The following is a 57671-nucleotide window of genomic DNA, read 5'->3' as shown; positions in this document are numbered from 1 at the left end:
ATCGCCATCTTTGCCTCGTTCATGGCCTTGCAGATCGCCGGCATGGCGCGCAGCAGCGAGCGGGGCTTCCAGCGCCAGACGGCCATCATCACGGGCGCCATCGCGCTCGGCGGCGGCATCTGGTCCATGCATTTCATCGGCATGCTGGCCTTCGACATCTGCACGCGCGTCTCCTTCGACCCCAGCCTGACCCTGCTGTCCATGCTGCCCGGCGTGGCGGCGTCGTGGGTGGCGCTGCACTTGCTGGCGCGCCCGCGCATCAGCTGGCGCCAGCTGGTGGTGGGCGGCGTGCTGGTGGGATTGGGCATCGGCTCCATGCATTACAGCGGCATGGCCGCCATGCAGACGTCGCTGACCCTGCATTACCAGCCGTGGCTGTTTGCCTTGTCGCTGCTGGTGGCCGTCGTCATGGCCATTCTGGCGCTGTGGATACGCTTCGGCCTGCATGCCCTGCGCCAGCGCCTCAGCCCGCTGGCGGCGCTGCTGGTCAGCAGTGTCGTCATGGGCCTGGCCATTTCCGGCATGCATTACACGGGCATGCTGGCCGCGCGCTTTTCCGGCACCCCCACCGTGGGCGACAACACGATCACGGTACAAGCCTCGTTCGTGGCCCTGGCCGTGGCGCTGATCACCGTCACCCTGACCGTCTTCGTGGCGGCCGCGAACGGCTTGCTGCGCTACCGCCAGCTGCTGCGCCATGCCAGCGCCAGCGAGTCGCGCCTGCGCGCCATCGTCGATACGGCGGCCGATGGCCTGATCACCATCGACGGCCAGGGCAAGGTGCGCTCCTTCAATCCCGCCGCGGAAAGCCTGTTCGGCTGGCGCGAAGCCGAGATCGTGGGGCGCGACGCCAGCGTGCTGCTGCAGCCGGCCGACGCGGCCGAATACGAGGGCTATCTGCGCGACTACCTGGAAACGGGCGCCTCGCGCATCCTCGACAGCGGACGCGAACTCGATGGCTGCCACAAGGATGGCGCCGTGCTGCCCATGCGCGTGGCGATCGGCAAGATCGACACGCCGGGCCAGCCCCTGTTCGTGGCGTTCGTCACGGACATGCGCTCGTCGCGCAGCATGGAGCAGGCGCTCAAGGACAGCGAGCGCCAGTACCGCACCCTGATCCGCAATATCCCCGGCGTCTCGTTCCACTGCAGCTTTGCGCCCGAATGGAAGATGATCTTCATCAGCGACGCCGTCTTCAACCTGACGGGCTGGATGCCGCAGGACTTCGTCGACGGGCGGGTCAGGCTGTTCGACCTGGTGCACCCGGACGACCGCCAGCGCGTCAACGACACCTGCGTGCAGGCGGCCGGCGAAAAGCGCGACTTCGAGAACGTCTACCGCCTGATCCACCGCGACGGGCGCGAGCGCTGGGTGCGCGAAAGCAGCGGTCCCGTGCTGGACAACGACGGCGTGGTGCGCTGGATCGACGGCGTCATCCTCGACATCACGGAAAGCGAATTGCGCAACGCCGAGTACGAAGGCAAGGTGACGGCCATCTCGCGCGCGACGGCCGTCGCGGAATTCGACCTGCAGGGGCGCATCCTGGCGGCCAACGAGAACTTCCTCGACCTGGTCGGCTACCGCTCAGACGACGTGCTGGGCCTGCACCACAGCATCTTCTGCGAACCGGGCTATGTGACTTCGCCCGACTACATCGCATTCTGGCAGCAGCTGGCGCAGGGCGAATTCAATACGGGCGAGTACAAGCGCATCGGCAAGGATGGCCGGGAAGTGTGGATACAGGCTTCCTACAACCCGATCTTCAACACGGACGGCAAGCCGTTCAAGGTGGTCAAGCTGGCCACCGACGTGAGCGAGCGGCGCGCCATGCAGGAAAACCTGCGCGCGGCCAAGGACCGCGCCGAGCTGGCGGCCGAATCGAAGACCAGCTTCCTGGCCAACATGAGCCACGAAATCCGCACGCCGATGAACGCCATCATCGGCTTCACGGAAGTGCTGCTGGGGACCGCCCTGGACAGCCTGCAGCGCCGCCATCTGGGCACGGTGCGCCAGTCGGCCCGTTCCCTGCTCGATCTGCTCAACGACATCCTCGACACGGCCAAGCTGGAAAAAGGCGCGACCGAGCTGGAACTGGTGGACTTTTCGCTGCCGGACCTGGTCGACCATGTCGCCGCGTCGCTGCGCATCACGGCGCATGCGCGCGACCTGGTGCTGCATGTGGATATCGACCCGGGCATGGGCCAGTTCTTCCTGGGCGATGCGCGCCGGGTGCAGCAGGTGCTGACGAATTTGATCGGCAACGCCGTCAAGTTCACGGAAGTGGGCCATGTGCGCGTGGCCGTCGGCATGCAGGGCGAGCAGGTGCATATCGCCGTGCACGACACGGGCATCGGCATTCCCGCCGACCGCCTGGACAAGATTTTCGCGCCGTTTACGCAGGCCGATTCGTCCATGAGCCGCCGCTTTGGCGGCACGGGCCTGGGCACGACGATTTCGCTGCAGCTGGTCGAACTGATGAAAGGCACCATCACGGTGGAAAGCACCCTGGGCGTGGGCAGCGTGTTCCACGTGCTGCTGCCGCTGGCGCCGGGCAAGGCCGTGGCGCGCCGCAGCGAGCAGCCCGTGGTGGCCTTGCCGCCGCTGCGCATCCTGGCGGCCGACGACGTGCCGCAGAACGTGGAGCTGCTGCTGATCAGCCTGGGCGCGGCGGGCCACCAGGTGATCGCCGCCAGCGATGGCGAGAGCGCTGTGCGCGAATTCGGCAAGGGCGGTTTCGATATCGTGCTGATGGACGTGCAGATGCCGCGCATGGATGGCCTGGAAGCGGCGCGCCTGATCCGCGTGCACGAGCGCGAGCAGGGCTTGAAGGCGACTCCCATCATCGCGCTGACGGCCAGCGTGCTGGAACAGGACCGGCGCGCCGCGCAGACGGCCGGCATGAACGGCTTTGCCTCGAAACCGCTGGAAATGCACAAGCTGACGGCGGAAATCGCCCGCCTGCTCGATATCGCCGTGGCCATGCCGCCGCCGGCGGCCGGCTCCGCGGCGCGTGCCGCCGCCGGCCAGGTGGACTGGCAGCGCGGCATCGCCCTGTGGGGCGGCCGCGAGACCTTGCAGCGGGCCATCGCCCGTTTCGTGCAGGCCAACGGCGATTGCGCCGCCATGCTGGCGGCCGAGATGGAGCGGGGCGGCAGCAGCGTGGCGGGCCACCTGCTGCACCGTATCAAGGGCGCGGCGGGCAATCTGTGCCTGGTGCAGGTCGAAAGCCTGCTGGGACGCATCGAGCAAGCCATCGCGCGCCAGCTGCCGGCGACGGAATTGCTGGTGCAGCTGGCGGCCGCCTTCATGGCGCTGGCCGCCGAGCTGGAAGCGGACATCGGGGCGCTGCCGGCATCGGCCGGTGCCGCGCCGGGCGCCAGCGCTCCCCTCGATGCGGCGGCCGCCGGCGCCTTGCTGCGGCAAGCCATCGCCTGCCTGGAAGGCGGGCAGCTCGACGATGCCTTGATGGCGCAGATCGCCGCCTTGCTGGCGCCGCACGGCCAGCAGCAGCGCCTGCAAACGCTGGCCAGCGCCATCGACGACTTTGAATTTGCGCGTGCCGCGGGCGTGCTGCGCCAGATGCTGGCGTGGCTGGAAGCGCCGGCGCCGGCCGACCTTTCCTGAGATTGGACTGACGATGACCTTACACGAAGACAAACCGATCCTGCTGCTGGTCGATGACGAAGCGACGAACCTGCAGGTGCTGCGCCAGATACTGCAGGACGATTACCGCCTGCTGTACGCCAAGGATGGCGACAAGGCGCTGGAACTGGCGCAGAACAATCCCGTCGAACTGGTCCTGCTCGACATCATGATGCCCGCCATGACGGGCTATGAAGTGTGCCGCCAGCTCAAGGCCATGCCGGCCACGGCCTCTATCCCCGTCATTTTTGTGACGGCCCTGTGCGACGTGAAGGACGAGGCGGACGGCTTTGACGCGGGCGCCGTCGACTACATCACGAAGCCCGTCAGCCCGCCCATCGTGCGGGCCCGCGTGCGCACGCATCTGTCGCTGGTCGACGCCGAGGAATTGCGCCGCTCGCGCCTGCAGGTGATCCAGACCCTGGGCCAGGCGGCCGAATACAAGGACAACGAGACGGGCATGCACGTCATCCGCATGAGCTATTACGCGCGCCAGCTGGCGCTGGCGGCCGGCTACAGCGCGGGCAGGGCGGAAGACCTGCTCAACGCGGCGCCCATGCATGACGTGGGCAAGATCGGCATCCCCGACGCCATCCTGCAAAAGCCGGGCAGGCTCGATGCGGACGAATGGAAAGTCATGCGCAGCCACGCGGAAATCGGCGCGGCCATCATCGGCGAGCACGCGGGCGGCTTGCTGAAAATGGCGCGCACCATCGCCTTGACGCACCATGAGAAATGGGATGGCAGCGGCTATCCGCACGGCTTGAAAGGCGAGGAAATTCCCCACGAAGGCCGCATCGTCGCCATCGCCGATGTCTTCGACGCGCTCACCAGCGAACGCCCGTACAAGCCCGCCTGGACGGTGCCGGACGCGATCGCCACCATGCAGCGCGACAGCGGCACGCACTTCGACCCGCAACTGCTGGCGCTGTTCGTGGAACACTTGCCGGCCATGCTGGAAATCAAGGACCAGTGGCGCGAGCCGGCGTGAACTGGCTGCGCGTTGTCCTGTCCCGTATAGTGGCGCCTTGACCTTCACCCGGGGATTGCCCATGGATTACCAGGACCGCCTTGCCAACTACCTTGAGCGATGGTCATTGCAGGCCGATGGCGCCCGCCTGCACACGCACGCGGCAAGTCTGCTGCCCGTGGGAGCGGCCAGCCGGCCATGCTGAAGCTGTCGACGGGCGACGACGAACGGCGCGCCGGCGTCGTGCTGCGCTGGTGGGATGGTGACGCCGCCGTGTGCGTGCTGGCCGCCTCCACGGATGGCGATGCGCTGCTGCTCGAACGGGCCAGAGATACCCGTTCACTGGCCGCGCTGGCGCGTACGGGCGAGGAGGGCGATGCGGCGGCCACCGCTATCCTGTGCGCCGTGGCGTCGCGGCTGCATGCGCCGCGGCCCGTGGCGCCGGGCCGGCTGCAACGGCAGGTCGCGCTGATCGCCGATGCGGCGGGGCTGGAGCGTGCACGCCTGCTGGCATGGTGCGCCGCCTGGGCGGGCCTGTCGGCGGCCTGGCACATCGAGGACGGCACGCCGCCGGAAACGGCGCTGGCAGTGGCCGACATGGCGCTGGAAGCGCTGCAAGCCTGATGCGGCTCAGGGCAGGTTGTCAGGCAGCCGCAAAATCCGCCGTATCTCCAGGATCGCCTGCGGGCTTTCCTGCACGCTGTGCCACGAAGGAATGACTTTTTCCGACTGCGCGCCGTCGAGGTGGGCGCTGGCGTAGGGCACCACGCCGTCGCTCGACTCCGCCAGGGGCAGGTCCGGCGTGTCGTTGCCCATGATGGAGTAGTAGCGCACTTTCGGGCTGATGGGCAGGTCCGCCACCAGGCGCACGAACGGGTCCTTGTCGCTGAGATTATCGATGCTGTTGGGGATGCGCAGCGGTTCGCTGCTGCCCGTGTCGAGCTGCGCCAGGCTGCCGGCCGCGTCCGACAGCTGGTCTAGCATGGTGATGGGCAGCGTCACCAGGTTGGCGATCCAGCGCGCCACCTTGTGGTTGGCGAACGAGGTGCCGCGGTGGGGCGCGGCGATGAAAATGGCGCGGTTCACCTGCGGCATGGCCGTGAAATTCAGGTAGGGCGCCAGGCCGGCGCGCACTTTTTCCGCCTTCTTGCCCTTCAAATTGTATTCTTCCGTGATGGCGTCGAGCAGGGTGTTGCTGGCGTCGGAGACCATCAGGCGCGCCAGCACGCCGCCCATGCTGTGGCCGATCAAGACCATGTCGTTCGCGGCGGCGGCCTTGGCCGACGGGTCGAACTGGGCCAGGGTGGCGGCGAGCGCCTGGCGGATGGCGGCGTTGTTGGCCGCCAGCGGCGCATTGCTCGGGTAGTACACCTGCCAGATCTGGTAGCGGCGGCGCAGCTGCTCGTCGCCCATCAGTTCATTCGCCACGTTGATCCACGCTTCCGGGCTGCTGGCCAGGCCGTGCAGCATGACGATGGTGCGCTTGTGCGGATCGTAGGGCTGCATCAGGTGCACCTGCGGGCGCGAAATGCCGTCGGCGCGGCCGAACAGGGTGCGCAGCGCCTGCACGCCGAAGCCGGAACGGGCCAGCCACAGGCCGTAGCCGGCCGTGAAATTGGCCGCCACGGGCAGTTCCTGGCCCGCCATGCGCGTCGATTCGCTGCGCGTCGGGTCGACCAGCATCACCAGCAGCTGCTGCGTGGCCAGCACTTCCTGCAGGCTGTTGCCGTCGAAGCGGATCAGCGCCGTGACGACGGGAAAGCGGGTTTCCTGGTAGGGCACGTACTCGCCTTTCGGCGCGCCGGGCTTGGGCATGACGGCCACCAGGTCGGCGCCGAAGCCGTCGCGCCGGTACACATTGCGCAGGCCGGAAAACGACAGCGAGGTGGCCGGCAGCAGCTCTTCGGGCAAGGTGCCGTCCTCGGGCAGGCGCAGGGCCGACAATTCGCTGTCGATCTGCCAGCCCGCGACGCGGATCACGTGGCCGTCGGGACGGTATTCGCCGCGGTGGCGGAACAGGTTGCCGACGGCCTTTTGCACGGCATAGTTGTAGTAGTCGCGGATTTGCGTCTGGCGTTCCTCGAAGGCGCGCTGGCCCGGCGTGCGCGTCGTGTAGAACAGGTAGGCATAGGCGTAGCGGGCCGATTCCAGCCAGGCGGCCAGCAGTTCGGCGCTGGCGTGGCCGCCTTGCTTTTCTTCTGCCAGCGCGCTTTCCAGCCACAGTTCGGACAGGGTGGCCAGGCGCTGCTCGTCGCTGAGCAGTTCGGAGCGGGCCAGGTCGGCGCGGCAGCTGCCCGTATTGGCTTCGCAGGCGGCGATGTCGCTGCCGATGATGCGCAGCACTTCGCTGGCGGCGGCACTCAATTTTCCCGTGGTGAGGATGTCGCCGCGCCGCTGCTGCAGGTAGTCGGCCGGGGAAATCGCGCTGACGGTGACGGCGGCGCAGCCGCTCAGCAGCGCCGCGGCGCACACGAGGGCGCAGGCGCGCAGGCGCCGCATCAGCGTCGGCATGGTCGGGCGCGTCCTAGAATGAGTAGACCAGGGTCAGCGACGTTTGCGTATCCGTGTTCTTCTTGTCGTCCGGTACGCGCGTATCGTTGCGGGCGCTGAAGGCGGCCTTCATCTGCATGGTGCCGTTGATCTTGGTGCTGAGGGCCGTCTCGGCGATCGAGTGGGTGTTCGAGGTGCCCCGTTCCACGCTGACGGTCTGTGTGAACATCGCCGACTGGCTGATCTTCCACTTCATGGCGGCCGCGCCGCGCACCGTCAGGCCGTGTTCCGATTCGCCCGTGTCGTTGGTGCCGCTGAAATAGCCGGGACCGACTTCCACGTCGACGCTCTTGTCGCTCGACTGGTACCAGCGCGAACCATGACCGACGGCCAGGGTCGAGTACTTGGTGTAGGCGCCGAACTTGTCGTTCACGTGCGAGGCCAGCACGAACAGTTTTTCATGGTCGGCCATCAGCTTGTAGGCGGCCTTGGCGGAGGCGGAAAAGCGCTCGGCCGAGCGTTCGCGGATCTTCTGGCCGTCGTCGTTGGTCGTTTCGTCTTCCTTGAAGTAGCCGCTGAAGATGTACTGGTTGCTCCAGTCGTCGAGTTCCTGGCGCGCGTCGATCTTGCCCGTGACGGAAGTGCCCACCGTATTGCCCGAGGTGGTGATGGCGCCCAGTTCGGCGGACGTGCTCCAGCTGCCGATGGGGATTTCATCGAACAGCATGCTTTGTTTGGTGTCTGCGGCGGCGGCGCTGCCGCAGGCGATGGCCAGCGCCAGTGCGAGAGAGTGGGTCGATTTCATGGCTGTATTTGTCTGTGGCGCGCGCCAGGCGCGCCTGCTGTTCGTTAGTGGCAGTGGTAGGCTATGCAGGCTGCGGCAAGCGGGGCGGCGCCATATCATATGCGATATGCGCGCAAACATGCGCGCGCGGGCACGGCCAAACATTGTCGAGGCTGTATTGTACCCGACCCTGCCATCGTTTGCCGCACGCGACGGGACTGGCAAGTGGCGCGCGCCTGGCGTATGCTGCGCATATTTGCTGTCCCGATCTTTACAAGGAATTCCCCGTGCGCTGCCTGGTCATCGAAGACGAAGCCGAAACTTCCCGCTATATCTGTGCCGGCCTGCGCGAGGCGGGCCACGACGTGACCGCTTGCGACAATGGCATCGACGGCATGCGCCTGGCCTGCGGCGAAGACTGGGATGCGCTGGTGCTCGACCGCCTGCTGCCCGGCGAGATCGATGGCCTGGCCATCGTCGCGCGCCTGCGCGGCATGGGCCGCAACACGCCCGTGCTGGTGCTGTCGGCCCTGTCCAGCGTCGACGAGCGCGTGCGGGGCTTGCGCAGCGGCGGCGACGATTATCTGTCGAAACCGTTCGCCATCGCCGAACTGCTGGCCCGCATCGAGGCGCTGCTGCGGCGCGCCGCGCCCGTGCCCGAATCGACGCAGCTGCAGGTGGCCGACCTGGTGCTCGACATGCGCACCATGCGCGTGACGCGCGCCAACCGGCAAATCGCCCTGCAGCCGCGCGAATTCCGTTTGCTGGAATACCTGATGCGCCACCAGGGCCAGTCCGTCACGCGCGCCATGCTGCTCGAAGCCGTGTGGGACTACCATTTCGACCCGCAGACGAACGTCATCGACGTGCAGGTGAGCCGCTTGCGCACCAAGGTGGACAAGGAATTTTCGCCGCCGCTGATCCACACCGTGCGCGGCGTCGGCTACACCCTGGGCGTGCTCGACGGTGCGTAATTTGCACCGCTCGATCGCGGCCCGCCTGGCGCTCGGCTATGGCGTGCTGGTGGTCGTCTCGATCAGCATCGTGTGCGCCGTGTTCTATTTCGGCACCATCGGCGTGCTCGACCGCAGCGTGGACCGCAAGCTGGTCCTGCTGTCGGAACGCCTCGCCGCGCTGTACGAGCAGGGCGATGCCAGCCGCACGACGGCGGAAATTGCCCATTTGCTCACGGACCGCACCGACAGCGACACGGAAATCTTCCTGCTGGTGGACGCCGACGGCCGCCGCGTGGCCGGCAACCTGTCGTCGTGGCCCGATGCGGGCAGTCCCGTGGGCCGCCTGCTGCACCGCGACGTCACGCGCGAAGGGCGCAGGGTGCCCGCGCGCATGCTGATCCGCGACCTGGCGGGCGGCGCGCGCCTGTTCGTGGGGCGCGACATGGAAGAGGGCAAGTCGATCCGCACCCTGGTGCTGCGCTCGCTGGCCTATGGCGGCGGGGTGGCCATCCTGCTGGTGGTGGCGGGCGCCTGGCTGTTCCGCCGCCAGCTCGAGGCGCGCATCGGGCAGATCCGCCGCACGGCGGGGGAAATCGAGGCGGGCGACCTGAGCCGGCGCATTCCCGTCTCCAGCGAGGATGAATTCGGCTTGCTGAGCCGCGATATCAACCGCATGCTCGACCGCATCGAGCACCTGATGGAAGGCGTGCGCCACGTGTCGAACGCCATTGCGCACGACTTGCGCACGCCGCTGGCGCGCATCCGCAACAAGCTCGACGGCGCCTTGCGCCAGCAGCAGAGCGTGGCGGGCTTTGAGGCCGCGTCGCAGGCGGCCATCGACGACATCGACGACCTGACGCGCGTGTTCGACAAGCTGCTGCAGATCGCGGCGGCCGAATCGGGCATGCGTCCCGAGAATTTCAATGACATCGACCTGCACCAGATCGGCGCCGACATCGTGGAAATGTACGAAGCCACGGCCGACGAGCAGGGCGTGCTGCTGGTGCAGATGTATGGCGAGGGCGTGCCGGCGCGCGGCGACCGCAATCTGCTGGGCAGCGCGCTGGCCAGCCTGGTCGACAACGCCATCAAGTATGCGGGCCCAGGCGCCACAGTGGAAGTGTCGGCCGGCAGCGACGCGCAGGGCAGCTGGCTGGCCGTGCGCGACAACGGCCCCGGCGTGCCGGCGGAAGAACTGCCGAAGCTGACGCAGCGCTTCTACCGGCTCGACAAGAGCCGCCATTTGCCCGGCAATGGCCTGGGCCTGTCCATCGTGGCGGCCATCGCCGCCCTGCACGGGGGCAGCCTGGAGATCGAGGATGCGGCGCCGGGTTTGCGCCTGCGCCTGCGCCTGCTGCGCTAGACCGCCGGAGCCGGCAGCTGGCCGGCGTGGCATATCGGCACATTACCAACTTGTAACCCCCTTCGTTTTCACCTCCCCCTATCATTCCCTCTACCCGGCGCAAAGCGGCTGCCAGCGTACAGCCGCCGGCCCCGGGCTGCCAGCGGCCGTCGCCGCGTGCCGTTCATCCAGACCCGTCGTAGAGCTGTTCGCATGCATACTTTTACCGCCATCGGCGACAACGCCGCGCCGCAGCCGGCGCCACCGCGCCAGCATGGCCACCGCATCAAGGCTGCGCTGGGCGCGCTCGTCTTTCCCGTGCAGCGCGCGCGCTGGCAAGCCTTCATCGCCGGCACGCCGGGCCTGGCGGCGCTGGCGCAAGCCCATCCCAGCCTGCTGTACAAGATCTACCGTCCCTACGCCAGCCGCCGCTACGGCTGTGCCGCGCGCGTGGACCTGCTGTGCGGGCATTACCGCTTCCTGTGGCAGGCAGGTGCCCATGCGCTGGTGGACCAGGTGGCGCGGCGTGCGCTGGTGCTGGCCGCCATCGAGGGCAAGGACGGCGCCACCTACCGCTTGCAGCTGACCGCCATCCACGACAGCCACCGCGAAGGGGAGCTGTGCCTGCGCCTGACGCGCGACGGCGTCTCGCTGTACCTGGCCAGCTTCCTGTTCCGGCCTCAGCCCGGCGGCAACGCCATCCAGCTGGGCGCCTTGCAGGGCTTGCGCTCGCAGGCGGGCGCGCAGGCCGTGAAAGAGGCCACGCGGGCGCTGCACGGCTGCCGGCCGAAAAACCTGATGGTGGCCGCCTTGCGCGACCTCGGCGATTTTTTCGGCTGCAGCCACCTGGACCTGGTCAGCAACGCCAACCGCATCGCGCTGAACTGGCGCCGGCGCCGCCACATCTCCTGCGATTACGACCTGGCGTGGCGGGAACTGCATGCGCTGCCCACCAGCGACGGCAATTACCGCCTGCCATGCGGCCCATGCCGGATGCCGGACCTGGAGCAGGTGCCGTCGAAAAAACGCGCGGACGCGCGCCGCCGGGGCGCCATGCTGGTGCAGCTGGCGGCGGACATGCGCTGGCAAGTGGCGGCCCTGCTGCACGCGCAGTGAAGCCGCCAGGCGGCATTTTTTGACCTGCGCGGCTTTTTTGCCGGGCAGCCCGGCGCAATCGGCGCGATCGGCGTATACTTGCGGGCGTTCTCAACCTGAAGCCAGTCATACCATGCCAGCACAATTTCCCACTTCGCGCATGCGCCGCCTGCGCGCGACACCGCAACTGCGCGAGCTGTTCCGCGAAACCGAGATCAATCCGCGCGACCTGGTCCTGCCGATCTTCGTCGACGAAGGCAGCAGCGATTTCATCGACATCAAGTCCATGCCCGGCGTGCGCCGCATTCCCGAAGCGAAGCTGGCGCAGGAAGTCGAGCGCTATGCGCGCGCCGGCCTGCGTTCCGTCATGACCTTCGGTATTTCGCACCACAAGGACAGCCACGGCACGGACACCCTGAACCCGGACGGCCTGGTGGCCCGCATGTCGCGCATCATCAAGGACGCCGTGCCGGAAATGGTGGTCATGTCCGACACCTGCTTCTGCGAATACACGGACCACGGCCATTGCGGCATCCTGCATGGCGACACGGTCGACAATGACAGCACGGTGCTGAACCTGGGCAAGCAGGCCGTCATCGCGGCCCAGGCGGGCGCCGACATCATCGCCCCGTCGGCCGCCATGGATGGCCAGGTGGCGGCCATCCGCAGCGCGCTGGACGCGGCCGGCTTCCACGACACGCCCGTGATGGCGTATTCCACCAAGTTCGCTTCCGGCCTGTACGGCCCGTTCCGCGACGCGGCCGGCAGCACCCTGAAGGGCGACCGCAAAACCTACCAGATGGACCCGATGAACCGCCGCGAAGCGGTGCGCGAGTCCCTGATCGACGAAGCGGAAGGCGCCGACGCGCTGATGGTGAAACCGGCCGGCGCCTACCTGGACATCATCCGCGACCTGCGCGAAGCGACGCGCCTGCCGATCGGCGCCTACCAGGTCAGCGGCGAGTACGCGATGATCAAGTTCGCCGCGCAGGCGGGCGCCATCGACGAGCGTCGCGTGGTGCAGGAAACCCTGGGCGCCATCAAGCGTGCGGGCGCGGACATGATTTTTACTTACTTCGCGATGGATGTGCTGAACAATCCATACTGAGGCAAGTTGGCGGCGTACCGCTAGCAATCCTTCTTCAACCCAAAAGCAAAGTCAGGGGTCGGACCCTCAGGGTCCGACCCCGGTACCCGCTGTTGGGTCTACTCCGATTTCCCCATGCCCCTGAAAATCTCCCGCATCCTGCACGCCGGCTATGTCTTCGAATGCGAAGGCACGGCCATCGCCTTCGATCCCATCGTCGAAAACCCGTTCAGCCGCAACTGCCACGCGTTTCCGCCCGTGCGCTTCGACCTGGACGCCGTGCGCCGGCTGCGCTGGGATGCCGTCTTCATCTCGCACTTCCACGACGACCACTGCTCGCTCGACAGCCTCGATACGCTCGACCGCGCCACGCCCATCTACCTGTACTGCGTCTTCGACGAACTGTTCGGCATGCTGCGCGCGCTCGGTTTTACGCAGGTGGAGAAGCTGCACGTGGACGTGCCCGTGCGGGTGGGAGCCATCGAGGTGATTCCGCGCCGCGCGCTGGACGACGATGTCGATTCGCTGTTCCAGGTGCGCGCCGCCGGCTTGAATGTGTTGAATGTCGTCGATTCCTGGATGGGCCCCGGGACGCTCGAACAGCTGGCCGCGTTTGCGCCCTGGGACATGGTGCTGTGGCCGTTCCAGACCATGCGCGAGCTCGCCGTCATCGCGCCGTCGCAGGCGGCGCAGGGCCACGTCGAGTTCCCGGACGACTGGGTGCCGCAGCTGCGCGCGCTCGCTCCCCGCTACCTCGTGCCCAGCTCCTGCCAGTTCGTGCAGGAAGACTGGTCCTGGTACAACCATGCGATGTTTCCCATCACCTACCGCCGCTTTGCCGAGGAAATGGGCGCCGCGCTGCCGGACGCGCATATCTTCCGGCTCGACCCGTCCACGTCCGTGCTGCTCGATGCGCAGGGCCTGGCGCCGGCCGCGCCGCTGCCCTGGGTCGTGCCCGTGGGCCCGCAGGACGTGGATTTCGATTACCGGCCAGAGGCGCCGCCGCCCGCCACGGCGGACATCGCCCGGCGTTTCCCGCCCTTGAATGCTGCCGATGCAGCGCTGGTGCTCGATTTCTGCCGCAACGGCTTGCTTGAACGCTACCGCGACATGGAGCTGTCCGACGACAGCTATTTCCAGGCGCCGCGGCTGTGGCGCCTGTCGCTGTACGGCCATGACGGCGCGGCCACCGTCCTGCATTACCGCACGCATGGCGACTTGATCGACCTCGTCCCGGCCACGGGCGAGGCGCCGGGCTGGACGACGGAAGTGCCGCTGGTGAAATGCCATGCGGCGCTGGTGCTGGGCGAATCGCTGACGTCGATGTACATGCGCATCAACGATGGCGATGTCGACGGGGCCACGCAGGCTGCATTAAGCGAGGCCGACATCGTCGACGACCCCTTGATCCGCTGCCTGTTCAACGACGCCATCGGCGCCTACCAGGCGGCTCAGCTCAAGCGTTTGCTGGCCCGCTGAAGAAAATCGCGCGACAGGGTAAGATGAACAACTCAGTATCTCAGATCAAGGAATGATCAACATGACACAAGACAAGGAAACGGCAATCCTGGCCGGCGGCTGCTTCTGGGGCGTGCAGGACTTGCTGCGCCGCTATCCGGGCGTGAGCGCCACGCGCGTGGGCTACAGCGGCGGCGACGTGGCCAACGCCACCTACCGCAACCATGGCACGCACGCGGAAGCGATCGAAGTCATTTTCGACCCGAACACCATCAGCTACCGCAAGATCCTGGAGTTTTTCTTCCAGATCCACGACCCCAGCACGGAAAACCGCCAGGGCAACGACCGCGGCACCAGCTACCGCTCGGCCATCTACTACACGAGCGAAGCGCAACGGCTGGTGGCCGAGGACACCATCCGCGACGTCGACGCCTCCGGCCTGTGGCCAGGCAAGGTGGTGACGGAAGTGGCGCCCGCCGGCCCGTTCTGGGAAGCGGAACCGGAGCACCAGGATTATCTGCAGCGCTTGCCGCACGGCTATACCTGCCACTACATCCGGCCGGACTGGGTCTTGCCGCAGCGGCAGCAATAAGACCTGGCAGGCAGGGGAGGCGGCATGCGCTATTGGCAGGTGGACCGGCGGCAGGCGGAGGGACAGCTGGAGCTGGGGCGCGCCCTCGATCTGGTGGCCGCCATCGGCCATGCGGACGTCAATGCCATGGCGGGCGCCATCCTGAAAACGGCCAGCACGGCCGCGCCCATCGCCCAGTGCACGATCTTTGCCTATGAATTCGGCAACCGGCCCCGCACGGTGGCCGTGGCCGACCGGCGCGGCGGGCGGTTTTTGCAGGATATCGCCGACAGCTACGCGCGCCATTACTATGCACTCGACGGCAACCAGAGCGTCATCGCGCCCGCTGCGCGGCCCAGGCGCGAGCCCGCCATCGTGCTGCACCAGCAAGCCAGCGACGAAATCCGCCACCCCGGCTACCGCGCCGCGTGCTACCAGAGGCCGAATGTGTCGGACCGGCTGGCCCTGCTGGTGCAGCCGGCCAGCGATATCTGGCTGTCCGTCAATTTTTACCGCGACAGCAGCCAGGGCCAGTTCCAGCCCGGCGAGATCGCCGCCATCGAAACCCTGTCGCCGCTGCTCGCGTATGCGGCCAGACACCATTACAGCCTGAACGGCCAGCCCCCGCAAGGCGTCTCGCCCATGATGCTGGCCCGGCTGCGCCAGCACGGTCCGCAACTGAGCAAGCGCGAACTCGACGTGCTGCGCGGCGTGCTCGAAGGCTTGACGGCCGTGGAGATTGCCGACACCATGGGCATCCAGTCATCGAGCGTCACCACGTATCAGAAGCGCGCCTATAAACGCCTGGGCATTTCCAGCCAGCGACAATTGTTTGCGCTATGTCTAGGGCCGCAGGCAATATAAATGCCGGCCAACCCCGCATGGCGGGCACAGCATAAAATTGCTGAAATTCAAGGCAATAATGTGAGCATATTGACACGAAAATAAGGGCTATGCTATCTGCAGAGTGTTGATGCGCCTCTGCATGGCGGCCATCGGCAAGGCTGATAGCCAATGCCTGTCGCGTCCCGCGATCTCCGTTGTCCATTGCTCATAAATCATTCCCGGAAGGAGTAGATTGTGTCCACATCTGAATTGAATGCGGTAGAACACGTGTATCTGACGGCCGGCAATCTCGGCCTGCCTGGCGCACCCATCCTGAATCTGGCCCTGTTTTACAATCCCGACGACGGCACCGTCAGCGGCGAAGCGCTGATCACGCAATCGATCACGCCACCGCACGGCCGCGTGGTGATCCGTCCCGTCAGCGGCCCCGTGCATGGCCTGGGCCTGGGCAAGGCCACGCGCGTATTCAGCCTGAGCGGCGAATATGTCGTGTCCGCGACGCCACCAGCCATTGGCAGCTACCTGGCCAAATTTGAAGCCACCTTTGTCACCGACAACAACTGGAGCGGCCACGGCTCCTTCAGCTACGACCAGCAGAAGGTCGATAACGTGCCGATCAAGAAACGCGGCTAGGCCCGCCCGCTGACGGCGGCGCTCTTTCCGGGAGCGCCGCCGTTTTTGCGTCTGCTTTCTAGTTCTTCCGGCCGGCGTTTGTCCCCAAAATGGGGACAGCCGTCGGCGTAGTCGTCTGCATACTGTGTCACAGGCCGGAGCATCCGGCCACTCTTACCCAATAAAATCAACAAGGGGAGAGCGACACCTTATGGAGACCAGCATGACCATTGCCCAAGCGGCCAGCCCCGCCACGTCCGCCACCACTGCGCCCGCTCCCGACGCTGCCACCTTGCAACTGGAACAGCAGGTGATGCGCAAGGTTTCGCGCCATCTGCTGGGATTCCTGTTCCTGCTGTTCGTGTTTTCCTTTCTGGACCGCATCAATATCGGCTTTGCCGGCCTGACCATGATGCAAGACCTGGGCCTGTCCGGCACCCAGTTCGGTTTTGCCACCACCCTGTTCTACATCGCCTACATCGCTTGCAGCATTCCCAGCAACATCGTGCTGGCCCGCATCGGCGCGCGCAAGTGGATAGCTTCCATGATGATCGCCTGGGGCCTGGCCTCGACGGCGACCCTGTTTGCCAGCGGCCCGGCCAGCCTGTATGCGCTGCGCTTCCTGGTGGGCGTGACGGAGGCGGGCTTCCTGCCCGGAATGCTGCTGTACCTGACGTACTGGTTTCCCAGCGCCTACCGGGCGCGGGCCAACGCCCTGTTCATGATCGCCATGCCGGTGACGGCCGCCATCGGCTCGGCCCTGTCGGGCCTGATCCTGGGCCTGGACGGCCATTGGGGCTTGAAGGGCTGGCAATGGCTGTTCTTGCTCGAAGGCATGCCTTCCGTGCTGCTGGGCCTGGCCGTGTACGGTTATCTGGACGACTCGCCTGCCAAGGCCAGCTGGCTGGGCAAGCTGGAACGGCAAGTGCTGGCGCGCATGCTGGCGGCCGAGCAAAAAACCGCGGCGCCCCGGCAAAACACCTCGGTGCTGGCGGAAATGTGCTCGCCCACCGTATTGAAATTCGGCATCGCCTACTTTTGCCTGGTGAACACTTTGGCGATGGTGGCCGTGTGGACGCCATTGATCGTCAAGAGTTTCAGCGGCGACGCCAGCAATACGAGAATCGGCTTATTGGCCGCCATCCCCCAAGTGTGCACCGTCATCGGCATGATCGCCTGGGGCCGCCGCTCGGACCGCTTGCAGGAACGCCGCTGGCACATCGTCTGGCCCATGCTGCTGTCGGCCGCCGGCTGGCTGCTGACCGCGTATGCGGGCAATCCCGTCGTGCAGCTGCTGGGCGTGTGCATGGCCTCGACGGGCGCCTACACGGCCATGTCCGTCTTCTGGACGACGCCGGACCGGGCCCTGAGCCTGGGCGCGCGCGCCATCGGCATCGCCGTCATCAATGCCACGGGCAATATCGGCTCGGCCCTGAATCCCGTCGTCGTGGGCTGGCTGAAGGATTTCACGCACAGCTTTGCCACGGGCTTGCTGTACGCCAGCGTGCTGCTGGTGGCCGGTGCGGCCATCGTGCTGACCCTGCCCATCGCGCGCAGTGTCGGCAAAGAACAATCTTGAAGAGGACACCATCATGAGCGACACGTTTCACCCTTATCCCCATGTGCCGAAGGTGTATCCGCCCGGCAAACCGGCCGGCGCCGGCACGCAGCACGTGCCCGTCCTGATCGTGGGCGGCGGCCCCGTGGGGCTGGCCACGGCCCTGGGCCTGGCGCGCCACGGCGTGCGCTCCGTGCTGATCGAAGCGGACGACGGCGTGTGCACGGGCAGCCGCGCCATCTGCATCTCGCGGCGCAGCCTGGAAATCATCGAACGCCTGGGCGCGCTCGACGGTTTTCTCGCCAAGGGCTTGCCGTGGGCGGGCGGACGCAGCTTTTACCGCGAGGAAGAGGTGCTGCACTTCACGATGCCGCAAGACGCCAACCAGAAGCTGCCGCCCATGGTCAACCTGGCGCAATACCATATCGAGCAATTCCTGCTCGATGCGGCCGAACGCCAGCCGGAATGGATCGATATCCGCTGGCAGACGCGGGTCACCGGCGTGCAGCAGCGCGCCGACGGCGCCACCGTCACCGTGGCGACGCCGCACGAGACCTACAAAATCGACACGGACTGGCTGGTGGCGGCCGATGGGGGACGCAGCGTGGTGCGCGAGGCGCTGGGACTGAAACTGCAGGGCACCAGTTATGAAGGGCGCTATGTGATCGTCGACATCCACCTGAAAAGCAGCCGCCCCACGGAGCGCCTCGCGTATTTCGATCCGCCCTCGAATCCCGGCTCGACCGTGCTGGTGCACAAGCAGCCCGACGATATCTGGCGCATCGATTACCAGTTGCGCGACGACGAGGATGCGCAGGCGGCCGTGCTGCTGGAAAACGTGGCGCCCCGGGTGGACAGCCTGCTGGCCATGATGGGGGAAACGGCGCCGTGGCATCCCGTGTGGATCACCATCTATAAAGCCAACGCCCTGACCCTGGACAGATACCGGCACGCTCGCGTGCTGTTCGCGGGCGATGCGGCCCACCTGGTGCCTATCTTCGGCGTGCGCGGGGCCAATTCCGGCATCGACGATGCGGACAACCTGGCCTGGAAACTCGCCTACGTGGTCAAGGGCCAGGCGCCCCATGCCTTGCTGGACAGTTATTCGGACGAGCGCGTGTACGCGGCCCATGAAAACCTGCGCCACGGCACGAAAAGCACGGAATTCATGGCGCCGCCCACGTTCGCCTTCGATCTCATGCGCACGGCCGTGCTGGGCCTGGCAAGCAGGCATGCGCACGTGCGCTCGCTGATCAACCCGCGCCAGACGAGCGCCATCGCGTATGCGCAGTCGCCGCTGAATGCACGCGAGGTCGATGGCTTCGCTGCCGGTCCCCCGCCGGGCACCGTCTTGCCCGAATGTCCGCTGGCGCTGCTGCACGACGGCGCGCAAAAAGCGGGGTATATTACCGGTCTGGTGACGCGCGCGGATGGCCGTTTCACGGGCCTGTACTTCAGCGACGATGGCGCCGTGCCTGCGGAACTGCTGGCGCTGGGCGACACCTTGCCGCTGGCGACCGTGGCGATTTCCCGCAGCGGGGCGCAAGAGTGCGCCTGGGACCACACGGCGCAGGTATTCTCGCTGTTTGACGCGCAGCCCGGCACGTTTTACCTCGTGCGTCCTGACGGCCACGTGCTGGGACGCTGGCGGCAAGCGCGGGCGGGGCAGGTGGCGGCGGCACTGGCGGCGGCCGGCATCGACGAATACAAGTAACAAGGAGATCATATGACCGACATCGAACTGGATAATCTGTACACGGAGCTGTGCCACACCATGGGCGGCCTGGGCGAGCAGCGCTCGCCCTTGTTCCTGGCCCGTTTCGCCTTGCTGGCCATGGGGGCCATCGGCAAGGCCGAGGTGGTGCAGGGTTTGCTGCGCGACGCGGCCGACGGCCTGGCGGAGCCGGCATGATAGGCGCCGGCTACCAAAGCGGCTTCGGCAACGAATTTGCCACGGAAGCCGTGCCCGGCGCCTTGCCGCACGGACAGAATTCGCCGCAGCGGGCGCCCCTGGGGCTGTACGCGGAACAATTGTCGGGCACGGCCTTTACGGCGCCGCGCGCGCAGAACCGGCGCTCGTGGCTGTACCGCATCCGTCCCGCCAGCCAGCATCCGCCGTTTACCCTGCTGCACGATACGCGCATCGTCAGCGATTTCCACGCCATGCCGCCTACGCCGCCGAACCAGCTGCGCTGGGACCCGCTGCCGCTGCCCGACGGCACCACGCCGGTGGACTTCATCGACGGCTGGCAGACGATGGCCGGCAACGGCAGTGCCGAAGCGATGAGCGGCTGCGCCATCCACGTGTATGCGGCCAACCGCTCCATGCAGCGCTTCTTTTACTCGGCCGATGGCGAATTGCTGGTCGTGCCGCAGGAAGGCCGGCTGGCGATCGCCACGGAGTTGGGACTGATCGAGCTGGAACCGCAGGAAATCGCCGTGATTCCCCGCGGCGTGCGCTTCCGCGTGACCCTGCCGGACGGCCAGGCGCGCGGCTATGTGTGCGAAAACTTCGGCACGGCCTTCCGCCTGCCCGACATGGGGCCCATCGGCTCGAACGGCCTGGCGAACGCCCGCGATTTCCTCACGCCGCACGCGGCCTACGAAGACATCGATGGCGAGTGCGAACTGGTGGCCAAGTTCGGCGGCCATCTGTGGCGCACGACCCTGGACCATTCGCCGCTGGACGTGGTGGCCTGGCACGGCAATTACGCGCCATATAAATACGATCTGCGCCGTTTCAACACCATCGGCTCGATCAGCTACGACCACCCGGACCCGTCGATCTTCCTCGTGCTGCAGGCGCCCAGTGAAAACCCGCTGCTGGGCGCCATCGACTTCGCCATCTTCCCGCCCCGCTGGCTGGCCGCCGAGCACACGTTCCGCCCGCCCTGGTTCCACCGCAACGTGGCCAGCGAATTCATGGGACTGATCCACGGCGTGTACGACGCCAAGGCGGCCGGCTTCGTGCCGGGCGGCGCCAGCCTGCACAACTGCATGTCCGGCCACGGCCCCGACGCGCAGACGTTCGAAAAAGCCTCGCACAGCGACACGTCCGCGCCCGTGAAAGTGGGCGACACCATGGCCTTCATGTTCGAGACGCGCACCATCCTCAAGCCCACGCCATTCGCCTTGAACAGCGAACTGTTGCAACAGGACTACTACACGTGCTGGCAGGGCTTGCGCAAGCATTTCGACCCGGACCAGGGATGATCGTCAGGCGGCTCGCGCCCGCGCCGCCGTGTGCGGGTTGGCGGGCCGCGCCAGGCCCAGGTGGCCGCGCAGGGTGCTGGTCGCGTATTCCGTGCGGAACAGGCCGCGCCGCTGCAGTTCCGGCACTACCAGCCGGGTGAAATCCTCGAAGCCTTGCGGCAGCAGGGGCGGCACGACATTGAAGCCATCCGCGCCCCGTTCCACGAACCATTGCTCCATCAGGTCGGCCACCGTCCTGACGGAGCCGATGGCCTGCAGGTGGCCGCGCGCGACCTTGAAGCGCAGCACCAGCTGGCGCAAGCTCAGGTTGTCGCGGCGCGCCAGCTCCAGCTGCTGCTGGAAGCGCCCCTTGCCGTTGTCGCCCGCCTGGTAGGGCAGGTCGGGCAGGGGACCGTCGAGCGGATAGCCGGACAGATCGAAACCGCCGAATTCCAGGTTGCCGAAGTCGACCAGCGCCTGCAGTTCGCCGAACCGGTCCTGCGCCTGCTGGTCGCTTTCCGCCACCACCACGGACAGCCCCGGCGTGACCTTCAACTGGTCTTGCGCGCGGCCGTATTTCGCCATGCGGCCTTTCACGTCCCCGTAATACGCCTGCGCGACGGGCAGCGAGGTGGCCGAGCAGTACGCCATCTCGGCCTGGCGCGCGGCAAATTCGCGGCCCGTCTCGGAATTGCCCGCCTGGACCAGCACGGGGTGGCCCTGCACGGGACGGGGCAAGTCCAGCAAGCCTTGCGAGGCAAAGTACTGGCCCCGGAAGTCCAGCGGGTGGCCAGCTTCGGGCCGGTAGAATTGGCCGGCGGCGCGGTCGGGCCGGTCGAACGCATCGTCATCCCAGCTATCCCACAGCAGTTTGGACAAGGCGACGAATTCATCGGCGCGCGCATAGCGCTCGGCGTGGCTGCGCGGCGCATCGATGCCGAAATTGCGCGCCGTGTGCTCGCCGAACGAGGAGACGACGTTCCAGCCCGCGCGCCCGCCGCTCAGGTGGTCGAGCGAACTGAATTTGCGCGCCACGTGATACGGGTGTTCGTAATTGGTGTTGACGGTGGCGATCAGGCCGATATGGCTGGTGACGGCGGCAATCGCCGACAGCAAGGTGTAGGGTTCGAAGGGCAGGCCGATGGCGGCGCGGCCCGTGTCGGGCGTGACGTCGCCGGAGCGGCCGATGAAGTCGGCGATGAAAAAGCTGTCGAACTTGGCCGCCTCGGCCAGCCTGGCGGCGTGCAGCCACCAGGCCAGGTCGGGCCGCCCGCTGGCGCTGGCGGACGGATGGCGCCAGGCGGCCGGATGGTGGCCGTGGCGTTGCAGGAAAACGTTCAGGACGAGCTGGCGTGCTGGCATGGGAGGAACTCCGTGGTGGATTGGCGACATGGCGCGTCTCGATAACTATGCAAGGTTCGGGCCAGCACTGGACAAGTGTCCGCATATGCAAATTCCGGATAAGCTAGCGCGGCACCATTCGTTCACGCCTGAAGATGGCGCGCGGTATAGTCGGCCCATGGAACTCTTAGCCCACAACTTCAGCAGCGATTTCGCGCGCAGCGCCCACCTGGCCCGCGGCGCGGGCGATGACGGCGATAGCGAGGCGCTGGTCGCCTTCCGCGACCCGCAGCAAATGAGCTTGCTGGTGCGCGCCACGGCCTTTGTCTTTGCCGATCCCCGTTCGCGCCAGCTGCACGAACTGATCGAGCGCATCGCTCCCAGCGAGGCGACGGTGCTGATCACGGGCGAAACGGGGACGGGAAAGGAACTGATCGCGCGCCACGTGCACGGCTTGAGCGGGCGCGCCGAGCAGACCTTCGTGGCGATCAACTGCGGCGCGTTTTCCGAAACCCTGGTCGAGAGCGAACTGTTTGGCTATGAAAAGGGTGCGTTTACGGGCGCGCAGCAGGGCAAGCCCGGTTGGTTCGAGACGGCCAGCGGCGGCACCCTGTTCCTCGATGAAATCGGCGACCTGCCGCTGGCGATGCAGGTCAAGCTGCTGCGCGTGCTGCAGGAGCGCGAAGTGGTGCGCCTGGGCGCGCGGCGCGCCATCCCCATCGACGTGCGCCTGATCGCGGCCACCAACGTGGACCTGGCCGAAGCCGTGCGGGCCGGGCGCTTCCGCGAAGACCTGTATTACCGCCTGCAGGTGATCGGCCTGCCGCTGCGCCCCCTGCGCGAGCGTCCGGGCGACATCATGCCGCTGACGCGCCACTTCATGGCCATCTATGCGCAGCGCCTGCACCTGGGCGAAGTGGAGCTGGACCAGGATGCGCAGCAAGCCTTGCTCGCCTACCCGTGGCCGGGCAATATCCGCGAACTGGAAAACGTCATCCACCGCGCGCTGCTCGTGTGCCGCAGCGGCGCGGTGCGCGCCGAGGACTTGAGCCTGTCGGGCTGGCACAGGCCGATGGCTGCCGTCCCCGCGGCGGCCCCCGTGCCCGCGCCCGACGCGTGGGCGGGCGGCGCCGACATCGCCTACGCGGCCCACGGCGCAGGGGGCCAGGACGACTTGCTGGCGGCCGAACGCTTCGCCCGCGCCTGGCAAGCCTTGCTCGACTCGGGCGAGGCCGTGGCATTCGAGGCCATGCAGCAGGAACTGGTGCGCGCCGCGTGGGAGCGCAATGAGCGCAACCAGGTGCGCACGGCCAAACACCTGAACCTGAGCCGCAACATCCTGCGCACCTTCCTGAAAAAGGCGGGCGCCATCGACTAGGCGCGTGAGCACTTCCCGGAGCCGGACCCGCAGCGATGCGGCTCCGGTTTTTTTTTCATGGCTGCTGCGCGCGCAGCACATTGCTGCCATGGGGGCAGGGGATTGCTGCCAAATCAACAGCGGCGGGCCGCGGCGGGCATCCTGGACATGGCATGTTTTCTGCGAGGAGGGTGGGACAGGCCGCTGCGCGCTGCGCGTACGGCTTTTTCTTCGACCCACGACAGGAGTCCATGCATGACCATTGAATTCATCTGGCAATTGCCCACCGGCGGCGATGGCCGCCATGCGGCGCCCGGCATCACGCGCCGAGGCGAACGGGCCGCCGGCGCGCCCAGTCCCCTGCAGGCGGGCGTGAGCGACCCGCGGGGTGCGCGTCCGCCATTCAACTATTTCGATTACCTGCAGCAGATCGCCCGCGCGGCGGACCTGTCCGGCTTCGACGGCATCCAGATACGCCACGATGCGCAGGGCGATGAAAGCTGGATCGTCGCCGGCTACCTGGCCCGCGGCACGCGCCATCTGAAACTGATCGCCGAATTCGACGCGGCCTGGGGTTCGGCCGTGTATGCGGCAAAGAACGCCGTCAGCTTCCAGCGCTTCACGGGCGGACGCTTCGCCTGGCAGATCGGCCACGGCGGCGATGCGGCAGAGCGCCGGCGCCAGGGCGATGCGGCGCCGGACGCCGACATCCTGCCGCGCATCGATGAATTCATCACGGTGGCGCGCGGCGTGCAGAGCACCTCGCCGTTCAGCTTCAAGGGCAAGTTCTTCGAAGTGCAGGACGGCGGCTTCAGGGGGCCGCTGGCAAACCATCCGCTCAACGGCATCTACCTGACGGGCGGGTCGCCCGAGGCGCTGGCCCTGTCGGCGCGCCAGGCCGACGTGCACGTGTTCGACGCCGCGCCCGTGGCTGGCCTGCAGCCTGCCATCGACAGTCTGCAGACGCAGGCGCGCCAGCTGGGCCGCGCCGTGGCGGCGGGCTTGCGCATCGACGTGCTGGCCCGGGAAACGTTCGACGAAGCCTTGCGCGATGCGCGCCGCTACCGCAGCGGTGCGGGGCTGCCCGACGATGCGGCGTTCGATGGCAGTGCCGCCGCCTTCTGGCCCGGCTTCGCGCAGGCGCAAACGGGCGCCCGCGGCGCCCTGGTCGGCAGCTATGCGCAAGTGGCCGCGGCGCTGCAGGCGTATGCGCAGGCGGGCGTAGCCAGCTTCGTGCTGGCGGCCATTCCCCATTTCGAGGAAGCCTACCGCATCGGCGAACACGTGCTGCCGGCCGTGCGCGCCGCGTTGAATGCCCCGGCCCTGCAAGCGGCCTGAATCCCCCTATTTTGAAGGAGTACCCTGATGGCTATCGACTTTTTCTGGCGCATCCCCACGCATGGCGAACCGAGTTCGCACCGCGCCCGCGCGCCGTTTCGCGGCGACTGGTTTCCCGGCAATGACAACCTGCGCCAGGCCGGCCTCGGTGGCGGCGGCGCCGACGGCTTTGCTTATATCGACTACCTGGCGGAAATCGCCCGCGCGGCTGAAATATCGGGCTTCCAGGGCGGCCTGATTCCCTCGTTTCCCATGACGGACGAGCCATGGGCCATTTCCGCGCTGCTGGCGCGCGAAACGCGCACCTTCCGCTTCATGATCCCGTTCCAGCCCGGCTTTTTGAATCCCGTGGTGGCCGCGCGCATGACGGCCAGCCTGCAGCGGGCCACGGGCGGGCGGGCCCTGTACAACGTGATCACGGGCGGCGGCGGTCCGGCGCAGCTGTGGTGGGGCGATTCGGCCGGCCACGACGACCGCTACACGCGCACGACGGAGTTCCTCGACGTGGTGCGCGGCGTGTGGCGCGGCGGACCGTTTTCCTACCAGGGCAAGTTCTACCAGGTGGAAGATGCGGGCCTGGCCACGCCCCTGTCGGAGCAGGACTTCCCCGAGATCTATTTCTCCGGCTCGTCCGATGCGGCCCTCGGTTCCGCCTCGAAGCATGCCGATTACTACCTGACGTGGCTGGAGCCGTTCGAGCAGCTGCGCGAGAAATTCGCCCGCGTGCATGAAAAGACGGCGCTGCTGGGGCGCAAGATCAAGTGCGCCGTGCGCGTCGACATCGTCGCCCGCGCCACGGAAGAAGAGGCGTGGGACGAGGTGCGCAAGGGCTTCGAGGCCGTCGATGCGGCCACCCTGCGCCAGTTCCTGGGCGCTGACGGCGGCGATTCCGTGGGCGCGGCGCGCCAGCGGGGCAACCGCCCGGCCACCCTGAACAGCTACAAGGACTTGATCACGGCGCCGAACATCTGGTCCGGCTTCAACCTGCTGCGGGGCGGGCAGACGCAGGGCATCGTGGGCAGTTACCAGCAGGTGGCCGAACGCCTCGACGAGCTGGTGCAGCTGGGCGCCGACGCCTTCATCCTGGCCAGCACGCCGCACCTGGAAGAGGCGTACCGGGTGGGCGAGGAAGTGCTGCCCCTCGTGCGCGGACAGACGGCGGCGCTGTTGCGCGCCGCCTGACCCCCGCGCCTGTTGCCGCGACAGCAGCGCCACCGCCTGCTGTCGCGCAGGCAGCACGCGGCGGCGCCGCTGCTGCCAAATCAACAGCGCTATCATGATGATAGTCTTCCTTTGAAATCAAGCACTTGAGTCGTATTTTGCTGCGCTGCGGCAGCGGGCATGCGCCTTGCAATGACAGTCATCACCATCTCGCGTTTTGACTTTCATCAAGGATAATCACCCATGCGCCGTTCGACTGCCCCCGCCGCCGTTGCCGTACTCTCTTCCCCATTCCCGTTTCACTTGACGCCGCTGCGCCGCGCGCTGCGCTCGGCCTTTGCCATCGGCGGCCTGTGCCTGGCGCCCGGCATGGCGTGGGCCGATGCGCCGGCTGACACGGCGCCCGCCGATGTCGTGGCAATTGCCGACGCCAACGGCGCCGGCGAAGGCGCCTCGCTGCAATCGGTGACGGTGACGGCGCAAAAGCGCGAGGAATCGGCGCAAAAAGTGCCGAGCGCGATCACCGTCCTGGGCGGCAAGGAGCTGCTCGACACGGGCATCGGCCGCTCGGCCAGCGAAATCCTCAACTATGTGCCCAATGCGTCGGCCGGCACGCAGCAGCATGGCCGCCCGCGCTGGTGGATACGGGGCGTGGGCGCGGGCCAGCAGCAGATCGATTTTCCCAATCCCGTGGGCTTTTACCTCGACGACGTCTACATCAGCAATTCCAGCGCCACGGGCTTTCCCCTGTTCGACCTGGACCGGGTGGAAGTGCTGCGTGGGCCGCAGGGCACCTTGTGGGGCAAGAACACGACGGGCGGCGCCATCAACGTGATTTCGCGCAAGCCGTCGTTCAAGTCCAGCGGCTACGCCAAGTTTGACTACAGCAGCTACGACACCAAGCTGGCCGAAGGGGCCATCGGCGGCGCGCTGGTCGACGAAGTGCTGGCGGGGCGCCTGTCCTTCCACACGGAACAGCAAGGCGAGGGCCGCTTCCACAACCAGTTTACGGGCGAGCGCGATGGAAAACTCAAGGACAGCGCCATCCGCGGCCAGCTCAAGGCCCTGATCGGCCGCGACCTGACGGCCAATCTGAACCTGCATTACCGCGACTACACGACCAAGGGCGCGACCACCACCGTGGCCAGCTACGGCGCCAACGGCGTGTACCGCAACGGCTACGTCCCCAGCACCAATCCCGACGACGTGAGCACGAATGCGCCGGCCGACAGCGACGTGAAACAGGGCGGCGCCCAGTTGAACCTCGACTATGCGCTGGGCGAGCTGACCCTGACCTCGATCACGGGCTATGAAAACTTCCGCAACGAGGCCACGGGCGACAGCGACAACACGCCGCTGGAAGTGGGCCGCAGCCGTTCGAAGGCGAGCAGCCGGCAGGTGTCGCAGGAGCTGCGTTTGACGTCGCCGCAAAACGGCACGCTGAGCTGGGTGGCGGGCCTGTTCTACTTCAATGAAAAGATCGATTCCGATTCGGCCGGCGCGCGCCTGCCCAACGGCACGGTGCCGGCGCTGGCGGGCAGCACGCAGCCCGTCGGCTACAACCGCACCGTCTACCAGCACAAGGCGCGCAGCGCGGCCATCTTCGGCAGCACGACCGTCAACTTCAGCGAGCAGCTGCTGTCCACGTTTGGCTTGCGCTGGACCACGGAAACCAAGGACCTCGATCTGCAGCGCGTGCAGGCGGCATCGAACACGGTGACGTTCGGCGATGCGTCGAACTGGTGGAACACGGTCAAGGGAGGCAACTACACGGCCGCCGCGGTCGCCAACAACAATTTCACGTCGAATCCGTCCACCACGTGGAATGCGCTCACGTATGACGTGACGCCCGAATACCGCTTCAGCCGCACCCTGCGCGGCTATCTGAAGTACGCGCACGGCATCAAGTCGGGCGGCTACAACACCAGCGCCACGGACGTGCGGGCCCTGAACACGGTGAAGCCGGAAACCCTGAACTCGTTCGAAGCGGGCATCAAGTCCGAATGGCTGGACGGGCGCCTCAATTTCAACGCCAACGTCTTCCATTACGACTACAAGAACGTGCAGGTGAATATCACGGGCGTGTACAACGGCGACCCCACGCAAAGCGTGAACTACCTGCAGAATGTGCGCAAGGCCCACGTGAATGGCGCGGAATTCGAGATCGAGGCGCAGCCGACGGACAACCTGCACGTCAACGCCAACCTGGGCCTGCTGCGCACGGAATTCGACGACTTCGCCATCCAGAACAATGGCGGCGACCGCTCCGGCAATGAATTCGTGCGCTCGCCCCACGTGACGGCCCTGCTGGCGGCCGACTACCGTTACCCGCTGGGCAATGGCGCGCAGCTGGTCTTCAGCGGCGATGTGCGCTACACGTCGAAGCAGTACTACTATGTGGACCCGCAAAGCGACGCGCGCGGCTTGCTGAACCAGGGCGGCTTTGCGCTGGCCAATGCGCGCCTGTCGTATGTGCTCCCGGGCGGCAAGCAGCGCATCACGGCGTATGCCAACAACCTGGCCGACAAGGTCTACCGCAACCACACGCTTACCAGTTTCGTGCCGGGCGCCGTCAACGGCGACACGGTGATCATCGGCCAGGGCCGCACGGTGGGCGCCTCGTACACGCTGCAGTTCTGATCGCGCGGGGCAGGGACAGGGGCGATATGCTATAGTCGCCGGGCATGGCTGCCGCACCCGGTGCGGCGGCCACGCAACGTTCTCAGGGCGGGGTGCGATTCCCCACCGGCGGTAATGGCATGCGTGCCTAGCCCGCGAGCGCTTGCCGGCGCGGTCTTCGGACCTGGCCGGCAAGGTCAGCAGACCTGGTGTGATTCCGGGGCCGACGGTATAGTCCGGATAAAGAGAGAGCGGGATGCATCATTGTGTTGGTGCCGGCATACGCCCGGCGCATGGGCGGCCTTGCCGTCGGTGCGCGGGCGCGCGTGCCTGCATGCGCAGTTGGGCGCGGCTTTCACGCGCCTGCGATATCCCCTTCGATCCCATGCCCTGTTTTTTTTGTCATTTTTAAAAACAGGAGTCTTTTGTATGTCACGAGCACACGCAGCACCAGGCAAGCGCATCGCCTTCATCCAGGCGGGCTGGCACCGCGACATCGTCGCGCAATGCCGCTTGTCCTTCATCGCCGACATGGCGGCCCTGGGCTATGCCGAGAGCGACATCGATATCGTCGATGTCGCCGGCGCCTTTGAAATTCCCCTGCACGCGCAAGTGCTGGCCAGGAGCGGCCAGTACGCGGCGATTGCCGCCTCGGCGCTGGTGGTCGACGGCGGCATCTACCGCCATGACTTCGTGGCCGATGCCGTCATCTCCGGCATGATGCAGGTGCAGCTGGCGACGGGCGTGCCCGTGCTGTCGGCCGTGCTGACCCCGCACCACTTCCACGCGGGCCACGAGCACCAGGAATTCTACTTCCAGCATTTCAAGGTCAAGGGCGCGGAACTGGCCGCCGCTTGTGCGGCCACCATCCGCTCGCTGCAGCGGCTGGCACAACCGGCCGCCGCACCGCACGCGGCCCTGGCTGCCTAGGGCGCGTTTGCCCTGATGCCGTAGTTCCCGGGGCCAGCGCCTGTTCGTGCGCTGGCTCCGTTTCTTTATGCGGCCTGCCGCAGCAGCGCGTCCAGCCGCCGCTGCGCTTCTTCCAGGGGGCGGCGGTCTGTCCAGCCATCGATATCGACGTCGCGGTCCAGGAAACCGTGCTGCAGCTGGAAATCCTTCTGCTGGCGGAACAGCGCCACTTTTTCTTCCGACAGGTCGGGCGCCAGGGTCAGGTGAAAACCGTCGCGGTAGGCTTCGGCCACGGCGTCGGCGCCGGCCCGCGTTTCGCCCTGCAGGATGGCCTGCACCTTTTCCTTGTGGCTGCGCGCCCAGTGCGCGGCGCGCAGGGTCTGCGTCAAAAAGCGCACGACCAGCTCGAAATGCTGCTCCAGCATCGTTGCATGCACGGTGATCGGCCGCGGCGTGCCGTTGTTCACGCGGAAGCGCCGGTCGGGCAGGGCGTCGATGTCGATGCCCACGGCCAGTCCCGCCGCGCGGGCCGCTTCGGCCGCCGCCGCGCCTTTCACGTAGACGGCATCGACTTCGCCGCGCAGCAGCGGCGCGATGCCCTGCCACAGGCCCGCGCCCAGATCGGCTTGCGCCGGCGCGTCGGCCCCCACTTCCACCAGTTGCACGTCGTCCAGCGTCAAGCCGGCGGACGCCAGCACGCCCTTGTAGCCGGCCAGGCTCATGCCGCGCGCGATGCTGCGTCCGCGCCGGTTCTCGCGCAAGTCTTCGGCGCGGAATACGGGCAGCGCCAAACGCTTGCCCTGCAGTTGCGCGGGCGTGGCGATGCCGGAAGCGGGGCGCACGAGGATGGCTTGCCACTCGTCGATCCAGGTCAGGCCGATCAGGCGCGTGGGCGCCCCTTGCGCGTGGGCGGGCAGGGCCAGCAGGTTGCCCCCTTCGCGCACGAGCGTGGACAGGCCATGCTCGTAATGGTGGCGCGCCAGTTCGCCGCCCACTTCCTGCAGGGTCTTTAACGCGATGCCGTCGCGGGCGAATTCCTCGTCCAGCCAGCCCAGTTTGTAGGCCAGGCCCGTGGCCGTGGGCACGGGGCAGCGGGTGAACCAGACGGTATCGACGGCGGGGGCGGTTGCGGTAGTCATGGGATGCTTTCGTGGTGGGTGGAGCCTTGAACCCTGCAGGAAACGTGCCCGCGCCGCTTGCTGGCTGGCCGACAGCACGTGCCGGCAACGCTGCTGCCGCGCCAGCAGCCGCTGTTGCGCAGGCAGCAGCGCGCCGCCACCTCCCCGGCCCCGGCGCTGGCACGCGTCTTGCGAACGTAGAGGCAGGACTGACCCGTATCCCAACCCCACAGAATGGAGCATGACATGACGGACGTGGCACAAGCAGAAGCACAACAAGTACAGGTGCAGGAGTTGACGGCGGCCGAACTGGCCTTCGTGGAACAGGTGCGCAGCGATGCGCAGATCGCCTTCGACGGCTTGCGCGAGACGGGCAGCCTGACGGCCAACGGCACGGTGGGCTTTGTCGAGCGCACGCCGGCCGGCGACAAGGTCGTGGTGGTCAACGATCCCGGCCCGTTCCGCCGCGGCCAGCCCCTGAAGGCAGCCGTGCTGGCGTTGGACGGCACGGTGCTCGCGGGCAATGCGAACAACGGCGGCGCGCGCTACCTGAAGCTGTTCCGCGAACGGCCCGAGGTCACGTCGATTTCGCACGTGCATTCGCCGTCGCTGGGCGCGTGGGCGCAGACGCACCGCACCCTGCCGATCCGCTACGTGCCCGTGCAGCGCTACCAGCTGGTGCGCGAAATTCCCATCTATATCGACCGCCGCCAGCCGGAAGTCGATTTCATCCTCGGCGAAATCGCCCGCAACACGCATGCCACGGCCATCCTGGAAGCGAATGGCGGCGCCACCGTGTGGGGCAAGCAGGGCTTGCTGAAGCTGGCCGAATTCATCCTGCTGCTGGAAGAGGGCGCGAAGATCCAGATCGCGGCCGAAGCCATCGGCGGTTCGCGCGATTTCGGCCCCGGCGTGCTGCTGCAGCAATGGAAGATGAGCAAGTTGATCGATACGGCGCGCGCCTTGTCGCTGCTGCCTGCCACCGACCTGGTATAACTTTCAAGAACAGGCCCCAGATGTCATTGCAATTATTACGTTTGAGCTGGCGCAAGCTGTCTGCCGCCATCGTGGCGGCCAGCCTGCTGGCGCCAGCCTTCGCGGCCGCCGCCGAGCCGCTGCCGGCCGCCGTGCGCATTGCCGTCGTGGCCCGCACGGCGCCGTCCGGCAAGACCGTGTTTGCCGGCTCCGCCGCCCAGGTGGCTGCGCAGGGCTGGCTGGCGGCCGAACTGGGCAAGCTGGGCGTGAAGCTGGAATGGGTGGCCGTCACCACCAATTCCGTGGCGACGCAAGTCAACGAGGCGTTTGCCAACCGGTCGATCGACCTGGCCCAGTATGGCGACTTGCCCTCGATTATCGCCAACGCCTCGGGCTTGCAGACCCGGCTGATCCTGCCCGGCGGCAGTTTCAGCAACACCTACCTGGTGGTGCCGAACGGTTCCACGGCCCGCTCGATCAAGGATTTGAAGGGCAAGAAGATCGCCTTGCACCGGGGCCGGCCGTGGGAATACCCGTTCGCGCGCCTGCTGGAAGCGAACGGCATGACCTTGCGCGACGTGAAAATCCTCAACCTGAATCCGCAGGCGGGTGCGGCGGCCGTGGCGACGGGCGGCGCCGACGCTTTCTTTACCCTCAGCGACGCCTTCCTGCTGGAAGATAAAAAGGTGGGCAAGATCATCTGGTCCAGCAAGGCGCCGCCGCAGGACTGGAAGATGCGGGCCGAATTGTGGGCCGACAGCGGTTTCCTGCAGCGCCATCCGCAGCTGGCCCAGCTGGTGGTGACGGCCTATGTGCGCGAGCACCACCGGGCCGCCGGCGCGGGCGGCGAAGACGAATACGTGCGCACGGAAGCGGCGGCCGGCCAGGTGGAAAGCGTGGTGCGGCGCGAACTGGCGGGCGACCATACGCCGTGGCAGGCGCGCTGGTCGCCGTTGTTTACGGCCAGCCTGCGCCAGCATTACGTGGGCGAGGCGGCCTATGCGAAAAGCGCGGGCCTGATCGGACGGCCCCTGCAAGTGGACAGCCTGTTCGCGCCCCAGTTCGTCAACCAGGCGCTGGCGCAGTTGAAATTGCAAACCTACTGGGCGCCATGACTTCCCTCGTCAACGCCATCGCCTTGCCGCGCGCCGCCGCGCCAGCGCGTGCAGCCTCTGTCCCCTGGCTGCAGCGCTTCGTGCGCTCGCCCTGGTCCGTGTGGACCTCGCCGCTGGCCTTGCTGCTGCTGTGGACGGCGGCCACCACCTTGGAATGGATGCCCGCGCACATCTTGATGTCGCCCTGGCAAGTGCTGCTGACGGCCGCCGACCTGGTCGACAGCGGCGAGCTGGGCCAGCACCTGGGCATCAGCCTGTTCCGCCTGCTGGCCGGTTTCGGCCTGGGTGCCAGCGGAGGCCTGGCGTTCGGCATGGTGCTGGGCCTGTCTCCAGGCTTGCGCAGCTATGTCGATCCCACGTTCAATATCCTGCGCCAGTTGCCCACCGTCGCCCTGATCCCCCTGTTTATCCTGCTGTTCGGCATAGGCGAGAGTTTCAAGGTGTTTATCGTCGCCAAGGCCAGTTTCTTCATCGTCGCGCTGGCCGTGCATGACGCCATCCGCAACCTGTCGCAGCGCTATTTCGAGGTGGCGCACGTGTATTGTTTCTCGCGCTGGCAGCGCATCCGCCTGATCGTCTTGCCCGCCATCGTGCCGGCCGCGCTGACGGGCATGCGCATCGCCCTGTCGCGCTCGTGGATGGTGCTGGTGGGCGCGGAATTGCTGGCCGCCGACAGCGGCCTGGGCCAGATGATGGAAATGGGCCGGCAAATGTTCCGCCTCGACGTGGTGATGGTGGGCGTGGTGCTGACGGGCGTGATCGGCTTCGGCCTGGACCGCGGCTGCCACGCGCTGGAAGCACGCCTGATGCGCTGGAAGCGTAGTGGAGAGACCATATGAAGCAGCGTTTGATCCAGATCATCAAGGGCGCGCTGCTGCCGCTGGCCTTGCTGGGCACCTGGCAATGGGCGTCCGGCCAGGGCGCGGCCGCCGAGTATATCTTCGTGTCCTTGGGCGACCTGGCGCACAGCCTGCGCGACCTGCTCGTCACGGGCGAGCTGTGGGTGCATCTGCGCGCCAGCCTGGGCCGCACTGTGGCCGGCCTGCTGCTGGGCGGCATCGCCGGCATCGTCACGGGCGCGCTGATGGCGCAGTCGCCGCTGGCGGACCGGCTGATCGGGCCCCTGTTCCACAGCATCCGCCAAGTCCCGCTGCTGGGCCTGGTCCCCTTGCTGGGCTTGTGGGTGGGCAATGGCGACGGCGCCAAGCTGCTGGTGATCGCCATCGCCGCCTTTTATCCCACCGTGCTCAACACGTATGCGGGCATGCGCCAGGTGGACGGGCGCCTGCGCGAAGTGGGGCAGGTGCTGACCCTGACGCGTGCGCAGACCTTGCGCCAGGTGTTGCTGCCGGGCGCCATGCCGGCCATCGTCACCGGCGTCACGCATGCGCTGGCGTTCGCCTGGCTCGCTTGCCTGGGCGGCGAGCTGCTGTTTGCGGCCGGCCCCGGCATGGGATCATTGCTGCTCAACGGCGAGGTGTCGGGCCGCATGGATGTCGTGCTGCTGGCCGTGCTCGTGATCGCCTTGCTGGCGCAGGCGATGAACGTGGCGTTTGCGCGGCTGGCGCGCCTGCTGGTGAAGGGGCGCAGCAGTGAGTGAATCCTTGCCATTCCAGCCGGACGCGGCCGCCACTGCCCGCGACGGCGAGCTGCGCGCCTTTTTGCTGCGCTTTATCGGCTTGACCCTGCTGTCGGGCGTGACCATCGGCATGAACAAGGTGCTGGCTACCTTGCTGGGCTTGCATCTGCATGTAAGCAATTTCCAGCTGGCCACGATCAGCAGCGCGGAAACCCTGGCCATGGCGCTGGGCACCATTCCGGCCGGCTACATTCTTTCGCGCGGCAACCCGAAGCATCTGTATGCCGGAGTCAGCCTGAGCCTGGCGCTGGCCTTTTGCGTGCTGCCGTGGCTGCCCGGCTGGCAATGGGTGGCCCTGCTGATGTTTCTGGTGGGCCTGTGCATTTCGCTGCGCATCGTGGCCATGAGCACCGTGTTTCTCGTGCGCTTGCCGGAACTGGGGCAGGGCAAGGCGGGCTGGTACAAGGGCACCTTGATCCTCGGCATGCAGTTCCTGGGTCCCCTGTGCGGCAATTACCTGATCGCGCAGCTGGGACTGAAGGCGGGCTTTTTGATCTCGGCCCTGATGTTCGCCATCCTGGCCGTGCTGGGCTGGCAAGTGTTGCCAAACAACACGGCGCCCCGCAAGCAGGCTGGCCATGCGTCGCTGCCGGGCGCGGCCAGCCTGCGCGAACTGCTGCGCCTGCCTGTCGTGCGCGTTACTTACCTGTTCGAAATCCTCGCCAGCTTCACGGCGTCCAGCGTGGGCGTGTTTTCCATCCTGCTGGCCATCCGCGTGCTGCACTGGCCTGCGCACCACTCCGTCTGGCTGATGGCCGTGCAGGGCTTGAGCTGCGTGCTCGTGCTGCTGTTCCTGGGCCGCTTCGTGCTGGCCAGCCGCTACCGCGAGCAGCTGTATGGCGGCGCCCACCTGGCCATCATGGGGGCCTTGCTGATCCTGGGCTTGTGGCCGGACAGCATCGCCTACCTGGCCGCGTCCGTGCTGCTGGGCCTGGGCCTGGGCGTGAATAACCTCGTCAATACGGACAATATCGCCCGCGCGCCCGTCGACAAGGCCCGTGTTTCCGCCCATTTGACCCTGTTCGGCATGGTGGGCGGCACGGCCGGCGCGCTGGCGGCGGGCCGCCTGGCCGACCTGACGGGCTTGCGCAATGTGTTCCTGATCTGGCTGTTTCCCTGGCTGGCCGGCTGGCTGGCTTTCCACGGCAGCCGCTGGCTGCGCCGGGCGCCGCCCGCCGCCGTTTCTTCCCTCGCCCCCACCGCAGAGAGTGCGCCATGAATGATTTCGTTTCCCCTTCGGCCCTGTTGCCGCAACGCCCGCAGCTGAGCGGCGGCCTGCAAGTGCAGCACGTGAGCAAGTCGTTTGCGCTGAAAGGCGCGCCGCTGCCCGTGCTCGACGACATTTCCCTGACCATCGCACCCGGTGAATTCGTCGCCATCGTGGGCGCCTCCGGCTGCGGCAAATCCACCCTGCTGCGCCTCTTGGCGGGCCTGGACACGGACTACGCGGGCTTGCTGCTGCACGATGGCATACCCATCCGCGGCACGGATCTGCGCCGGGGCCTCGTGTTCCAGGACCACCGCCTGTTTCCCTGGCTGACGGTGCAGCAGAACGTGGCCGTGGCGTTCAGCAATACCAGGGTGCCGCTGGCCGAGCGTGAAGCGCGCGTGGCGGCGGAAATCGCGCGCGTGGGCCTCGATGGCTATGCGGAGGCGTATCCGCATCAATTGTCGGGCGGCATGTCGCAGCGGGCCGCGATTGCCCGCGCCCTCGTGGGCCGCCCCGACGTGCTGCTGCTGGACGAGCCGCTGGGCGCGCTCGACGCGCTGACCCGCTTGCGCCTGCAGCAGGAATTGCGCCGATTGTGGCAGGACGAGGGCATCACCATGGTGATGGTCACGCATGACATCGACGAAGCCGTCTACCTGGCCGACCGCATCGTCGTGCTCGACGCGCGCCCGGGCAAGGTGCGCCGGGTGCAGGACGTGCCGCTGGCACACCCGCGCCAGCGCGGTTCCGCCGGCTTTGTCGCCATCCGCGACGGCCTGCATGGGGATTTCAGCGACCTCGACGAATCGCATGCGCCTGTCGCGCAGCAGGTAGATCCCAGCAGCTTATGGGATGGCAATGAATGGGCGCGCAGGATGGCGCTGTAGTTTTTTTGATATCCATCAACCTGGAGATACAAGATGAGCAATAACAACGCACTCGACACCCTGTGGTACACGCGCTGCCCCGTCCCGACGGGCCTGGGGATAGCCTTGCAGCAGGGCTGGCTGGAAGAAGCCTTGCGCGCCGACGGCACCAGCTTGCGCTCCTTGCGCGAATCGGAGCAGGAAGCCGTGCGCGAATCGCATTTCGACCATACCCTGCGAAATTCCGTGCGCCACGGCGGCAATATCCCCGCCCTGTGGGCGCGCGCGGCGGGACGCGAGACGCGCGTGATCGGCCTGTCGTGGTCGGACGAGACGCAGCTGATACTGACCCTGCCCGGCAGCGGCATCGCCACGGTGCGCGACTTGAAGGGCCGGCGTTTCGGCTTGCCATTGTGGCGCAGGGCGCAGATCGACTTTGCGCGCGCGCAAGCGTTGCGGGGGCTGGAAAACGCGCTGAGCCTGGAAGGGCTGACGGTTGCCGACGTGGAACTGGTCGATTATGTGGTCAATGCAGGCCAGAGCGAGGCGCCGCCGGAAAAGGGCACGGCAACGAATCTGTTCAGCGGCGCGCGGCGGGGCGGGCAAAGCCCGGAGTTGCTGGGCCTCTTGCGGGGCGAGGTGGACGCGATCTTTTTGAAAGGCGCCTCGGCCGCCCAGCTGGCGCAGCAGTTCGGCTTGCACACGGTGATCGACACGGGCAGCCATCCCGAACCCCTGATCCGCGCCAACAACGGCACGCCGCGCACCCTGAGCGTCGATGCGCACTTGCTGGACAATCATTTTAGCTCTGCCGTGACCCTGGTCGAGCAGGTGCTGCGGGCCGAGGCGTGGGCGCGGGGCCACGCGGACGACACGCGGCGCTTCCTCGCGCGCGAATCGAATGCCAGCGAGCACTGGGTGCAGGTGGCGTACGGCAAGGATGCGCATTTGCGCCTGGATACGGACCTGGCGGAAACGTCGATCGCGGGCTTGCAGGATTTCAGCGATTTCCTGTTCCGCTGGAACTTCCTGCCCAGCCAGGTCGACGTGCGCGCGTGGATCGATCCCCGTCCTTTCGAAGCGGCGCTGGCGCAGACGCGCCGCGCAGCCTGAGCGGGAAGCACGTCAACGGTGGCCATGCTCGATGATGAGGAGAATGCGATGCGGCGACGCACGGTGATGGGCGGGCTGGCTTTGCTGCCCCTGGCGGGAAAGGCGGCCGCGGCCGCGGTGAAAGCGACGCGGGGGCCGCCGGCGGCCCTGCGCATCGCCTCGACGGGCTTCGCGGAATACGGCAAGGCGGAACTGGGCGGCATCGCTTACCGGGTGCAGCAGGAAGGCTGGCTGGCGCGCGAGCTCAAGCAGCGGGGCGTGCGGCTGGAATGGCTGCCCGTCACGGGCGACACGGGCGCCACCATGAACGAAGCGTTCGCCAGCGGGCGCATCGACATGGCCGCATATGGCGACTTGCCGTCCGTGATACTGAATGCGGGCGGCGTGCGCACGCAGGTGATCGTGCCGGCGGGGCGGGGCACGGACCAGTTCCTGCTGGTGCCCACCGGTTCGCGCGCCACGTCGCTGGCCGACCTGAAGGGCAAGCGCATCAGCGTGCACCGGGGCCGGCCGTGGGAACTGGGCTTGCGCCAGCTGATCGCCGACCAGCGCATGTCGCCCACGGATTTTCGGCTTATTAATATGGACTTGAAACCGGGCACGGCGGCCCTGGCCACGGGCGCCGTCGACGCCTTGTTCATGATCAATGGCTATCCGCTGGAAGACAAGGGCATCGGCCGCATCATCTGGTCCAGCAAGGGCTTGCCAGAGAGAAAAATGCGCGCGGAACTGTGGGCGCGGCGCGACTTTACGCAAGCCCATCCCGACATCGCGGAACTGGTGGCCACGGCCTGGCTGCGGGCCCAGCACTGGGCGGCGCTCGACGGCAACCGCGAAGCCGTGATCAAGGATGGCACGCGCAACGGCACGCCCGACAGCGTGGTGCGGCGCAGCTACGACGATCCCGGCTTGCAGTGGAAGGAACGCTGGTCGCCCCTGTACGACGATGCCGTGTACCGCCATTACCGCCGGGTGCTGGCGTTTGCGCAGGAACAAAAACTGATCCGCCAACCCTTGACGGCGGAAGAGTTGCTGGAACCGCGTTTCGTGGCGGCGGGCTTGAAAAAACTGGGACTGGCCAGTTACTGGGAACCGGCCAAGGTGTAGTGCAGCAAGAGGAGGGCGTGCTTCACTGCGGGGCGCAGCTTAGTGGGGCAGGCACACGCGCCCCACCAGTTTCACCACGCCATCGCCCGCATGCGCGCGCAATTGCAGCAGCATCAGGGCCATTCCCAGCATCAGCGCAGCGGCGCAGAGTTTCTTGTGCATCGTCTTTCCTGTTTTTATGCTCGATGGAGCTTGGTTGTCATCTTTACAGCCATATTATTGCCGAAATTCAGCGTGCGGATGAGCATTTTGCCAAGCGTGCTCTACAATTATGCATCTCGCGCATCCGCGCCATCCGAATTCTATGCATAGTATGTGAAGGGAATGACAAGCCTGTGACTTCCAAGCCGATCAAGATCGCCGCCACCGTTGTCGTGGCACTCGCCGCTGGGGCCGGCATTTATACGTACACCCGTCCGGCCGCCACCGCCACGCCGGGCACTCCCGCCAGCGCGTCCGGCAGCCAGGGCGCCGCGCCGCAGTCCGCTGCCGACACGGCCGCCGTGGCCAGCCAGTTCCGCGACCTGCTGGGCAATTTCCGCAAGATCATCGTGCTGCTGGCCGACGAGCAAAGCTTGTCCGAAGGCGCGCGCGATGAAGCCCGTAAAGTGGGGCAAGCGCTGTTCCATGAAAACCAGGAACGCATCGCCAGGCTGGATGCGGCGCTGGACCAGCTGACGGCGCCCACGAATCCGGGCCGCTTCGAAGCGCTCGACAGCCTACTCACCTATATCGAATCCGACCCCGGCCTGTACGACGCGGACCGCCTGGCTTTCCGCGAGCTGCTGCAAAGCATGCTGGCGGACGTGGCCAAGGATTCCTCCTTGCCGGCCATCAAGCTGCACAAGCGCATTTCGGAAGACCTCGATGCGCTGGGCGAGATCGAGCGCAATTACGAGAAGGAAATCCGGCAAATCTTCGGCAACCTGGGCCAGCGCGCCATCGAACTCAAGCGTGAACGGTGGGACGATTACGTGGCGCAGCTGAAAAAGCTCTACAGCCGCGAACAGATCCTCAAGGAAAACGGCATCGTCGTGCCCTATGCAACACCGCCGGCCGGTTCCATACCCGACGCCAAGCCCGCGCCCAAGAAGGACGAGGCGGAAATCTTCGGCCTCGGTTTGCCGAAGAAAACCATCGTGCTGACCTTTGACGACGGCCCGCACCGCCGCTACACGGAAGAAATCAGCGCCATCCTGAAACAGTATGGCGTGCCGGCCGTGTTCTTCAATGTGGGCCGCAACCTGGGCAGCCTGGACGCGGAAGGCCACGCCAAGCTGGGCGCCGGCGCGGAAGTGAGCCGCAAGCTGATGAAAGAAGGCTATGCCGTGGGCAACCACAGTTTCAGCCACGCCCAGCTGTCGAAACAGACGGGCGACAAACTGAAAGGCGAAATCCTCGGCACCGACACTTTATTGAAGGCCATCAGCCCCGAGCGGGCCGCGCTGTTCCGTTTTCCATATGGTGCGCGCAACAGCGAAGGCATGGCCGCGCTGGCCGATGCGCATTTGAAATCCGTGATGTGGAACATCGATTCGCTGGACTGGGCCGACCCCGTGCCCAGCTCCATCACGAACCGGGTGCTGGCGTCCGTCGACAAGGCGGGACGGGGCATCGTCCTGTTCCACGACATCCATGAACGCACGGTGAAAGCCTTGCCGGCCGTGCTGGACAAGCTGATTGCCGAAGGCTATCAATTCGCGGGCTGGGATGGCACGAGTTTCCAGGTGGCGAGAAGCGCGGCCCCCGCACCGGAAAAAGTGCCCGTGACCACGGGCTATGCGAATTCCTGGGCCGTCGTGATCGGCATCGACGATTATGCGAAATGGCCGAAATTGCAGTATGCGGTGCGCGATGCGCAAGGCATCCGCGAAACCCTGATCGAGAAATTCGCGTTCGCGCCCGAGCGCGTCGTGACCCTGAAAAATGGCGAAGCGACGCGCAACAATATCCTGGCCGCCTTCCACGACAAGCTGGCCCACGGCGGCGTGCAAAAGAATGACCGCATCTTCGTGTTCTTCGCCGGCCACGGCGCCACGCGCAAGCTCAGTTCCGGGCGCGACCTCGGCTATATCGTGCCCGTCGATTCCGACCCGGCCCAGTTCGCCACGGATGCGATCCCGATGACGGAAATCCAGAATATCGCGGAATCCCTGACGGCCAAGCATGCGTTCTTCGTCATGGATGCCTGCTACAGCGGCCTGGGCCTGACGCGCGGCGCCGGTTCCAGCTCCTTCCTGCGCGACAACGCCAAGCGCATCGGCCGGCAAATGCTGACGGCGGGCGGCGGCGACCAGCTGGTCGCCGACGGGGGGCCGAACGGCCACTCCGTGTTCACGTGGACCTTGCTGCAAGGCCTGGCAGGCAAGGGCGATCTGAACGGCGACGGTCTGATCACGGCCACGGAACTGGCCGCCTATGTGGCGCCTGCCGTGTCCAGCGTATCGAACCAGACGCCCGCGTTCGGCAGCCTGCCCGGCTCGGAAGGGGGCGATTTCGTCTTCGAATTGCCAGGCGAAACGGAGTTCCTCAGCCCGAACACGACGCAGCTGTCGACGGAAGCCATCGCCCTCAATAGCAAGCTGGACGCCAAGCCGGCAGCGGCCAGCGTCACGGTGAAGGATTTGCAGGGCGGCGAACAGAAGATCGTCACGCCGGGCGCCGTGCCCACCTCCACGCGCCAGCTGGCGCAGCGGGCCAACGACCGGGGCTTGCAGCTGTACAAGGAGAAACAATATGCGGCGGCGGAAGCGCAATTCACGGAAGCGCTGAAATTGCGGCCCGACTTTGCGCTGGCGGCCAACAACCTGGGCTTTGTCTTCTACAAGCAGGAAAAATACCGCGAAGCGGCCCGCTGGTTTGAAAACACGGTCAAGATGGACCCGTCGCGCGCCATTGCCTACCTGAACCTGGGCGACGCGTATGCCAGGGCCGGCGATGCCGCCAAGGCAAAAGCCGCGTATAAAACCTATCTGGAACTGGCACCGACGGCCTCGACGGCGCCGGCCGTGCGGCAAAAGATGGAAAAGCTGTAAGCATGGCCGACAGCGTGTCCATCGTCCACGTGTTTGCCTGCCGCGGCCGCTTCCCCGACTGGGATGCGCTGCAGGCGTATCTGTCGCCCACATACTCGGACGATGGCGACGCCGTGCCGTCGCCGTTCTTCCTGGAAACGGGTCTCACGCACTACGAGCCCGCCTGCATTGAAAGCGCGATGCTGGCGGCGCCAGTGCCGCTGGCGCAGCTGCTCGATGGCGTGTCGTATGGCGACAGCTGGCTGGCGCAGGCATGCGCGGACGGCGATGCGCAAGGCCTGTTGGCCGACACGGGCATCTGCGTGTTTGCGCCCAACCGGCTGGCGCACCCGCAGCGCTGTTCGCTGCACCACGTGGGCAGCTATGCCTGCGGCGCTGACTGAGCGCCATCTTCGCGCTCTTCGTGCAATAGCTTGTTGACGGTGGCCAGCAGGCTGGTGCCCGAGGTGGTGATGAAGCGGGCGCCCGCCGCTTCCGCCTCCGTGCCGTAGCTGGCCAGCGTATCCTTGCTGCAATACACGACGATGGGCAGCGCGGGCTGCGACTGCCGCACTTCGCGCACCGTGTGCACGCCCGCATCCTTGATCCTGCGGCCATTTTCCGCCCGCGCCATGTCCGTGATCAGCAGCGCATAGTGTTTCTGTTGCAGCATGGCCAGCGCCTGCCGCATCGATACGGCCTGTTCCACCTTGATGTTTTCCCGCTCCAGCTGCTCCACCAGCAAGGTATTGTTGCGCGGGTGGTCGTCCAGCCACAGCACCAGGCTGGCGGGTTTCTGCGCCGCCGGCATGCCGGCCAGGGCCGCGACGGTGCCGCCGCAGTCAGGCGGATGCGCCAGCAGCAGCTGCGTGACGGCTTCCTGCATGTCGTCGAGCGATTTCTGCTGCAATCGGCTCAGTTCCGTCACTTCGATTTCCTTGCCGCTTTCCAGGCGCACGGACTCGTTCTTGACCATGCTGTCGGCGCGCTTGATCATGATGGACAGATAGATGCGCGTGAGCAGGTAGCCGATCAGGAAGCCATGCACGGAGAAGAACAGCATGATGCCACCCACCACGGCCATGGCCGTGGGCGTGTCGGTGGCCAGGCTGGGGGCGATGAAGGCGGCCATGGCGCGCGCGCTGCCGGGCAGGCTTTTCAGCTCGATCAAGCCCACGCCGACGATGATTTTCGTCAGCCAGTCCGATACTTCCACCAGGTTGGAATTGATTTCCATGGGCGTGGGCGTGCCCAGGAACAGGGTATTGCTGGCGGCCGCATCGGTCCCAGCGGCGGGTGGTTCGTCCGTGGAGCGGCCCTTGGCACTCGTCCGCTCGTCGGGCGGCGCCATGTTGACGGTGCCCGAGGGCAGGGTGCGGGGGATGCCGAACAGGAATCCCAGCAGCATGCCGCTGACGCAAAAGCCCAGGCTCCACAGCAGGGCCGGCACGGCGTGGTAGTAGGGCGGCAGCAGGGCGCCCGCCAGCACGGCCAGCAAGCCCGCCAGCAGGATGAACAGCAGGATGTACGGCAGCACATCCTTCTTGCGCGCCGCTGCCGGCGCATTGGCGCTGCTGGTATCCGATTTGCCCACGGCCCCCCCAATGGATGCGACATTGCACAAGCTGCATATGCTCATCATAGGAAGCAGGGCGGCCGTGGTATTGAGACGGCGCAAAGCGGCGGCATCCTGGCAGTGTCTGTCTGTGTCAGCCGCCTCCTTGCGCCAGCGCCGCTTCGCGCGCCACCCGCGTATAGGCATTGGCCAGGTCGTGCCATTGCTGTTTCGCCGCATTCAGGTGCAGCCGCTCGAGGAAACTGCCCAGCTTGTCGTTCTGCGCCGCCTTGAGCAGGTCGAGGATGGATTGCATGTCGGTCTGGGAGGTGACGACTGCGCCCAGCAGTGCGGCCAGGCCGGTCTCGGCGCCGCGGCTGCTGCTATCGAGCTGCTGGAACGCTGCCGAGATGCTCTGGATCGAACGCTTGAAGTCGTCGCGGATGGCATTGAACTTTTGCGGCAAGCCATCCTGGCAGTGATGCGACTGGGCCGCCTGTTCAATCTGTCGCAGCGCTTCCTGGGCCGAGCGGTCGGCACCCTCGATGGCCAGGCGGATCTGTTCTCGATAGGCGCTTTGCTGCTGCAGCGACACCGCCAGCGCCTGCGTGCCCGCCTTCAGCTGGGCCGAGCTGCGCTCCATGTCGCTGCTCAGCTGTTGCAGTGCCTGCGTCGCCGTTTGCCGCTGCTGGTCGTTGGGCCCGATTCCCTGGCGAATCTGCTCCTGCACCGCCAGCACGCGGTCGGCGTTCGCGTCAAAGGCGCGGCTAAAGGCCGGCAAGCTGTCTATCCATGCCTGGGTGGGAGCATATGCCGTGCCCAGGTTGCCCGCATCGCGTTCGGCGCGGGCCAGCACTTGATCGAGCTGGTTGCGCGTCCATGTGAAATCGACATTCTGCGACCATGTTTCCGTGGTCGTCCTGGTGCACATGCCCAGGCCCCACCACGCGTGCTCGCTGCACCAGCTGCACTGCGTGTACAGCGGGTACGGCCCCAGAGGCTGGCGCACGGCATTGCGCATATTCGCCACTTCGCGCTGGAATTGCGCCAGCTGGCGCAGCGCGTTTTCCAGCGCGGCGGTATTGCTGTTTTGCGCCATGGCGGGCGCATGCAGCAGTCCCAGCGCCAGGGCGGCCATGGCCAGCAGATGCAGCAGGCGTGCGGCGGCGCGCCTCATGGCTGCCATCCCGCCGCGTCGGGCGGCGCGGGGAAGTCGACCAGCGCGTTGCCGGCGTAGCGTTGCGCGGCGGTGATGAGCGCCTGCCACAGGGGAAAGGCCATGGCGCTGGCCAGTGTCTGCGCCAGCCAGCTGTCGTTGCCCAGTTCCGCGTCGCTGGCGTCGGCCGCCAGCTGGGTCGTACCGGAACCGAGAGCGCTCCACGCGGTGCGCAAGCCGTCCAGCCAATGGATTAGCTCATCGATAGCCGCTTCCAGCCAGCCGCCATTGGCCAGCAGCAGGTTGACGCCCGCCAGTTGCAGTCGCAGCTGCTCGGACAGCGCCGTGTCGCGCGTCAGCTGCTCGCGCAAGGCGTGCAATTGCGCCTCCAGTTCCTTTTTCTTGTGCCCGCTGAACAGGCCCAGGTGCGCCAATTGTTCCTCTATCGATGCGATGGCTGCCTGCAAGCGCCCCAGCGCCTCTTGCTGTGCCTGCAGATCGGTGCCCGTCTGTGTTGCCCGCTGGGCCAGCGCCGCATTCGCCGGCAACACGCCATCCTTCCATTTGTTCAAGCCTTGCAGCAGGGGGGCAATGGACGCGCGCGCTTCTTCCACCATCGGGCCCAGCGCATGCAGTACTTCGCGCCTGTCGCCGGCGCCAACGCCCGCCTCCAGCAGTGATTGCTGATACGACAGCATGTTGGCCGCCGAATTTTTCAGGCGCAAGACAAACCACACCAGGCCCGCGTACAGCATGGCCGGCGGCGTGTCCTGCGCCAGGGCGTCAGGCGATGCGGCCAGCAGGGCACGCAAGCTTTTCGGCGTGCCAAAGCGGGCAGCTTCGTCCGCTACGGCCTGCGCCGCCGCTGCCAGCGGCTTGTCCGGGCCGGGCTGCTGCTTGTCCGCCTGGACGATGTAATACGTGAGGTGATCCCAGGCGCTGCTGCCTTCAAACGCCAGATGGGGATTGCCCTCATCAACAGCTGGCCGCAGCGCCGCCTGTTGCACTGCCAGCGGATATCCGAATTGTCTCGACATGGTGTTTGCCTTTCTATAAGCCAACGATCGGTATGTTTGCCCCCCGCTGCCTGCGCCGGGGGGCAATTGTCATCAAGCGGCGCGCTGGTTTTCCGACAAGTGCTGGCCGAATGCGAGGCTGTCGTAGTCGACCAGCGACTGCACGGTAAACTGCTTGGCGCTGTCATCGATGGCTTGCCAGGAGTCGATGGCCAGCTTGGCTTTCGCCTTGACGAGGAAAGGCATACTGCCCACGTTCGATTCCGTGATGCTGTTGCCCAGCGTGATCATGTCCGTATTCATCTGCACCCACACGCCTTCCACCGTTTGCAGGCTGCCGAGGAATTTGGACATGGCCGGCCCCACGCGCGCCATCTGCGTGTTGAAGTCGCCCAGGTCGCTGCGCAGCCGCTGTTTCTTTTGCAATTCCTGCGTCTGGCTGCTGATCTGTGTGCAATATTCGTTGTAGGCGGCGCGGTTCTGCGCCGCCTTGATGCCCAGCCCGACGCCGGCGGCGATGGCGGCTGCGCCGCCCACCAGCAGCGAGACGCCTCCCGTGAACGGCGCCAGCAGGCCGCCGATCAGTGCGCAGCCGACGGACGCCGTGACGGCGGCGATGGTGAAGTCGCGCCAGGCCTTGTAGGCTGCATCGCGCAGTTTCTCCAGCTCCACGATCTTCGTTTCCAGGCTGCCGATGGTGCGGTTGACATTAGCGATCATCGTCGACGAACTGCTGGTAAATGCCTGCAGCTTGCTGTTGTATTCATTCATTTTTTGTTCGAACAGACCCAGCTTCCTGATCAGTGCCGCCACTTCGGCCGACATTTTTTGCGCCAGCGGTATCGGCCCCATGGTCTGGTCGAACAGATAGGCTTTCAGGTTCTCCACCTGTTCCTTGGGAGGCAGGCCCGGCAGTTCATCCAGCACGCTTTGATAGCCGCTCACCAGCTTGGTCGAGGTGTCATGCACGCGCTGGCCCAGCCATACCGTGTGCGTGTAGATTTCTGTCGGCGGCGTCGGCGTGGCCAGCAGGCCGGGATTCTTGATCAGGGCCGCGCGCAGGCTTTTCGGGTTGCCGAATTCGGTGGAGGCGTTTTGCACGCTTTTCATTGCGCCGATGCAATCGAGTACCGTCTGCGAGCCATCGACGGCGCCGTACTTGCTTTCGAAATCGCCTTTGGTGATGGGCAATTCGGTGGCCGAGCCCACATAGGCCTGCAATTCGATCCAGCTATCGCTGAACAGGGCAAACTGGCTCTTTTGTCCGGATTGGGGATTGGCCGGCGTGGTCAAGCCTGGCGGCGGGTCGATCGATGGCGTGGCGGCGGTATTAATAGCGGTAACACTCATGGTAGTTCCCTTCAGTGATCAGGTCAGACTGCGTGGAAGGACGGAAAACAGCTACTGGAAACGCTGGCGTCAGGCGGCGAGCCTGGACGCCAGTTGCTGCTGCCAGTCGGGCTGGTCTGGCGGCAAGCTGGTGCCAAAGCCGATCAGATTGGCATCGACAAAGGACCCGGTAACAAACGCCTTCAAGGCGTTGTCGAGCGTGCGCCAGCCATCGGCAGCCTTGACCATCTCGGCTTCGCGCAGCCATGGTCCGGTGTGCAGGTTGTCCACGCTCAAATCGCTGGCGCGCGCGCCCAGTTCCCGCGCCGATGCGCTCCAGGCCGCTTGCACGCTGCGCAACTGGCCCAGGATGCCGTTGGATGCCGGCAGCGAGAATTTCATCAGTTCATCGAGCGCGCCCAGGTCGCTGCGGTAGCACGCGCGCTTGGCGAGGAAGGTGCTCTGCTCGTGTACTTCCTGGACCAGGCCATCGTATTTGCCGCGCGCCACGCCGGCCGCCGCGCCCAGCGCCGCTGCCGAGAGGGCCACGCCGCCGCCCGTGACGGCCGAACCGATGGCAAAGCTGCCGCCGCCCGTGGGCACGGCCAGGATCACCATGATGGCAATGCCGATGATGCCGATGACGGCGGGCACGATGCAGGCGGAAATAGTCAATGCCAGCCATTTCGAATAGGCGGCGTCGCGCGCGCGCTCGAGTTCTGCAATTTTCTGTCCCAGGGCGCCGATTTCCTTGTCGAGTTCAGTGCGCGTCTTGGATGAGCGTTCGGTGAAGGTGCGCATCAGCAGCTGGGCTTCGTCCAGCGCTGTTTCGATTTGTTCGAACTCCGCGATCAACTCGCCGATTCTCGCGATGGTGTTCTGCATATTGTCGAGTATCTGGCCATTGTCGAGGAACAGGCTCTTGATGCCGGCCGTGGCGTCGGCCGCCGATTCGTGGCGCGCCATCTGCGGGATGCTGCGCAAGGTCGACGACAGCGTAAAGGCATCCCGGTGCGCCCGCTCCACGGTCCAGACGGTGGCGGAAAAGGCATCGTTTTTCGGGCGCGTGCCGCTGGCCAGGAAATTCGGGTCGCGCAGGATCTTTGCCCGCAGGCTGCTGGGACTGCCGTAGCGCTCGGCCGTCTGGCGCAGCTTGCGCATGGCGTCGAAGCATTCCTTCATTTGCGAACCGGACGAAGCGTCGCCGTAGCGCTGTTCGTATTCGCCGATATCCGACGGCAGGGCCAGCACCGCCTGGATGCGCGTCTGCAGGTCGATCCATTGCTGCGAGGCCAGCACGAAGCGCTGGCCATCCGGATTCTCGCCCGGTGTCAGCAGAGTGGAAGAGGGCAGGAACAATGTCATGTAGTTCTCCAGTTCAAAGTGGTCGCCAGGCCGCGCCGTGCAGGCGTGCCGGTGTCTGACAATATGGAAAAAACCAAAGACTTTGCCGCGGCTGCGCCAGCCTGCATGGTCGACATGGCAGGGCGTCGCGTAGACGGCGAAATCACAGCGACAGCCCTGATGCGCGCGGCGGAGCGGCGCGGGCGAAAGAGCGGCAGGCATGGCAGGAGATGCTGGCGGGCCGGTCTTGTGCGCGGATTCTGAAAGCTAGTATGCGCTTTTTATATGGCGACATTCTCTCTAAAGATAACCTCGCCTCTATTTATTTCATTGTTTGAAAACAGGTGTTTTGCAGTTTGATTTTGCGCAAATGTCTGAATCCGAACGCCGGTGTTTTGCGTATCTTCAGAGGCGGGTCACAAGCAGTTGTTTTCAGGATGAACGGGAGAAAATATGCGATCAAGGAAGATCCCTTTGGCATTGGCCTGGCTGGCCATCCAGGCCAGCGCATGGGCGGAGCTGCCCGCCGCCGCGGTGCCGGATGCAGTTGCCAATGCGGCGCGCACCGTGCGCGTGACGGGCCACTACGACAACGCCGTCGGCACGTCGGATGCCGCCAGCCAGGGCGTCATCACGACCGAACTGATCGTCAACCGGCCCGCCTTGCGCACGGGCGAAGTGCTGGAATTCGTGCCGGGGCTGATCGTCACCCAGCATAGCGGCGACGGCAAGGCCAACCAGTATTTCCTGCGCGGCTTCAACCTGGACCACGGCACGGATTTCGCCACGTATGTGGACGGCATGCCCGTCAACATGCGCACCCACGCGCATGGGCAGGGCTATTCCGACCTCAATTTCCTCATTCCCGAGCTGGTGCAGCGCATCGCCTACAAGAAGGGGCCGTATTTCGCGGGCGAAGGCGATTTCGCCTCGGCCGGGGCGGCGCGCATCCGCCTGGCCGACAAATTGCCGCAAGGCCAGGCCAGCATGTCCGTCGGCCAGCACGGCTATATGCGGGGCGTGGTGGCCGATTCGGTCGGCGCAGGCCCCGGCACCTTGCTGTACGGCCTGGAAGTGAACCGCAACAATGGTCCCTGGGACGTGCCGGAACACGTGCGCAAATACAGCGGCGTGCTGCGCTACAGCCAGGGCACGGCCGATGACGGCTACAGCGTGACGGGCATGGTCTACAGGAACAGCTGGAACGCCACGGACCAGGTGCCGCTGCGCGCCGTGGCATCGGGCCAGATCGGCCGTTTCGGCTCGCTGGCGCCCAGCGACGGCGGCGACACCGCGCGCTACAGCCTGTCGTACGCCATGCGCAAGCGCACGGAGAACCGCCTGTTCGAGTTCGACGCCTACCTGATCCGCTCGCAGCTGGAACTGGACAGCGATTTTACCTACTTCCTGGCCAACCCGGCAACAGGCGACCAGTTCCAGCAGAGCGAGCGGCGCACGGTGGCGGGCGTGAATGCCAGCGAAAGCTGGAACACGCAGCTGGCGGGGCTACCTATGCGCAACAAGCTGGGCGTGCAGGCCCGCTACGACCGGCTGTCGCCCGTGGGCCTGTACAACACGGTGGAGCGCATCCGGCAAAGCACGGTGCGCGAAGACCGCGTGCGCGAGGCCAGCATCGGCCTGTACGGTGAAAACACCGTGCAATGGCTGCCCTGGCTGCGTTCCGTGGCGGGCTTGCGCTACGACGCCTACCGTTTTAAAGTCGACAGTAGTATCGACGGCAACAGCGGCACGGCAAGCGACCACGTGGTGTCGCCCAAGCTGTCATTGATTCTTGGCCCGTGGAGCAAGACGGAATTTTTTGTCAACTACGGCAAGGGTTTTCACAGCAACGATGCACGGGGCACGACGCAGACGCGCTTGCCCGACGGCACGCCATCGGCGCCCGTCACGCCCCTGGTGCCGACCAAAGGCGTGGAACTGGGGGCGCGCACGGAATGGCTGCCGGGCCTGCAAAGCTCGCTGGCCCTGTGGCGCCTCGATATCGCGTCCGAACTGCTGTTCGTGGGCGACGCGGGCGAAACGGAACCGAGCCGCGCCAGCCGCCGCCACGGCATCGAATGGAACAACCATTACATTGCCGCACCGTGGCTGCTGTTCGACCTGGACCTGGCCGCCTCGCGCTCGCGCTACACGCAAGATGACCCGGCGGGCAACCATATCCCCGGCGCCATCGGCAAGGTGGCCTCGTTCGGCGTGACGGTGACGGACCAGGGGCCATGGTCGGGCGCCTTCCAGCTGCGCTACTTCGGCCCCCGTCCCTTGATCGAAGACAATAGCGTGCGCTCCGCCTCGACGACGTTGGCGTACGCGCGCCTCGCGTATCAGCTCAACCGCAGGACGCGGCTGTCGCTCGACGTCTTCAACCTGTTCAACAGGCGCGCCAGCGACATCGATTATTACTATGCGTCGCGCCTGCCCGGCGAGGCGCAGGATGGCGTGAACGACCGGCATTTTCATCCCGTGGAACCCCGTTCCGCGCGCCTGACCTTGTCATATGCGTATTAAAAGGCGTAGACTGCGGCCATGGCGCCCGCTGTGGGCGCCTGTAGTTACCCATAATAACAAGATTGAATGACAGATAATTTAGTACACACCAGCAAATTCCTTTCCCTCATACTGCGCCACGCGCCTGAAAAAATCGGCCTCGCGCTCGATCCCCAGGGCTGGGCCGACATCGGCCAGCTGCTGGCCCAGGCGGCCCGGCATGGCCGCCGCCTTTCCCGTGAGCAATTAGATGACGTGGTGGCGCGCGACAGCAAGACGCGCTATGCGATCAGCGCCGACGGCCTGCGCATCCGCGCCAACCAGGGCCACTCGCTGGCCGCCGTCGATATCGCTCTGCCGCCCGCCATGCCGCCCGCCATGCTGTACCACGGCACGGCCAGCCGTTTCGTCGAGGCGATCCGCGCCGGCGGCCTGCTGCCGGGTTCGCGCAACCACGTGCACCTGTCTGCCAACCGCGAAACGGCCGTGGCCGTGGGTGCGCGCCACGGCAAGCCCGTCGTGCTGACGGTGGACGCTGCCGCCATGCAGGCGCAGGGTCACGTGTTTTACGTGTCGGCCAATGGCGTGTGGCTGGCGGATGCCGTGCCGCAGGCCTTTATCGCTTTTCCCTGACGAGGGGGCGGACTGCCGCTTCCACGCCCGAATATGCCAGCACGGCATCGGGCAGTCTTGCCCCTTGCACCTTGATGGCGGCCACGGCCTGGTTCAGTTCCGCCGCTTCCGCCGATGTCAGACGCACGTCGGCCGTGCCGATATTGTCGAGCAGGTGCGCCATTTGCGTGGTGCCGGGAATGGGCACGATCCACGGCCGCTGCGCCAGCAGCCAGGCCAGGGCGATCCGGGCCGGAGTCGCGTTCTTGCGCGCAGCCCAGCTGCCGAGCAGGGCCACCAGCGCCAGGTTGTGCGTTAGGTTTTCCGGTGAGAAACGCGATTCGATCTGGCGGATGTCGCCGTCGGCAAAGCGCGTCCTGGCATCGATGGCGCCTGTCAGGAAACCCACGCCCAGCGGACTCCACGGCACGAAGCCGATGTTCAGTTCCTCGCACAGGGCCAGCACGCCATCTTCCGGGCCGCGCCACAGCATCGAGTATTCGCTCTGCACGGCGGAAACGGGCAGGGCGGCATGGGCGCGCCGCAGGGTGTTCAAGCCCATTTCCGACAGGCCCCAGTGCAGCACCTTGCCTTCGCGCATGAGGTCCTGCACGGCGCCGGCCACGTCCTCGATCGGCACGTGCGGGTCGACCCGGTGCTGGTACAGCAAGTCGATGCGGTCCGTGCGCAGGCGCTTGAGCATGCCGTCGACGACCACCTTGATGTGCGCGGGGCGGCTGTTCAGGCCCGGGCGGCGCTCGCCCGTCTGCTGGTCGATGTTCCAGCCGAACTTGGTGGCGATGACGATGTCGTTGCGAAACGGCGCCACGCCTTCGCCGAGGATGCGTTCCACCTCGTGCGGACCATACGCCTCGGCCGCGTCATAGAAGGTGACGCCGCGCTCGAATGCCGTGCGGATAATCTTGTGCATCTCCGGACGGCTGGGTACGGTTGTCTGGTAGGTACGGCGCATGTTTTGCACGCCCAGTCCCAGGCTCGATACTTCCAGCGTGCCCAGCTTGCGGCGCCCATCCACTGTCGTTTGCACCGACTGGCCTTGCGCCGAGCTGATCAACGGCGTGGCGGCCAGGCTGCTGGCCGCCAGCAGGAAACCGCGGCGGCCCGTCGTATTTGCTTGTTTCACCGGCATGGCTTTCGCTCCCTTCAGATATTGAGCTTGCGTGCCGCCATCCACCGGACGATGGCCGGGTCGCGGTGCGAAAAGAAGCTGCTGGTGCCCGTTTCCAGGGTGGCGATGGCGGCCATGTCCGCTTCGTCCAGGTCGACACCGTCAATCGCCAGGTTTTCCGCCATGCGCTCGGGGCGCACGGTCTTGGCCAGCACGGCGATGCCCCGGTGCGTCAGCCAGCGCAGCACCACCTGGCCCACGGACTTGCCGTGCCTGGCGGCGATGCCCAGCAGCAGTTCGTTATGGAACAGTTGGTTGCGGCCTTCGGCGAACGGCGCCCACGCCTGCGGCTGCACGCCGTGTTCCAACATGAAGGCCACGCTGTCCGCCTGCTGGTGGAAGGGGTTGATCTCGATCTGGTTGACGGCGGGCGCGATATCATTGAAGGCGATGAGGTCCATCAGGCGGTCCGTGTGGAAATTGCTCACGCCGATGGCGCGCAGCTTGCCGCTGCGATACGCGTCCTGCATGGCGCGCCACGATCCGTGCACGTCGCCGAACGGCTGGTGGATCAGGTACAGGTCCAGGTAATCGAGCTGCAAACGCTGCAGCGAATCGTCGATCGCTTGCGTGGTGCGCTCGTAGCCCGTGTGCTGCACCCACAGCTTGCTGGTGACGAAGAGGTCCTCGCGCGCCACGCCGCCGTGGGCGATGCCCCGGCCGACGGCGGCCTCGTTCAGGTAGGACGCGGCCGTATCGATCAGGCGGTAGCCGGACGCGATGGCCTTGATGACGCTGCGCTCGCATTCGGCGGGGTCCGGGATCTGGAAGACGCCGTAGCCGGCGACGGGCATGGCGATGCCGTTGTTCAGGGTGACGCGGTCCATGGCAAGCTCCTTCGGTATTAGACAGCAGCTACTCTACGGCCTAATCCACCCCTTGATAAGCGGCTGGAACCGGCATGGCCTCATTAGCCGTGCTAATGAATGAGGGCTTTCGCCCTGGCTTGCCCCTGGCGCTTGCGGCGCCAGACCAGCACGCCCGTCACGCTCAGGCCCGCCACCAGCACGCCCATGGCGCAGATGAACAGTTTAAAAGGCCAGCCCCACATCGAGGCCATGTGCAGGGCGCTGATCCAGCTGCGGATGGTGTCGCCGCTGGCGGCGCCCGTGGGCAGCCACGCGGCCAGCTGCCGGCCGCTGGCCGCATCGAAAAAGACCGTGGTCAGGCCCTTGTGGGCGCGCACGTCGCGGCTGCTGCGCACCTGATAGCTGTACACGCCCAGTTCACGTTCATACGCCAGCGCGTTTTCCTCGATGACGTCAAACGCGTGCCGGTGCGCCAGCTCGCCCATCAGCAGGCGGCCCTGCGCGCGTGCGGCCGGCCAGTCCAGCTGCGGCCCCGGCGACGGCGCGTGCCCCGCCACGATTTCCTCGGCCCCCTGGTGCGGGAACAGCGGCTGCATCACGGCCGCATACACGCCGTACAGGTTGAAGGCCACGCCGCTCCAGGCAAACACCAGCAGCATGGCCCACAGCCACAGGCCGCCCGCGCGGTGCAGGTCGAATACCAGTTTATAGCTGCCGCCATGGCGGCGCAGCAGCCACGCAGGACGCCAGCGCAGCAGCCACGGCTTGCTGCCGGGCGAGCGTTTTTTCAGGCGCGCAGGGAAGGTCAGGGCGGCGCCGATGAAGCAGTCAACGCTCCACAGGATGGCGATCAGGCCGAACACGAGCAAGCCCGTATCGCCCAGCGCCAGCGCATAATGCAGGCGCTCGATGAAGGGCAGCAGGTTGATGGCGCCCTGGCCGATATCGCCCCACTGGCGCTGGCCCAGCAGCGCGCCCGTGTACGGATCGACGAAGACTTCGTTGCCGGCCAGCGGCGCCTCGCCTGCCGGGCGCAGGTAGAACTGCATGCTGCGGCCGGGCGGCGCCGACAGGGGCGCATACGTAACGCTCGCCTGCGGGAAGCGCGCGGCCACCATGTCGCGCAGCTGCAGGGCGTCGAGCGGCACGGCGCCGGGCGCGGGCGGCGCTGCGCGGAAGACGGCGGGCAGCAGGGCAGCCTCCAGTTCATCCTTCCACGCCAGCGCGCTGCCCGTGACGCCGGCCACGATGAGGAAACCGGCCATCAGCAGGCCCGCGTAGCGGTGCATGGCCGCCAGCGCGGGACGCATGTGCAGCGCCGGCATCAGAACCTGTACATGGCGCTGACATTGGCCGTGCGTTCGGCATTGCGGTAGCACAGGCCCGGCAGGTAGCCGCAGTCATACAGGGTCTGCTTGTTCAGCACATTGTTGACGTTGAGGGAAAACTGCCACGGCCCGCGCGACACGCCCAGCGCCGCATCCCACTGCGTCAGGCCGCCATTGCGGATGTTCAGGTTGTCGCCGTCCGAATTGGAGCGCATGGCGCCCAGGAAGCGCATGCCCAGCGCCGCATAAGCGGGCAGGGCCTCGCCCATGTTGAACGACTGGCGCGCCCAGGCCGAGGCGCTGTGGCGCGGCGCGCCCGGCTGCTGCAGGCCCAGGTCGCCGTTATTGCTCTTCGTCACTTCCGTATCGAGATAGGTGTACTGGGCGATCAGGCTCAAATGGCTGGCCAATTCCGTGCGCGCTTCCAGTTCCACGCCGCGCGCCTTGACTTGCCCCGTCTGCAGCAGGAAGCCGGGGTTGCCGATGTCGGACGTGGAGACATTGTCGCGCACCAGGTCGAACACGGCGGCCGTGTAGCTGGCGCGCTGGCCCGCGGGTTCGTAGCGCACGCCCGCTTCCAGCTGCTTGCCGCGCGACGGTTTCAAGGCGCCGCCGCCCGCCATCGTGCCCAGTTCGGGCGAGAACGAGCTGGCGTAGCTGACGTACGGCGCCCAGCCGCCATCGAACAGATAGACGGCGCCCAGGCGGCCCGTGGTGGCCGATGGCGACTGGTGGTAATCGGGTTTCACGGCGCCGTTGGCCAGGTCGATGACGTCGCGCGATTGCGTGGCCTTGTCGCGGCGCAGGCCGGCCGTCACCACCCAGCGCTCCCATTTCAATTGATCCTGCGCGTACAGGCCCAGCTGGCGCGACGGGGCGTCCGCGCGGGTCGGCGTTTTCGACGGCAGCAGCGGCTGCTTGCCGTACACGGGGCGGTACAGGTCGAGCGGTTCGACAAAGCCCTTCTGGTAGCGGTATTCGTCCGTGTTGCGGATATGGGCGTAATCGACGCCCAGCAGCACCTGGTGCGCCAGGGCGCCCGTGGCGAAGCGCGCCTGCAGCTGCGTGTCGGCGAACAGGCTTTTCGAATCCGTGTCGACGGGCCAGAAATAGCGCTCCACCGTGCCGTCGTCGTTCAGGCCGCCGGGGAACATGTCCGTGCGGTCGTTGTTCAGGCGCGTGTAGCGCAGGTTCTGGCGCAGCGACCAGGTGTCGTTGAACGCATGCTCGAACTCGTAGCCCAGCATGGTGTTGCGGCGCTTGAAGCGGTTGTCGTCGCCCATCAGGTTGACCCTGGGGTCCACCTGGCCCCGCGGGCCAGGTTGCAGCAGCTGGTTCGGGAATGCGTACTGCTGGTTGTCCTTCTCGTAGCGGGCCAGCAGGGTCAAACGCGTGGCGGGACCCGCCTGCCATGTGAGCGAGGGCGCAAAGTACAGGCGGTTGTCGCGGTCGCGGGCCAGCCGCGTCTGGGCTTCGCGGCCCAGCATGACGATCCTCCAGGTCCAGGCGCTGAGCGCATCGAGCGTGCCGCCCACGTCGGCCTTCAGCTGGCGGCGCTGGTAGCTGCCGTATTCCACGCCCACTTCGCGCACGGCGTCCGCGCTGGGGCGCTTGCTGACGGCGTTGACCATGCCGCCCGGCGGTATCTGCCCGTACAGCACGGAGGCGGGGCCGCGCAGCACTTCCAGGCGCTCCAGGCCATACGGCTCGATGGAGGCGCCGAAGGTGCGGCCCGAATTGCGCAAGCCGTCCTGCAGGATGCCCGTCGTCTCGATGGTGAAACCGCGCAGCAGCGAGGAATCGTCGCTGCCCAGCGGGCGCTGGTTCGGCGTCGCGCCGGCCGTGTAGCGCAGGGTTTCATCGAGCGATTCGGCATTGCGGTCGCTGATTTCATCGGCCGTGACGACGGACACGGATTGCGGGTTTTCATTCAGGGCCGTATCCGTCTTGGTGGCCGAGGCGGCGCGCCGCGCCACATAGCCGCGCACGGGACCCGTGGCCGTCTCGCGGTCGGCGGCGGCACTGATGGTGATGGCGGGCAGGGTGGCGCTGGCCTGCGCCGGTGCGCCCGGCTGCGGCGGCGTGGCCGTGGCTTCGGCCCGCAGCGCATACGCGCCATTGGCGCCGTCGACCACGCGCACGCCCTGGCCGCGCAGCAGTTCCTCGAAGCCCTGGCGCACGGTATAGCTGCCCGCCAGGCCGGCGCTGCGCTTGCCCTGCAGGAGGGCGGCATCGGCCGACAGTTCCACGCCGGCCGCGCTGGCGAACGTGGTCAGGGCCCGCTCCAGCGGCCCCGCGGGGATCGCGTACTGGCGCTTGGTTTGCGTATTCTCAAGCGCCTGGGCGCGGGCGGCAGGGGCCGCGAGGGCCAGGGTTCCCGCCGCGGCGCCCGCCAGGAACAGGGCCTGGATGGCGGCGGCAAGGGGAAACGGACGCAGTTTGCGGGCGGGCGCGGTGGTGCGGTGGGGCATGGTGCATATCCTTGGGAATGGGGAGAAAAATTTTGTTCTTCCCGTATTCCGAACGAAAAGCAAAAACCCTCAACGTTTTTTCACTTATTTTGAATTTATTTTGACGCTGCCGCTCAAGAGGCGGGGCGCGGCCCCACGCCGACCCAGTAGCGCGTGCGGTAGGCCAGCTGCACGGGCAGGCTGGCGGCCAGGTTGGCCAGCGAGCGGTCCGTGTCGCGCAGGGAAAACACGCCCGTCACGCGCAGGCCGGAGACGGACTCGTCGCAGCGCAGCACGCCATGGCGGTAGCGTCCCAGCTCCGCCAGCAGCTCGCCCAGCGGCATGCGCTCGGCCACCAGGCTGCCATGGGCCCAGGCGGCGGCGCTGTCTTCCACTGTGCCGATATCGTGCACGGCGTGGCGCGTATAGCCGGCGCGCTGGCCCGCCTGCAGGTGCACGGGCGCGGCGCCGTCCTGCGACGGCTGCAGGGCCACGGCGCCCTGGAACACGGCCACGCGGCTGGCGCCGTCGCCGAGGCGCACGGAAAAGCGCGTGCCCAGCGCCGTGGCCGTGCCTTGCGGCGTTTCCACCAGCAGCGGACGATAGACTGCCGCGGCTTCGTGCGCGCTGGTGACGAGGATGGCGCCCGCGCGCAGCACGATGCGCCGCCCGTTGGCGCCGTAGCGCACGTCGATGGCGCTGGCTGTGTCCAGCACCAGCTGCGTGCCGTCGGCCAGCACGATGGCGCGCGTTTCGCCAACAAGCGTGCGGTAGTCGCTGGCGGCGCGCTGCCACAGCGGCGATTCGTGCGCCAGCAGCGCCGTGCCGCCGCCTGCCGCGATCAGGCCCAGCAGCTGCAAGGCGCGTCGGCGGCCGCTGGCATGGCGCTTGGC

At 66.5% G+C, this 57671-nt stretch carries 47 protein-coding genes and 1 riboswitch (1 of these 48 running past the window's edge); of the genes, 32 read left to right on the top strand and 15 right to left on the bottom strand.

The features are described 5' to 3' along the window. From GCN74_RS09480 to GCN74_RS09470, 3 genes are all read left to right on the top strand, one after another. Window positions 1-3624 carry the 3' portion of a PAS domain S-box protein gene (locus tag GCN74_RS09480; RefSeq protein ID WP_152256442.1) on the top strand. The gene continues 90 nt to the left of window position 1, outside the view, so only the last 3624 of its 3714 coding nucleotides appear in the window; the start codon falls outside the window, past its left edge; it ends in the stop codon at window positions 3622-3624. A 13-nt stretch (window positions 3625-3637) separates the two neighbouring features. Beyond that, window positions 3638-4633, top strand: coding sequence for an HD domain-containing phosphohydrolase (locus GCN74_RS09475; protein ID WP_152256441.1), 996 nt, complete (start codon window positions 3638-3640; stop codon window positions 4631-4633). 177 nt (window positions 4634-4810) lie between these two features. After that, window positions 4811-5236, top strand: coding sequence for an aminoglycoside phosphotransferase family protein (locus tag GCN74_RS09470; protein WP_319633457.1), 426 nt, complete (start codon window positions 4811-4813; stop codon window positions 5234-5236). A gap of 6 nt (window positions 5237-5242) precedes the next feature. On the opposite strand, the gene GCN74_RS09465 is transcribed toward GCN74_RS09470, so the two are convergent. Next, the gene (locus tag GCN74_RS09465; RefSeq protein ID WP_152256440.1) at window positions 5243-7123 is read right to left on the bottom strand and encodes an esterase/lipase family protein; all 1881 of its coding nucleotides are present in this window, start codon (window positions 7121-7123) and stop codon (window positions 5243-5245) included. Between the two features lie 13 nt (window positions 7124-7136). Beyond that, the gene (locus tag GCN74_RS09460) at window positions 7137-7907 is read right to left on the bottom strand and encodes a YdiY family protein (protein WP_152256439.1); all 771 of its coding nucleotides are present in this window, start codon (window positions 7905-7907) and stop codon (window positions 7137-7139) included. 266 nt (window positions 7908-8173) lie between these two features. Between GCN74_RS09460 and GCN74_RS09455 the strand changes: the two genes are divergently transcribed. The 12 genes from GCN74_RS09455 to hmgA all read left to right on the top strand — a co-directional run bounded on the left by GCN74_RS09455 (window position 8174) and on the right by hmgA (window position 20624). Beyond that, window positions 8174-8860: a winged helix-turn-helix domain-containing protein gene (locus GCN74_RS09455; RefSeq protein WP_071077124.1), complete on the top strand. Its 687-nt coding sequence runs from the start codon at window positions 8174-8176 to the stop codon at window positions 8858-8860. Then, entirely contained in the window at window positions 8853-10205 is a 1353-nt protein-coding gene (locus GCN74_RS09450; RefSeq protein WP_152256438.1) for a sensor histidine kinase, read from the top strand. The genes GCN74_RS09455 and GCN74_RS09450 overlap by 8 nt, the downstream gene beginning before the upstream one ends. A gap of 192 nt (window positions 10206-10397) precedes the next feature. Next, window positions 10398-11300 (top strand): VirK/YbjX family protein, encoded by a 903-nt coding sequence (locus GCN74_RS09445; protein ID WP_152256437.1) that lies wholly within the window; start codon window positions 10398-10400, stop codon window positions 11298-11300. A 112-nt stretch (window positions 11301-11412) separates the two neighbouring features. Beyond that, the gene (hemB, locus tag GCN74_RS09440) at window positions 11413-12387 is read left to right on the top strand and encodes a porphobilinogen synthase (protein ID WP_152256436.1); all 975 of its coding nucleotides are present in this window, start codon (window positions 11413-11415) and stop codon (window positions 12385-12387) included. Window positions 12388-12501: 114 nt separating this feature from the next. After that, entirely contained in the window at window positions 12502-13845 is a 1344-nt protein-coding gene (locus GCN74_RS09435) for an MBL fold metallo-hydrolase (protein WP_152256435.1), read from the top strand. 61 nt (window positions 13846-13906) lie between these two features. Next, complete coding sequence (gene msrA, locus GCN74_RS09430; protein WP_152256434.1) at window positions 13907-14416, top strand: peptide-methionine (S)-S-oxide reductase MsrA; 510 nt, start codon at window positions 13907-13909, stop codon at window positions 14414-14416. A gap of 24 nt (window positions 14417-14440) precedes the next feature. After that, entirely contained in the window at window positions 14441-15259 is an 819-nt protein-coding gene (locus GCN74_RS09425; RefSeq protein WP_152256433.1) for a helix-turn-helix transcriptional regulator, read from the top strand. 216 nt (window positions 15260-15475) lie between these two features. Then, window positions 15476-15874, top strand: coding sequence for a DUF1842 domain-containing protein (locus GCN74_RS09420; protein WP_152256432.1), 399 nt, complete (start codon window positions 15476-15478; stop codon window positions 15872-15874). Window positions 15875-16076: 202 nt separating this feature from the next. Continuing rightward, window positions 16077-17432: an MFS transporter gene (locus GCN74_RS09415; protein ID WP_226938956.1), complete on the top strand. Its 1356-nt coding sequence runs from the start codon at window positions 16077-16079 to the stop codon at window positions 17430-17432. A gap of 13 nt (window positions 17433-17445) precedes the next feature. After that, window positions 17446-19125, top strand: a complete 1680-nt coding sequence (locus GCN74_RS09410) for an FAD-dependent oxidoreductase (protein ID WP_152256431.1) — start codon at window positions 17446-17448, stop codon at window positions 19123-19125. Window positions 19126-19137: 12 nt separating this feature from the next. Continuing rightward, window positions 19138-19323: a hypothetical protein gene (locus GCN74_RS09405; RefSeq protein WP_152256430.1), complete on the top strand. Its 186-nt coding sequence runs from the start codon at window positions 19138-19140 to the stop codon at window positions 19321-19323. After that, window positions 19320-20624 (top strand): homogentisate 1,2-dioxygenase, encoded by a 1305-nt coding sequence (gene hmgA / locus GCN74_RS09400; protein WP_152256429.1) that lies wholly within the window; start codon window positions 19320-19322, stop codon window positions 20622-20624. Before GCN74_RS09405 ends, hmgA begins: the two co-directional genes overlap by 4 nt. A gap of 3 nt (window positions 20625-20627) precedes the next feature. Here the strand turns inward: hmgA and GCN74_RS09395 are convergent, their stop codons facing one another. Then, window positions 20628-21965 (bottom strand): LLM class flavin-dependent oxidoreductase, encoded by a 1338-nt coding sequence (locus tag GCN74_RS09395; RefSeq protein ID WP_152256428.1) that lies wholly within the window; start codon window positions 21963-21965, stop codon window positions 20628-20630. A gap of 157 nt (window positions 21966-22122) precedes the next feature. On the opposite strand from GCN74_RS09395, the gene GCN74_RS09390 reads away from it, so the two are divergent. From GCN74_RS09390 to GCN74_RS09370, 5 genes are all read left to right on the top strand, one after another. Then, the gene (locus tag GCN74_RS09390) at window positions 22123-23322 is read left to right on the top strand and encodes a sigma-54 interaction domain-containing protein (protein ID WP_152256427.1); all 1200 of its coding nucleotides are present in this window, start codon (window positions 22123-22125) and stop codon (window positions 23320-23322) included. Window positions 23323-23556: 234 nt separating this feature from the next. Further along, window positions 23557-24639: an LLM class flavin-dependent oxidoreductase gene (locus GCN74_RS09385; protein ID WP_152256426.1), complete on the top strand. Its 1083-nt coding sequence runs from the start codon at window positions 23557-23559 to the stop codon at window positions 24637-24639. Window positions 24640-24666: 27 nt separating this feature from the next. Further along, entirely contained in the window at window positions 24667-25821 is a 1155-nt protein-coding gene (locus tag GCN74_RS09380; protein WP_152256425.1) for an LLM class flavin-dependent oxidoreductase, read from the top strand. A gap of 222 nt (window positions 25822-26043) precedes the next feature. Next, a complete protein-coding gene (locus tag GCN74_RS09375) occupies window positions 26044-28440 on the top strand; it encodes a TonB-dependent receptor (RefSeq protein WP_152256424.1) in 2397 nt (798 codons plus the stop codon). 74 nt (window positions 28441-28514) lie between these two features. Further along, window positions 28515-28676: riboswitch (FMN riboswitch) on the top strand. Between the two features lie 172 nt (window positions 28677-28848). Beyond that, entirely contained in the window at window positions 28849-29349 is a 501-nt protein-coding gene (locus tag GCN74_RS09370; RefSeq protein WP_152256423.1) for a 6,7-dimethyl-8-ribityllumazine synthase, read from the top strand. A 65-nt stretch (window positions 29350-29414) separates the two neighbouring features. On the opposite strand, the gene GCN74_RS09365 is transcribed toward GCN74_RS09370, so the two are convergent. Next, entirely contained in the window at window positions 29415-30467 is a 1053-nt protein-coding gene (locus GCN74_RS09365; protein WP_152256422.1) for an ABC transporter substrate-binding protein, read from the bottom strand. 225 nt (window positions 30468-30692) lie between these two features. Here GCN74_RS09365 and GCN74_RS09360 point away from each other — a divergent pair, with 225 nt between their 5' ends. The 8 genes from GCN74_RS09360 to GCN74_RS09325 are packed head-to-tail and all read left to right on the top strand — an operon-like array spanning window position 30693 to window position 38471. After that, the gene (locus GCN74_RS09360) at window positions 30693-31442 is read left to right on the top strand and encodes a class II aldolase/adducin family protein (RefSeq protein ID WP_152256421.1); all 750 of its coding nucleotides are present in this window, start codon (window positions 30693-30695) and stop codon (window positions 31440-31442) included. Between the two features lie 20 nt (window positions 31443-31462). After that, the gene (locus GCN74_RS09355; RefSeq protein ID WP_152256420.1) at window positions 31463-32536 is read left to right on the top strand and encodes a PhnD/SsuA/transferrin family substrate-binding protein; all 1074 of its coding nucleotides are present in this window, start codon (window positions 31463-31465) and stop codon (window positions 32534-32536) included. Beyond that, on the top strand, window positions 32533-33375 hold the full coding sequence (locus GCN74_RS09350) for an ABC transporter permease (protein ID WP_152256419.1): 843 nt from the start codon (window positions 32533-32535) through the stop codon (window positions 33373-33375). The genes GCN74_RS09355 and GCN74_RS09350 overlap by 4 nt, the downstream gene beginning before the upstream one ends. Further along, on the top strand, window positions 33372-34136 hold the full coding sequence (locus tag GCN74_RS09345) for an ABC transporter permease (protein WP_152256418.1): 765 nt from the start codon (window positions 33372-33374) through the stop codon (window positions 34134-34136). The genes GCN74_RS09350 and GCN74_RS09345 overlap by 4 nt, the downstream gene beginning before the upstream one ends. Beyond that, the gene (locus GCN74_RS09340; protein WP_152256417.1) at window positions 34129-35394 is read left to right on the top strand and encodes an MFS transporter; all 1266 of its coding nucleotides are present in this window, start codon (window positions 34129-34131) and stop codon (window positions 35392-35394) included. Before GCN74_RS09345 ends, GCN74_RS09340 begins: the two co-directional genes overlap by 8 nt. After that, window positions 35391-36272: an ABC transporter ATP-binding protein gene (locus tag GCN74_RS09335; protein ID WP_152256416.1), complete on the top strand. Its 882-nt coding sequence runs from the start codon at window positions 35391-35393 to the stop codon at window positions 36270-36272. Before GCN74_RS09340 ends, GCN74_RS09335 begins: the two co-directional genes overlap by 4 nt. A 33-nt stretch (window positions 36273-36305) precedes the next feature. Continuing rightward, entirely contained in the window at window positions 36306-37364 is a 1059-nt protein-coding gene (locus tag GCN74_RS09330) for an ABC transporter substrate-binding protein (RefSeq protein ID WP_152256415.1), read from the top strand. Window positions 37365-37412: 48 nt separating this feature from the next. Continuing rightward, a complete protein-coding gene (locus tag GCN74_RS09325; protein WP_193317025.1) occupies window positions 37413-38471 on the top strand; it encodes an ABC transporter substrate-binding protein in 1059 nt (352 codons plus the stop codon). Window positions 38472-38510: 39 nt separating this feature from the next. On the opposite strand, the gene GCN74_RS29530 is transcribed toward GCN74_RS09325, so the two are convergent. Further along, window positions 38511-38633: a hypothetical protein gene (locus GCN74_RS29530; protein ID WP_264372532.1), complete on the bottom strand. Its 123-nt coding sequence runs from the start codon at window positions 38631-38633 to the stop codon at window positions 38511-38513. A 173-nt stretch (window positions 38634-38806) separates the two neighbouring features. Here GCN74_RS29530 and GCN74_RS09320 point away from each other — a divergent pair, with 173 nt between their 5' ends. Both GCN74_RS09320 and GCN74_RS09315 read left to right on the top strand, forming a co-directional pair. Next, entirely contained in the window at window positions 38807-41506 is a 2700-nt protein-coding gene (locus tag GCN74_RS09320) for a polysaccharide deacetylase family protein (protein WP_152256413.1), read from the top strand. Window positions 41507-41508: 2 nt separating this feature from the next. Further along, window positions 41509-41889, top strand: a complete 381-nt coding sequence (locus tag GCN74_RS09315; protein ID WP_152256412.1) for an immunity 22 family protein — start codon at window positions 41509-41511, stop codon at window positions 41887-41889. Here GCN74_RS09315 and GCN74_RS09310 read toward each other — a convergent pair. The 5 genes from GCN74_RS09310 to GCN74_RS09290 all read right to left on the bottom strand — a co-directional run bounded on the left by GCN74_RS09310 (window position 41868) and on the right by GCN74_RS09290 (window position 47906). Then, the gene (locus GCN74_RS09310; RefSeq protein ID WP_193317024.1) at window positions 41868-43079 is read right to left on the bottom strand and encodes a response regulator; all 1212 of its coding nucleotides are present in this window, start codon (window positions 43077-43079) and stop codon (window positions 41868-41870) included. The genes GCN74_RS09315 and GCN74_RS09310 overlap by 22 nt on opposite strands. Window positions 43080-43194: 115 nt before the next feature. Beyond that, window positions 43195-44217, bottom strand: coding sequence for a hypothetical protein (locus GCN74_RS09305; protein WP_152256410.1), 1023 nt, complete (start codon window positions 44215-44217; stop codon window positions 43195-43197). Further along, entirely contained in the window at window positions 44214-45233 is a 1020-nt protein-coding gene (locus GCN74_RS09300) for a hypothetical protein (RefSeq protein ID WP_152256409.1), read from the bottom strand. Before GCN74_RS09300 ends, GCN74_RS09305 begins: the two co-directional genes overlap by 4 nt. Window positions 45234-45305: 72 nt before the next feature. After that, window positions 45306-46562, bottom strand: coding sequence for an alpha-xenorhabdolysin family binary toxin subunit A (locus GCN74_RS09295; RefSeq protein WP_152256408.1), 1257 nt, complete (start codon window positions 46560-46562; stop codon window positions 45306-45308). Window positions 46563-46631: 69 nt separating this feature from the next. Further along, window positions 46632-47906, bottom strand: coding sequence for an alpha-xenorhabdolysin family binary toxin subunit A (locus tag GCN74_RS09290; protein ID WP_152256407.1), 1275 nt, complete (start codon window positions 47904-47906; stop codon window positions 46632-46634). 432 nt (window positions 47907-48338) lie between these two features. Between GCN74_RS09290 and GCN74_RS09285 the strand changes: the two genes are divergently transcribed. Next, window positions 48339-50411: a TonB-dependent receptor gene (locus GCN74_RS09285; RefSeq protein WP_152256406.1), complete on the top strand. Its 2073-nt coding sequence runs from the start codon at window positions 48339-48341 to the stop codon at window positions 50409-50411. Between the two features lie 66 nt (window positions 50412-50477). Further along, complete coding sequence (locus GCN74_RS09280; protein WP_152256405.1) at window positions 50478-51023, top strand: RNA 2'-phosphotransferase; 546 nt, start codon at window positions 50478-50480, stop codon at window positions 51021-51023. Here the strand turns inward: GCN74_RS09280 and GCN74_RS09275 are convergent. The 5 genes from GCN74_RS09275 to GCN74_RS09255 form a co-directional block, all read right to left on the bottom strand. Next, a complete protein-coding gene (locus GCN74_RS09275) occupies window positions 51007-52152 on the bottom strand; it encodes an aldo/keto reductase (protein ID WP_152256404.1) in 1146 nt (381 codons plus the stop codon). The genes GCN74_RS09280 and GCN74_RS09275 overlap by 17 nt on opposite strands. A 14-nt stretch (window positions 52153-52166) precedes the next feature. Further along, window positions 52167-53018 carry an aldo/keto reductase gene (locus GCN74_RS09270; protein WP_152256403.1) on the bottom strand — a complete coding sequence of 284 codons (852 nt, stop codon included), beginning with the start codon at window positions 53016-53018 and terminating at the stop codon, window positions 52167-52169. A 92-nt stretch (window positions 53019-53110) separates the two neighbouring features. Then, window positions 53111-54325, bottom strand: coding sequence for a PepSY-associated TM helix domain-containing protein (locus GCN74_RS09265; protein ID WP_226938955.1), 1215 nt, complete (start codon window positions 54323-54325; stop codon window positions 53111-53113). Continuing rightward, a complete protein-coding gene (locus GCN74_RS09260; protein ID WP_152256402.1) occupies window positions 54325-56799 on the bottom strand; it encodes a TonB-dependent siderophore receptor in 2475 nt (824 codons plus the stop codon). Before GCN74_RS09260 ends, GCN74_RS09265 begins: the two co-directional genes overlap by 1 nt. A 113-nt stretch (window positions 56800-56912) precedes the next feature. Continuing rightward, on the bottom strand, window positions 56913-57671 hold a 759-nt coding region (locus GCN74_RS09255; protein WP_152256401.1), incomplete at its 5' end, for a FecR domain-containing protein.

The organism is Janthinobacterium sp. FT14W, assembly GCF_009208755.1.
Classification (GTDB): Bacteria; Pseudomonadota; Gammaproteobacteria; order Burkholderiales; family Burkholderiaceae_D; genus Janthinobacterium; species Janthinobacterium violaceinigrum.
The sequence above is the reverse complement of the archived record's forward strand: the minus strand, read 5'-3'. Positions and strand labels throughout refer to the sequence as shown.

Excerpts from the sequence above, each read along its gene's own strand:
- GCN74_RS09475 (WP_152256441.1), top strand. The coding sequence starts at position 3,638 with ATGACCTTACACGAAGACAAACCGATCCTGCTGCTGGTCGATGACGAA.
- GCN74_RS09470 (WP_319633457.1), top strand. The coding sequence starts at position 4,811 with ATGCTGAAGCTGTCGACGGGCGACGACGAACGGCGCGCCGGCGTCGTG.
- GCN74_RS09465 (WP_152256440.1), bottom strand. The coding sequence starts at position 7,123 with ATGCCGACGCTGATGCGGCGCCTGCGCGCCTGCGCCCTCGTGTGCGCC.
- GCN74_RS09460 (WP_152256439.1), bottom strand. The coding sequence starts at position 7,907 with ATGAAATCGACCCACTCTCTCGCACTGGCGCTGGCCATCGCCTGCGGC.
- GCN74_RS09445 (WP_152256437.1), top strand. The coding sequence starts at position 10,398 with ATGCATACTTTTACCGCCATCGGCGACAACGCCGCGCCGCAGCCGGCG.
- hemB (WP_152256436.1), top strand. The coding sequence starts at position 11,413 with ATGCCAGCACAATTTCCCACTTCGCGCATGCGCCGCCTGCGCGCGACA.
- GCN74_RS09435 (WP_152256435.1), top strand. The coding sequence starts at position 12,502 with ATGCCCCTGAAAATCTCCCGCATCCTGCACGCCGGCTATGTCTTCGAA.
- msrA (WP_152256434.1), top strand. The coding sequence starts at position 13,907 with ATGACACAAGACAAGGAAACGGCAATCCTGGCCGGCGGCTGCTTCTGG.
- GCN74_RS09425 (WP_152256433.1), top strand. The coding sequence starts at position 14,441 with ATGCGCTATTGGCAGGTGGACCGGCGGCAGGCGGAGGGACAGCTGGAG.
- GCN74_RS09415 (WP_226938956.1), top strand. The coding sequence starts at position 16,077 with ATGACCATTGCCCAAGCGGCCAGCCCCGCCACGTCCGCCACCACTGCG.
- GCN74_RS09410 (WP_152256431.1), top strand. The coding sequence starts at position 17,446 with ATGAGCGACACGTTTCACCCTTATCCCCATGTGCCGAAGGTGTATCCG.
- GCN74_RS09405 (WP_152256430.1), top strand. The coding sequence starts at position 19,138 with ATGACCGACATCGAACTGGATAATCTGTACACGGAGCTGTGCCACACC.
- hmgA (WP_152256429.1), top strand. The coding sequence starts at position 19,320 with ATGATAGGCGCCGGCTACCAAAGCGGCTTCGGCAACGAATTTGCCACG.
- GCN74_RS09395 (WP_152256428.1), bottom strand. The coding sequence starts at position 21,965 with ATGCCAGCACGCCAGCTCGTCCTGAACGTTTTCCTGCAACGCCACGGC.
- GCN74_RS09390 (WP_152256427.1), top strand. The coding sequence starts at position 22,123 with ATGGAACTCTTAGCCCACAACTTCAGCAGCGATTTCGCGCGCAGCGCC.
- GCN74_RS09385 (WP_152256426.1), top strand. The coding sequence starts at position 23,557 with ATGACCATTGAATTCATCTGGCAATTGCCCACCGGCGGCGATGGCCGC.
- GCN74_RS09380 (WP_152256425.1), top strand. The coding sequence starts at position 24,667 with ATGGCTATCGACTTTTTCTGGCGCATCCCCACGCATGGCGAACCGAGT.
- GCN74_RS09375 (WP_152256424.1), top strand. The coding sequence starts at position 26,044 with ATGCGCCGTTCGACTGCCCCCGCCGCCGTTGCCGTACTCTCTTCCCCA.
- GCN74_RS09370 (WP_152256423.1), top strand. The coding sequence starts at position 28,849 with ATGTCACGAGCACACGCAGCACCAGGCAAGCGCATCGCCTTCATCCAG.
- GCN74_RS09365 (WP_152256422.1), bottom strand. The coding sequence starts at position 30,467 with ATGACTACCGCAACCGCCCCCGCCGTCGATACCGTCTGGTTCACCCGC.
- GCN74_RS09360 (WP_152256421.1), top strand. The coding sequence starts at position 30,693 with ATGACGGACGTGGCACAAGCAGAAGCACAACAAGTACAGGTGCAGGAG.
- GCN74_RS09355 (WP_152256420.1), top strand. The coding sequence starts at position 31,463 with ATGTCATTGCAATTATTACGTTTGAGCTGGCGCAAGCTGTCTGCCGCC.
- GCN74_RS09350 (WP_152256419.1), top strand. The coding sequence starts at position 32,533 with ATGACTTCCCTCGTCAACGCCATCGCCTTGCCGCGCGCCGCCGCGCCA.
- GCN74_RS09345 (WP_152256418.1), top strand. The coding sequence starts at position 33,372 with ATGAAGCAGCGTTTGATCCAGATCATCAAGGGCGCGCTGCTGCCGCTG.
- GCN74_RS09335 (WP_152256416.1), top strand. The coding sequence starts at position 35,391 with ATGAATGATTTCGTTTCCCCTTCGGCCCTGTTGCCGCAACGCCCGCAG.
- GCN74_RS09330 (WP_152256415.1), top strand. The coding sequence starts at position 36,306 with ATGAGCAATAACAACGCACTCGACACCCTGTGGTACACGCGCTGCCCC.
- GCN74_RS09325 (WP_193317025.1), top strand. The coding sequence starts at position 37,413 with ATGCGGCGACGCACGGTGATGGGCGGGCTGGCTTTGCTGCCCCTGGCG.
- GCN74_RS29530 (WP_264372532.1), bottom strand. The coding sequence starts at position 38,633 with ATGCACAAGAAACTCTGCGCCGCTGCGCTGATGCTGGGAATGGCCCTG.
- GCN74_RS09315 (WP_152256412.1), top strand. The coding sequence starts at position 41,509 with ATGGCCGACAGCGTGTCCATCGTCCACGTGTTTGCCTGCCGCGGCCGC.
- GCN74_RS09305 (WP_152256410.1), bottom strand. The coding sequence starts at position 44,217 with ATGAGGCGCGCCGCCGCACGCCTGCTGCATCTGCTGGCCATGGCCGCC.
- GCN74_RS09300 (WP_152256409.1), bottom strand. The coding sequence starts at position 45,233 with ATGTCGAGACAATTCGGATATCCGCTGGCAGTGCAACAGGCGGCGCTG.
- GCN74_RS09295 (WP_152256408.1), bottom strand. The coding sequence starts at position 46,562 with ATGAGTGTTACCGCTATTAATACCGCCGCCACGCCATCGATCGACCCG.
- GCN74_RS09290 (WP_152256407.1), bottom strand. The coding sequence starts at position 47,906 with ATGACATTGTTCCTGCCCTCTTCCACTCTGCTGACACCGGGCGAGAAT.
- GCN74_RS09285 (WP_152256406.1), top strand. The coding sequence starts at position 48,339 with ATGCGATCAAGGAAGATCCCTTTGGCATTGGCCTGGCTGGCCATCCAG.
- GCN74_RS09280 (WP_152256405.1), top strand. The coding sequence starts at position 50,478 with ATGACAGATAATTTAGTACACACCAGCAAATTCCTTTCCCTCATACTG.
- GCN74_RS09275 (WP_152256404.1), bottom strand. The coding sequence starts at position 52,152 with ATGCCGGTGAAACAAGCAAATACGACGGGCCGCCGCGGTTTCCTGCTG.
- GCN74_RS09270 (WP_152256403.1), bottom strand. The coding sequence starts at position 53,018 with ATGGACCGCGTCACCCTGAACAACGGCATCGCCATGCCCGTCGCCGGC.
- GCN74_RS09265 (WP_226938955.1), bottom strand. The coding sequence starts at position 54,325 with ATGCCGGCGCTGCACATGCGTCCCGCGCTGGCGGCCATGCACCGCTAC.
- GCN74_RS09260 (WP_152256402.1), bottom strand. The coding sequence starts at position 56,799 with ATGCCCCACCGCACCACCGCGCCCGCCCGCAAACTGCGTCCGTTTCCC.